The sequence below is a fragment of the Methanosarcina sp. 2.H.T.1A.6 genome (assembly GCF_000979455.1).
GTDB lineage: Archaea > Halobacteriota > Methanosarcinia > Methanosarcinales > Methanosarcinaceae > Methanosarcina.
Genome location: NZ_JJOY01000013.1, coordinates 1 through 53694, shown reverse-complemented (window position 1 = coordinate 53694; position 53694 = coordinate 1). Strand labels below are relative to the sequence as shown.

At 41.4% G+C, this 53694-nt stretch carries 42 protein-coding genes and 1 tRNA gene; 19 read left to right on the top strand and 24 right to left on the bottom strand.

Annotated features, from left to right (window positions below; genetic code table 11):
- From EO98_RS03595 to istB, 3 genes are all read left to right on the top strand, one after another.
- On the top strand, window positions 1–196 hold a 196-nt coding region (locus EO98_RS03595), incomplete at its 5' end, for a transposase (protein WP_156161010.1).
- 68 nt (window positions 197–264) lie between these two features.
- Window positions 265–1509, top strand: coding sequence for an IS21 family transposase (gene istA / locus EO98_RS03590; RefSeq protein ID WP_048142469.1), 1245 nt, complete (start codon window positions 265–267; stop codon window positions 1507–1509).
- A complete protein-coding gene (gene istB, locus EO98_RS03585; protein WP_048142467.1) occupies window positions 1506–2279 on the top strand; it encodes an IS21-like element helper ATPase IstB in 774 nt (257 codons plus the stop codon). The genes istA and istB overlap by 4 nt, the downstream gene beginning before the upstream one ends.
- A gap of 1289 nt (window positions 2280–3568) precedes the next feature.
- Here the strand turns inward: istB and EO98_RS03580 are convergent.
- From EO98_RS03580 to EO98_RS18195, 6 genes are all read right to left on the bottom strand, one after another.
- On the bottom strand, window positions 3569–5014 hold the full coding sequence (locus EO98_RS03580; RefSeq protein WP_235283797.1) for a flippase: 1446 nt from the start codon (window positions 5012–5014) through the stop codon (window positions 3569–3571).
- 472 nt (window positions 5015–5486) lie between these two features.
- The gene (locus EO98_RS03575) at window positions 5487–6506 is read right to left on the bottom strand and encodes an SDR family oxidoreductase (RefSeq protein ID WP_235283795.1); all 1020 of its coding nucleotides are present in this window, start codon (window positions 6504–6506) and stop codon (window positions 5487–5489) included.
- Window positions 6439–8178 (bottom strand): nucleotide sugar dehydrogenase, encoded by a 1740-nt coding sequence (locus tag EO98_RS03570; RefSeq protein ID WP_082098458.1) that lies wholly within the window; start codon window positions 8176–8178, stop codon window positions 6439–6441. The genes EO98_RS03575 and EO98_RS03570 overlap by 68 nt, the downstream gene beginning before the upstream one ends.
- Before the next feature lie 136 nt (window positions 8179–8314).
- Window positions 8315–9253, bottom strand: a complete 939-nt coding sequence (locus EO98_RS03565) for a GDP-L-fucose synthase (RefSeq protein ID WP_048142463.1) — start codon at window positions 9251–9253, stop codon at window positions 8315–8317.
- Between the two features lie 65 nt (window positions 9254–9318).
- The gene (gene gmd / locus EO98_RS03560; protein WP_048142461.1) at window positions 9319–10440 is read right to left on the bottom strand and encodes a GDP-mannose 4,6-dehydratase; all 1122 of its coding nucleotides are present in this window, start codon (window positions 10438–10440) and stop codon (window positions 9319–9321) included.
- A 113-nt stretch (window positions 10441–10553) separates the two neighbouring features.
- On the bottom strand, window positions 10554–10724 hold the full coding sequence (locus EO98_RS18195; RefSeq protein WP_156161009.1) for a hypothetical protein: 171 nt from the start codon (window positions 10722–10724) through the stop codon (window positions 10554–10556).
- A gap of 997 nt (window positions 10725–11721) precedes the next feature.
- Here EO98_RS18195 and EO98_RS03555 point away from each other — a divergent pair.
- From EO98_RS03555 to EO98_RS03535, 4 genes are all read left to right on the top strand, one after another.
- Complete coding sequence (locus EO98_RS03555) at window positions 11722–12858, top strand: glycosyltransferase (protein WP_235283942.1); 1137 nt, start codon at window positions 11722–11724, stop codon at window positions 12856–12858.
- The gene (locus EO98_RS03550) at window positions 12855–13832 is read left to right on the top strand and encodes a glycosyltransferase (RefSeq protein WP_048142457.1); all 978 of its coding nucleotides are present in this window, start codon (window positions 12855–12857) and stop codon (window positions 13830–13832) included. The genes EO98_RS03555 and EO98_RS03550 overlap by 4 nt, the downstream gene beginning before the upstream one ends.
- A gap of 110 nt (window positions 13833–13942) precedes the next feature.
- Window positions 13943–15010 (top strand): non-hydrolyzing UDP-N-acetylglucosamine 2-epimerase, encoded by a 1068-nt coding sequence (gene wecB, locus EO98_RS03545; RefSeq protein WP_048142455.1) that lies wholly within the window; start codon window positions 13943–13945, stop codon window positions 15008–15010.
- 209 nt (window positions 15011–15219) lie between these two features.
- On the top strand, window positions 15220–15969 hold the full coding sequence (locus EO98_RS03535) for a glycosyltransferase family 4 protein (protein ID WP_048142450.1): 750 nt from the start codon (window positions 15220–15222) through the stop codon (window positions 15967–15969).
- Between the two features lie 127 nt (window positions 15970–16096).
- Here the strand turns inward: EO98_RS03535 and EO98_RS03530 are convergent, their stop codons facing one another.
- Entirely contained in the window at window positions 16097–17251 is a 1155-nt protein-coding gene (locus EO98_RS03530; protein ID WP_048142448.1) for a hypothetical protein, read from the bottom strand.
- A 238-nt stretch (window positions 17252–17489) separates the two neighbouring features.
- Here EO98_RS03530 and EO98_RS03525 point away from each other — a divergent pair, with 238 nt between their 5' ends.
- Window positions 17490–18923 carry a flippase gene (locus EO98_RS03525; protein ID WP_048142445.1) on the top strand — a complete coding sequence of 478 codons (1434 nt, stop codon included), beginning with the start codon at window positions 17490–17492 and terminating at the stop codon, window positions 18921–18923.
- Window positions 18924–19194: 271 nt separating this feature from the next.
- On the opposite strand, the gene EO98_RS03520 is transcribed toward EO98_RS03525, so the two are convergent.
- The 6 genes from EO98_RS03520 to EO98_RS18190 form a co-directional block, all read right to left on the bottom strand.
- Complete coding sequence (locus EO98_RS03520; protein WP_048142442.1) at window positions 19195–20487, bottom strand: glycosyltransferase; 1293 nt, start codon at window positions 20485–20487, stop codon at window positions 19195–19197.
- A 506-nt stretch (window positions 20488–20993) separates the two neighbouring features.
- The gene (locus tag EO98_RS03515; RefSeq protein ID WP_048142440.1) at window positions 20994–22370 is read right to left on the bottom strand and encodes a mannose-1-phosphate guanylyltransferase/mannose-6-phosphate isomerase; all 1377 of its coding nucleotides are present in this window, start codon (window positions 22368–22370) and stop codon (window positions 20994–20996) included.
- 480 nt (window positions 22371–22850) lie between these two features.
- Window positions 22851–23918 (bottom strand): NosD domain-containing protein, encoded by a 1068-nt coding sequence (locus EO98_RS03510; protein WP_082098457.1) that lies wholly within the window; start codon window positions 23916–23918, stop codon window positions 22851–22853.
- A gap of 460 nt (window positions 23919–24378) precedes the next feature.
- The gene (locus tag EO98_RS03505) at window positions 24379–25128 is read right to left on the bottom strand and encodes an arsenite methyltransferase (protein ID WP_048142438.1); all 750 of its coding nucleotides are present in this window, start codon (window positions 25126–25128) and stop codon (window positions 24379–24381) included.
- Between the two features lie 170 nt (window positions 25129–25298).
- Window positions 25299–25730, bottom strand: coding sequence for a helix-turn-helix transcriptional regulator (locus tag EO98_RS03500; protein WP_156161008.1), 432 nt, complete (start codon window positions 25728–25730; stop codon window positions 25299–25301).
- Window positions 25731–25957: 227 nt separating this feature from the next.
- A complete protein-coding gene (locus tag EO98_RS18190) occupies window positions 25958–26098 on the bottom strand; it encodes a hypothetical protein (RefSeq protein ID WP_156161007.1) in 141 nt (46 codons plus the stop codon).
- Between the two features lie 795 nt (window positions 26099–26893).
- On the opposite strand from EO98_RS18190, the gene EO98_RS03495 reads away from it, so the two are divergent.
- Both EO98_RS03495 and gltA read left to right on the top strand, forming a co-directional pair.
- Window positions 26894–27739, top strand: a complete 846-nt coding sequence (locus EO98_RS03495) for a sulfide/dihydroorotate dehydrogenase-like FAD/NAD-binding protein (protein ID WP_048142434.1) — start codon at window positions 26894–26896, stop codon at window positions 27737–27739.
- 17 nt (window positions 27740–27756) lie between these two features.
- Entirely contained in the window at window positions 27757–29166 is a 1410-nt protein-coding gene (gene gltA / locus EO98_RS03490) for an NADPH-dependent glutamate synthase (RefSeq protein WP_048142432.1), read from the top strand.
- 126 nt (window positions 29167–29292) lie between these two features.
- Here the strand turns inward: gltA and EO98_RS03485 are convergent, their stop codons facing one another.
- The 8 genes from EO98_RS03485 to EO98_RS03445 form a co-directional block, all read right to left on the bottom strand.
- Window positions 29293–30159, bottom strand: a complete 867-nt coding sequence (locus tag EO98_RS03485) for a hypothetical protein (protein WP_235283941.1) — start codon at window positions 30157–30159, stop codon at window positions 29293–29295.
- A 796-nt stretch (window positions 30160–30955) separates the two neighbouring features.
- A tRNA-Arg gene (locus tag EO98_RS03475) sits at window positions 30956–31027 on the bottom strand.
- Window positions 31028–31253: 226 nt separating this feature from the next.
- Window positions 31254–31796, bottom strand: a complete 543-nt coding sequence (locus EO98_RS03470) for a nitroreductase (protein ID WP_048142425.1) — start codon at window positions 31794–31796, stop codon at window positions 31254–31256.
- A gap of 276 nt (window positions 31797–32072) precedes the next feature.
- Window positions 32073–33080 (bottom strand): ketol-acid reductoisomerase, encoded by a 1008-nt coding sequence (gene ilvC / locus EO98_RS03465; RefSeq protein WP_048142423.1) that lies wholly within the window; start codon window positions 33078–33080, stop codon window positions 32073–32075.
- Window positions 33081–33463: 383 nt separating this feature from the next.
- Window positions 33464–33949 (bottom strand): acetolactate synthase small subunit, encoded by a 486-nt coding sequence (ilvN, locus tag EO98_RS03460; protein WP_048134610.1) that lies wholly within the window; start codon window positions 33947–33949, stop codon window positions 33464–33466.
- A complete protein-coding gene (locus tag EO98_RS03455; protein WP_048134608.1) occupies window positions 33949–35643 on the bottom strand; it encodes an acetolactate synthase large subunit in 1695 nt (564 codons plus the stop codon). The genes ilvN and EO98_RS03455 overlap by 1 nt, the downstream gene beginning before the upstream one ends.
- A gap of 308 nt (window positions 35644–35951) precedes the next feature.
- A complete protein-coding gene (locus EO98_RS03450) occupies window positions 35952–37442 on the bottom strand; it encodes a (R)-citramalate synthase (RefSeq protein ID WP_200895204.1) in 1491 nt (496 codons plus the stop codon).
- A 500-nt stretch (window positions 37443–37942) separates the two neighbouring features.
- The gene (locus EO98_RS03445; RefSeq protein ID WP_048142419.1) at window positions 37943–39028 is read right to left on the bottom strand and encodes a M42 family metallopeptidase; all 1086 of its coding nucleotides are present in this window, start codon (window positions 39026–39028) and stop codon (window positions 37943–37945) included.
- A 426-nt stretch (window positions 39029–39454) separates the two neighbouring features.
- On the opposite strand from EO98_RS03445, the gene EO98_RS03440 reads away from it, so the two are divergent.
- From EO98_RS03440 to EO98_RS03415, 6 genes are all read left to right on the top strand, one after another.
- Window positions 39455–39808 carry a prefoldin subunit beta gene (locus EO98_RS03440; RefSeq protein WP_048134602.1) on the top strand — a complete coding sequence of 118 codons (354 nt, stop codon included), beginning with the start codon at window positions 39455–39457 and terminating at the stop codon, window positions 39806–39808.
- 170 nt (window positions 39809–39978) lie between these two features.
- A complete protein-coding gene (locus EO98_RS03435) occupies window positions 39979–40983 on the top strand; it encodes a bifunctional oligoribonuclease/PAP phosphatase NrnA (RefSeq protein ID WP_048134600.1) in 1005 nt (334 codons plus the stop codon).
- Window positions 40984–41605: 622 nt separating this feature from the next.
- Complete coding sequence (locus EO98_RS03430; protein WP_048142417.1) at window positions 41606–42910, top strand: phenylacetate--CoA ligase family protein; 1305 nt, start codon at window positions 41606–41608, stop codon at window positions 42908–42910.
- A gap of 421 nt (window positions 42911–43331) precedes the next feature.
- A complete protein-coding gene (locus tag EO98_RS03425; protein WP_048142528.1) occupies window positions 43332–43769 on the top strand; it encodes an ACT domain-containing protein in 438 nt (145 codons plus the stop codon).
- 607 nt (window positions 43770–44376) lie between these two features.
- A complete protein-coding gene (locus tag EO98_RS03420) occupies window positions 44377–44730 on the top strand; it encodes a DUF2103 domain-containing protein (protein WP_048142526.1) in 354 nt (117 codons plus the stop codon).
- 23 nt (window positions 44731–44753) lie between these two features.
- Entirely contained in the window at window positions 44754–45731 is a 978-nt protein-coding gene (locus tag EO98_RS03415; RefSeq protein WP_048142415.1) for a methanogenesis marker 12 protein, read from the top strand.
- A 32-nt stretch (window positions 45732–45763) separates the two neighbouring features.
- On the opposite strand, the gene EO98_RS03410 is transcribed toward EO98_RS03415, so the two are convergent.
- The 3 genes from EO98_RS03410 to EO98_RS03400 all read right to left on the bottom strand — a co-directional run bounded on the left by EO98_RS03410 (window position 45764) and on the right by EO98_RS03400 (window position 47880).
- Complete coding sequence (locus tag EO98_RS03410) at window positions 45764–46348, bottom strand: TIGR00288 family NYN domain-containing protein (protein ID WP_048142413.1); 585 nt, start codon at window positions 46346–46348, stop codon at window positions 45764–45766.
- Between the two features lie 438 nt (window positions 46349–46786).
- Window positions 46787–47215: a hypothetical protein gene (locus tag EO98_RS03405; protein ID WP_235283791.1), complete on the bottom strand. Its 429-nt coding sequence runs from the start codon at window positions 47213–47215 to the stop codon at window positions 46787–46789.
- On the bottom strand, window positions 47212–47880 hold the full coding sequence (locus EO98_RS03400; protein ID WP_048142410.1) for a rhomboid family intramembrane serine protease: 669 nt from the start codon (window positions 47878–47880) through the stop codon (window positions 47212–47214). The genes EO98_RS03405 and EO98_RS03400 overlap by 4 nt, the downstream gene beginning before the upstream one ends.
- 1510 nt (window positions 47881–49390) lie before the next feature.
- Between EO98_RS03400 and cdhA the strand changes: the two genes are divergently transcribed.
- From cdhA to cdhC, 3 genes are all read left to right on the top strand, one after another.
- Window positions 49391–51805 carry a CO dehydrogenase/acetyl-CoA synthase complex subunit alpha gene (cdhA, locus tag EO98_RS03395; protein ID WP_048142408.1) on the top strand — a complete coding sequence of 805 codons (2415 nt, stop codon included), beginning with the start codon at window positions 49391–49393 and terminating at the stop codon, window positions 51803–51805.
- Between the two features lie 2 nt (window positions 51806–51807).
- Window positions 51808–52320: a CO dehydrogenase/acetyl-CoA synthase complex subunit epsilon gene (cdhB, locus tag EO98_RS03390; RefSeq protein ID WP_048142405.1), complete on the top strand. Its 513-nt coding sequence runs from the start codon at window positions 51808–51810 to the stop codon at window positions 52318–52320.
- A gap of 24 nt (window positions 52321–52344) precedes the next feature.
- Window positions 52345–53694, top strand: a 1350-nt coding sequence (gene cdhC / locus EO98_RS03385; RefSeq protein WP_048160030.1) for a CO dehydrogenase/CO-methylating acetyl-CoA synthase complex subunit beta, incomplete at its 3' end; no start/stop codon positions are given.

The following is a 53694-nucleotide window of genomic DNA, read 5'->3' as shown; positions in this document are numbered from 1 at the left end:
AAAAATAAGCGTTTTAGTAGATTTAGAGGGGCTACCCCTCTCTATTATTGTTGTTCCTGCAAATGAGAATGACTCCACGCTTTATGTACCTACACTTAAAAATTTCAAGATACAGAGACCTATAGGAAGGCCTGTAAACAGGCCTTCCAAAGTGACAGCTGATGCAATATATGATACTGTCAACGGCAGTGAATAATTCCCCATTTTCGGCGGATTAAAATTCCCCAATTCTCAATCCTTGAGGAAAGTTCGAGGATTGTGATCATGCTGAAAGAGGAGGATTTATTCTTGATACGAGATTTAAGTTCACAAAACTTGAGCATCAGTGAAATCGCCAGACAAACAGGTTTCGACAGAAAAACTGTGAGTAAATATCTCCACCTGAAAACCTTACCTGAACCCCAGAAACGTTCCGGAAGAAAGAGCAAGCTTGACCCTTATAAATCTTATATTCTAGAAAAACTCAAAGAAGGCCCCTATACTGCTGCTCGCCTTTATCGAGAAATCAAAGAAATGGGTTTTGATGGAGGAATGACCCTCGTCAAGGACTTTGTAAGAGAAGTCCGACCTAAGAAGGGAATCCCTGCTGTACTCCGTTATGAAACAAAACCAGGTGTACAGGCTCAGGTTGACTGGGCAGAGACGGGAACAGTTGAGGTTGATGAAAAGGTAAAGAAACTCTTTTGCTTCAACATGATTCTTGGATATTCCAGAATGAGATATGTTGAATTTACACTGAGTATAAACACCCCCACTCTTATCCAGTGTCATCTGAATGCTTTTGAGTACTTTGGAGGATTTACACAGGAGATTCTCTACGATAACATGAAACAGGTTGTTATCAGGAGAGCTTTGAAATCATCAGATTCTGAATGGAACTCACAGTTTGAGGATTTCTTCAAATGCTTTGGTTTTATTCCACGTTTATGTAGGCCTTATAGGCCTCAGACAAAAGGTAAAATTGAAAATACGGTAGGGTACGTCAAGAGGGATTTCTTCCTTGGAAGACAGTTTACCTCTCTCGAAGGCCTGAACGCCCAAGTTCACAAGTGGTTGGAAAGGGTAAATTCAACTGTCCACGGAACAACCTATCAAATCCCTCTTGAACGCTTTAAGGAGGAGAACCTGAACCCTCTGGGTCAGGTTCCTCCTTACAAAGTTGTCCATAAGGAGACCAGAAAGATCTCCAGAGATTGTTATATTTCGTTCCTTGGAAATAAGTATTCTGTTCCTTACAGGTTTGCAGGAAGAACGGCAGAGCTTCAGAGCTTTGAAGGAAAGTTAGAGGTATATGTTGATTATGAGAAGATCTGTGAACATGAGATCCTTCCTGGAAACTGCAGAGTTTCAAGGAAAAAGGAACATTTCCAGGGTCTTCTGAGCGAGATTCTTAAAGAGAATTCAAAATGCAGGAAAGACTCGCAGATTCTGTTGAAGTTCTCAAGTCCTGAAGTTGAAAAGAGGTCTCTTGATGTCTATGATACATTTAGTGAAGGTGGCTTTGAATGAACAATTTCAGCTATGAGAGACTTCACAATAACTTGCAGTACCTGAAACTGAATACTGTTGAAGAGCTTCTGGATAACTATCTTGAAGTTGCTGCAAGAGACGGCAAGACAACAATGGAAGTCCTTGATTATCTGTTTGAACAGGAAAAGAAACACAGGGAAGCTGCTGCAATTGAGAGAAGGATGAAAAGTGCAGGTTTTCCTGTGAAAAAGATGCTTGAAGAATTCGATTTTGAGTTTCAGTCATCTATTGATAAAAAAGTCATAGGAGACCTTGCAACGTTGAGATTTGTTCATAATGCAGAGAATATTGTTTTGCTCGGTCCTCCTGGAGTTGGAAAGTCTCATCTTGCAATTGCTCTTGGGATTGAAGCGGTAAAAGCAGGAATTTCTGTTTACTTTACGAATACAGGAAACCTTATTGAGAGGTTGAAAATAGCAAATAGAGACGGAATTCTTGAAAAGAAGGTCAGGGACTTGACGAAATATAAAGTGCTGATAATTGATGAAATAGGCTATCTCCCATTTGATGAAGAAGGAGCTCACTGCCTATTTCAGCTAATCTCCAGACGTTATGAAAAGAGTTCAATGATCTTGACATCGAATAAGTCATATGGAGAATGGGGAGAGATATTCAAGGACCATGTTATAGCGGCTGCTGTGCTTGATAGGCTTCTCCATCATTGTACAACGATTAATATCAAAGGGGAAAGTTACAGGCTGAAAGAAAGGAAAAAACAGGGTATAAAAACGGTAAATATCTATCAGTAATTTTGAGTGAGTTTATGATAAATTGAGTAAAATTTATATCTGAATGTGGGGAAATTTAAACCGGCCAAAGTGGGGAAAATTAAACCGCCATTGACAATACAGATGAAATTCGAAAATATAACAGAAGAAGAGGAATAAAGTCCAATATACCAGTAAACATAAGAAATCGAAAGAAAAAGAAAAGAGGAAGACCAATAAAGGTAGATTGGGATGAATTCAAAAAGAAAAGTGCAGTAGAAAGGTTCTTTAGCTGGATAGAGTCATGCAAGAAAGTATTTCCAAGATATGAAATCAAAGAAATATCATACTTGGGAGTTGTAATGTTTGCAGCAATAATGAGGTTAAATCAAGTTTTGGGATGAGCTCTAAAATTTAATTTTAAAATTTCTGAAGAAATCGATATCAATAGAATAATTAAATGGATTTTTACGTCTACCTACCGAAAGCAGGATTTAATTCAGGAGAACTTTTTTACTTCGGGAGCGCGGAGGGTCACGAATACCCAATCCTTTACAGGCTGTCCGACAATTACTGTCAGTAATAACTGAAATCCTTCTTTTTCGATTTAAAGGCTTTATATTCCTGACTTTTTATATATTTTTTACATAAAATTAAATTATCGGACAGCCTCTTTAGGGTGGTGTGGCCGCACGCAATTTGATTTTTGAAGGGGGGTCGAAATGTAAATTTTAGGGAAAATAGTATTTGGTTTAATTGGCAGAAGAAAGGAGAAATAACCACCCAGCTAAATAGTGAATTTAAGAGGCCCCTATAAAGTTTAGTATGAGAGATTATGCTTCGACCGTATGTAAACCTAACAACTACACACAATTATGGCGCATTATTCTAAAATCACCATCATCCTACTTTCGGCAGGTAACTTGTTTTATTCACAACCTTTTTACTGATGGCGTTTTTGCTGGAAACACATTTTCCCTGATACTAAACATTATTGCAAAAATGGTTCATTGTTTATATATGTCGTGAGATTTGGGTCATATGTTAACCAGTTTTAAACGAAATAAATATTTCTATAATGTATGAAAAACACATTCAATCGGCACAGTATCTTTAGGAAAAATGAACACTGTCAGAAATCAAAAGACACACGATGTAACTTTGAATTGTATGGGAAAACAGAAGCATGAAGCCCATTTGTACATCCTAATGTATGCTTCTGTCAAATTGGGGATAAAATTAAAGCTGCATATTACCCTCTGTACGAGTTACGATTTTTTTAAGAATACATGAAGCCTGCATGTCCACCAAGTTTAACTGTAAAATTTGAGTTACAAAAGACGGGGCCATGGTATATTTAATTTTGTAGCGACATCTTTAAATTCATCACATATTTTTGAATCAAGTTTGAGTATGAGGTACATATATAGTAAAGCTCCAAATATAATAGGTAATAACATTAGCCATATATTGTCCAACAGGACAAAATATTTGTAGATTGAAACAGCAATTGACATAAAAATTGTTGCCTTTAATATGTTGATCAGACTCCTTTTTTCAATCTTGATAGCCATAATTGTAGATAGTATTTTCATTGCGAGAAAGGCATTAATTCCCAAAGAAATAAAAGTAGCAATGGCTGCTCCTTCAATTCCAAGACGTGGTATCATAAATATATTGAGCCCTACATTTGCAATTGAAGCAACAGCTGTCACTTTGAATGAATCTTTTTGCTTATCCAGTGCACCAAGGTACATTGTAAAGAGTTGTTGAAATATATTTACTAACTGGGCACATAATAGTATTACAAGAGTTAAATGCCCTAATGCGAATTCTTCACCATAGAAAAAGTACAACATTCTTTCGCCTAACAATATTCCACCTGCAAGTATGGGCAGTGCCAGAAGAAGAGAAAAGGTAAAGGCACGTGTAAGTGCTGTCTCTGTAGAATCCACGTGTCCTTTTTTGCCCCAGTGACTGACTTTTGGCCAAAGGGTTTTGCTAATTACTGCAGTAATAATTGTTGCAAAGGTTGCTAACTGGAAGGTCACTTTATATATGCCAACACTCGAATTGTCAATAAAATATCCAATCATAATAACGTCTGCATAAGAATAAAGGACAACTCCTGTCGAAGTCAAGAATAACCAGAAAGAGAACGCAGTCAGGCTTTTCACATGTCTCCATTTAAACTTGGCAAGGTGTAAGTCAAGGAATTTAAGCTGAATTATAGCTGAAATTGCAAACCCTACTATAAATCCCCCTACAAGACCAGCCATCGAGTATCCTAAAAATATTGCAACGACCTGAATAATTATGCGTGATGCATTATTTGCAAGGTCACCTATAGCGTATATTCCCATTTTTCCACGTCCTGCAATCCCTTTGGATACCAGGCAGTAGAATAGTGCAACAAACTGAGCCAATATTAGCCAATCGAAAATTTGTCGGTTTGTTGGATCTGAAATGAAGGTTCTAAATATGATCAATGAAGCAACAATTAAAATGGTGATTATTGTCCGAAGAACAAAAAAAGCAGAATAATATTCTTCCTGCTCTTCTCCTTCACTGATGCGTTTTATAGCAGCACGGCCAAGACCACCATCACTTATCATGTCAATTATACCAAAATATGCAATAAATATAAAATATGTACCTAGCATATTAGGTCCAATTGTATGTGCAAAATATATTGTGCTTAAAAAACCAAGAAATGTACATACTGTTGTGCTGGAAAAATAGGCAATGCTCTGGCGTTTAACTTCGCTTATAGACATTGTACGAGTAAAAAGATTTTTTAAAGGCATAATTTTCAGAACTACCTTTCATATGGATCTTGATTAATTTAGCAAATATCACTTTGCCAGAAATCCCTATTATAGTAAACTCGCGAATTAATTACACTTTTAAACACTAATTTTATGCATCTTTCTAGTTTGAGAAGTGTAGATTTCTACTGTGAGGGCTACAAATAGGAGTTACGCACTTGATAAGTAAAACCAAGCACATAAGGGCTTACCAAGAATATTGTGCTGTAGACCGTTTGGTACTTCCCAATACTGGTTTTTTGTTCATCTGCGTAAGTCCTATCTAAATATAAGTAAACCCACTATCTTCATCTATCTATTTAGAAATGATTCAAATATAATATCAAGGATTTTTGTTGCCAAGAACGACTATTTGGGGATATGGAAATATAGAGCAATTCCCGAACTGAAAATTTGAAGTTATATTTTTATCATTCCTTAGTTAAATGTCAAACAATTTTACGACTTCAGCAAGCTCATCCTTGAAATTGCCTTTGGGATTATATCCAAAACTCCGCGCTTTCGATATATCTGCCAGAGAGTGTTTGATATCCCCCGGTCTTGGATCAATATACTTTGGCATTATGTTCTTGCCGAGTATTTCATTGATGTAATTGACCAATTTATTTATTGTGATCCGTCTTCCACAAGCGATGTTAAAAACACCTGTCTTGTCATATTCACATGAGAGTATGTTGGCATTTACTACATGTTTCACAAAAGTGAAATCTCTGCTCTGTTCTCCGTCCCCATATATCACTGGACTTTCATCATTCATTATTGCAGTTATAAATTTGGGAATTACAGCAGCATACTGGGAATTTGGATCCTGCCTCAGCCCGAAGACATTGAAATATCTCAAACAAATAGTTGGAAGCCCATATAATTCTTCAAAGACTCTGCAGTACATTTCGCCGGTGGCTTTTGTGATGGCATAAGGGGATTGGGGATTTACCGGCATATCTTCTCTTTTAGGGAGAGTAGGAGTATCGCCATATACTGAGGAAGAGGAAGAGAATATTACTTTTTTAATCCCAGCGTCCTTTGCAGCTATCAGAACATTCAATGTTCCTGTTACATTAGCTTCGTTTGAACTGAAAGGATCTTTTACGCTTCTCGGAACACTTGGAATTGCTGCGAGGTGGAAGACGTAGTCTTTTCCTTTGAATATTTCTGTTAGATTCAAGTCTACTATACTACCTTTTATTACAGTTAGTTTTTTGTGGTCAAGTAGATGTTTTATATTTTCAATTTTACCCGTAGATTCATTATCTATGACTGTTACTTGATTATCTTCGAGCAATTTCTCAGTAAGGTGAGAGCCAATGAAACCCATTCCACCGGTGACTATTACATTTTTATTTTTCAAATAATCCCTCTGTAAAATTGTAAAATTATAAAAGTTTTTGGAGTTTTCTTTTCTGAACTTCTTTTTTAATCCTCTGGATGTGGCCCCTTCCAAGGGCTTTGACTTCGCAGCCAAGTTCGAAGTATCTTCTTATTTTTTCATCGGATATTATCCCGAAGCAGTCAATAACTGCGATAGGTCCGCCTGCCATCTCTACGATAGCTTCCGGTTCTAAGTTAAGATATTCATTATGTGGAACTGCGAGGACAAGGGCTTCTATACCTTTAATAGCTGTTGAAAAGTCCTCTTCGATTTTCAACTCCGTCAAATTGTCCTGGTTCCTGAAGAAACGTTTCCAGGACTGGCCGGATGCCGGATATGTGTCCTGGCTTTCTATCTCGTACCAGTGGTCCACGTAAGGGTCATGGACACGCATTTCTGCGCCCATTTCGGTCAGTTTCCTTACGACAATTTCGCTTCCGCTGTACCTGGTGTCGCCTACATCTTGCCTGTAGCTGGCTCCGCAGATCAGGACATCTGCTCCGGCGATGTACCGGTCCATGTTTCTGAGGGCATCCCTTGTGAGTTCGGCTACGTGAAGGGCTCTGGTGTCGTTGACGTCAATTGATGTGGGAGTGATCTTAAACACATCATCTCCATCTTCAAAACCGAGAATGTGCTTGTAAGCCCAGTAACCCAGACCTCCGTCTTTTGGGAGGCAGTAACCCCCGATTCCCGGTCCGGGGAAGATCATGTTGCTGTGGGTTGGACGCATTTTTATTGCATCTATCACCTTTATGATATCCACGCCGTTTCTTTCTGAAAAAAGGCTCCATTCGTTAAGGAATGCGAGTATTGTTGCACGGTAGGAATTTTCAATAATTTTTGCAGTTTCGGACTCAATCGGCCTGTCCATCACTGTCAGAGGATAGTCTTTAGTGTTGATTACTTCCCTTAGGAATTTTTCAACCTTTATTTTTGCTTCGTCAGTGCAACCGGCACAGACTCTCCAGAAATCGCGTACACTTGCAACGTAGTCTTTTCCTGGCATGACCCTCTCATAACTGTGTGCAAGTAGAGGGGTTGAATTGATTCCACGCTTGTAGAAAGCTTTTTTCAGGAGAGGAAGGGCAACGAATTCGGTAGTTCCCGGAGCAACGGTCGTTTCGATCAGGACAAAGCAGTCCGGACGTATGTTTTCTCCGATTGTTTTCATGGAAGCTTCAAGTGCTGCCATATCGGTTTCGCCGGTCCTGACGTTTCCAAGTTCACACTTTACATAATCGCACTGAATATCCACCACAACAACGTCAGCAAGTTTCAGGCAATCATTTGTGTATGTAGCTACCAGTGTTTTTGTTTCAAGGACGCAGCGCTTTATTATTTCATCTACTTCTTTGTCTTCTGATTTTACAGGAGATTGTCCTCTGTTGAGCAGGGGGATTTTCCAGTAACTGCGGGTGCTTGGTCTCTGGCAGCCGATTACAAATTTGCTGTAGTTCCCATTTTCGTCTTTCGTGTCTGCGATAATTGCAGCCATCACGGCTCCGACGAATCCAACGCCCATCACAACAACAATTTCTTTTCCTTCTTCACGGGCTTGATCTACAAGAGTCTTAATTCTGTTAAATTCTTCTTTATATTCTTCAGGTTCAGGTAGTGGAAATTCTTCTCCTTCTGGGCTAATCGAGCAGTCTTTAATTTGAGAATTTAGGTTTATGAGTGATTCTCTTTCATTTTGGAGGTCTTCTGGGCTAATAAAATGACTTTTAATTTGAGATGACATAATTTTTTTCTCCAAAAGTTTTCAATTTAAGTAACTATTTTTCTAATTAAATCCTATATCTTACTCTGGCCTTGTGCCGAGAATAAATACAATTTTCACGAAGTTCCCATTTTTCTTTATAGGAAATTAGATTTATTCATAATTTTGACTCAATATACCATTCATAAGTTTCTTTAATTCCATCTTCCAATGAGATTCCAGCCTTCCATCCCAATCCATTCAACTTCAATACATCCATCAATTTTCTTGGAGTCCCATCAGGCTTTGAAGTATCATACTTAATCTCCCCTTCAAATCCCACAACCTCTTTTATCAATTCCACAAGTTCACTGATTGTAATATCTTCTCCAACCCCGATATTCACAAACTCCCCTATCTCAGAGAAATCATAATTATCCATCAAATAAACACATGCATCCGCCATATCATCCACATGCATGAACTCCCTCAATGGCTTTCCCGTACCCCACACAACAACTTCAGGTTCATTATTCACCTTAGCTTCATGGAATTTCTTGATCAACGCAGGCATCACATGGGAAGTTTCAAGATCAAAATTATCGTTAGGTCCGTAGAGGTTGGTTGGCATTACTGAGATGAAGTTGGTCCCGTACTGCTGGTTGTAGTGTTTGCAGAGCCTGATGCCTGCAATCTTTGCGATCGCATAGGCTTCGTTTGTTTCTTCGAGGGGGCCGGTTAGCAGGTATTCTTCTTTGAGAGGTTGAGGGGCTAACTTTGGGTATATGCAGGAGGAGCCAAGGAAAAGGAGCTTTTTTACACCGTATTTGTAAGAGGCATGGATAATGTTTGCTTCGATCATCAGGTTTTCATAGATGAATTGGGCGGGGTAGGTGCTGTTGGCAAGGATTCCACCCACTTTTGCGGCGGCTAAGAAGACATATTCGGGCTTTTCCTGTTCAAAGAATTCGTTTACTGCCTGCTGGTTGGTAAGGTCGAGTTCCTTGTGGGTGAGGAAGATCAGGTTGGTGTAGCCGTTGGATTCAAGTTTTCTTTTGAGGGCTGAACCTACAAGGCCGCGATGGCCGGCTAAGTAGATTTTTGATTCTTTTTCCATGTTATCGCCTTTTGTTTGATAGGGGGAATTTTCTGGGAGGGGGTTGCTGTCTGGTCCAGCAACTTTTATAAGCTCTTCAAATTTAATGAATTTTCAGCCAGGTATTCTTCAAGTTCCTGGCAGGCTGCTAATTTTTCAGAGGGGTAGTTTTTCAGGACTTCTTCCTCATCGGCTTTTATCATTATTCTCACCAGCTCTTCCATTTTGACTTTTGGCTGCCAGCCAAGTTTTTCTCTGGCTTTTGAGGGGTCGCCGATGAGGAGTTCTACTTCAGTTGGCCTGTAATATCCAGGGTCTATTTCAACTATGATTTTGCCTGTGCTGGCATCGATTCCTACTTCTTCGATCCCTTCTCCCTGCCAGATGACCTCTATTCCTAACTCTTTGAATGTAAGTTCCGTAAATTCCCTCACCGAGTGGGTTTCGCCTGTTGCTATAACGTAATCGTCGGGGGTTTCCTGCTGGAGCATCAGCCACATGGCTTCTACGTAGTCTTTTGCAAAGCCCCAGTCCCTTTTTGCATCAAGGTTTCCAAGGTAAAGCCTTTCCTGCATGCCGTATTTTATCTTTGCAGCAGCCATTGTGATTTTTCTTGTGACGAAGGTTTCGCCGCGGACCGGGGATTCGTGGTTGAAGAGGATGCCATTGCATGCGAAAATTCCATAGGCTTCCCGGTAATTGATTGTGATCCAGTAGGCGTAGAGTTTGGCGGCTGCATAGGGGCTTCTCGGGTAAAAAGGAGTGGTTTCTTTCTGGGGAATTTCCTGGACTTTTCCGTAAAGTTCGCTGGTTGAAGCCTGGTAGAATTTTGTTTTATTTTCAAGGCCGAGGATGCGGATTGCTTCAAGGAGCCTGAGGGTTCCAAGGCCGTCAGAATTTGCGGTATATTCCGGGGTTTCAAAAGAAACCTGGACGTGGCTCTGGGCGGCAAGGTTATAGATCTCGTCAGGCTTGACTTCCTGAATAATACGGATAAGGTTGGTTGAATCGGTCAGGTCGCCATAGTGCATGAAAAAATTCACATTTCTCTCATGAGGGTCTTTGTAAAGATGATCTATTCTTGCAGTGTTGAAAGAAGAGGATCTCCGCTTAATTCCATGCACAATATATCCTTTATTCAAAAGAAACTCAGCCAGGTATGCACCATCCTGACCTGTAATCCCGGTGATTAAGGCGACTTTTTCCATATTATTACCCTGGTTTACTTAGTAACAATTAGTAGGGGGATCAAAGCTTTATAAATATTTTGCTAAACTACTGTCTGGATATCTGTCGGAATATTCATTTTCTCCCATATCCGTCAAACCTTCCATCTCCCTTCTTCCATAAGCTCTCCGAACTGCACCTCTATAATCTTCATGGGACACATATCCCGGCTGAAAGGCCAGATCCCTGCCCCTGAACCACCTGCAAGAATTATTGAATTGATGCCTGTCATCTCCTGTGTGTATATATTTAGAAACGTATTCAATAGAAGTGTATAAAGACTTCTGGAATAAAGAGATTATATACATGTCAGAAAATATTTTTGTAGCAGGTCAATATATGTGAGAAGTTATTAAATAAGTTTTGCCTGAACTCCCGGACGAGTGTTAACTGAGTTGTTTTACCTGAGTTTTTAAGATCGTGAAAAATGAGGGTTCTTGGATACGATAATTCAAATCATGTCAAAAAATTAATTCAGTTGGGGCATTTTATCTGGAATATACTTATCAAGTTGAAGACAAGTTGATGACAAGTTGGTGACAAGTTGAAGATTCGTAAAATCAATATTTTTTTTACTAAGATCTCGAAGAGTCATGCTTATTTTGACCATTTCATTCGGTGAGGCGGTTCCGGTTATTTTACACCCTTTACTTATTTAAAAATCTTGACATAACCATATCCACCTAGAGAACATTACTTCCGAAAAGCACATTACACATTTATGCATAAACAACTCCCTGTGCGGAGGATACCCAGGTCTCATGGACCGGAGGGTCATCGCATAGAACTTGCCGGTGTCATTTTTACACAGGAAATGACATAGCGGACAGCAGATTCTTCCGGGGGTGGATTGCTTCAAGGAATGAAGTAGCTTCTTCTTCTAATCGGGATGTGAAGAAAGTTCATCTAAAGCCTAAAAACTTTAGCATAGGATAAAATGGAATGTCTCCCCATAACATTTCAAGCTTATTTATATTCATTTAATATGTTTATATAATACTTGAACAATTACCGTTCATTTCTTAATGCGGCAACCGGGCAGTAAGGAACCATTAATGCGTCAGCGGGATGTTAGTTAGGTTGAACCGGACTGGTAAAATGTAATCAGGGGAATGGAGCCGGAAGTCTTTAATGCTTTAACATCAGGCAGTTCGCTGCAGCATGAGATCTCTGTGCAAATATTATAAAAGACTAATATAAATAAGAAAGAATAATATAGGTACTGTTCCAAATTTGATTCTTATATTGAAAAATGTAGAAAATTGAAAGGAAATCCCATGAAAATTCTTGTGATACCTACTACTGATTGGATCAGGCACCCTTTTCCGAATAGACTTAACTTCATATTTGATATCCTTGCAGAAAAACATGAAGTGTATGTACTACATTTCAACCTGGAGAATTTCAGAAATAACAGAGCAAGAAAAACAGCTTGCAAACTTTTAGATACAAAATTTATAGGTGTGAAAGATCCTTCTTTATATTATTTATTAAACTGGCCAGAGCATTTTTTGGAAATGAAAAAAGTAATAAAAAAAGAAGGCATAGATGTTGTTCTCTCTGCAAACATCCTTCCATCATTTATAATTAATTTTTTAAATGTGCCTGTTGTTTTTGACTATCTGGACCACTTAGAAGAATCTGCTTCAATATATTACCCAGACTCTTTTTTTGGAAAAATTGTTAAGAATGGGGTAAGGCAAATTACAAGGTATAATTTAAGACATGCAACTTCTGTTATAACCGTAACCCGGGAACTCAAAGATTTTCTGGAAGGTATAAGGGTCAAAAATATAGAAGTAATTCCTAATGGAGTAAATTGTAATCTTTTAAGACCTCTCCCAAAAGAGGAGGCAAAAAAGAAATTGGGCTTAAAAGGTGCTGTCATAGGATATGTAGGGTCACTTGAGCACTGGGTAGATCTTGAAATGGTTGTAGAATCACTCCCTGATCTGGAAGTAAGCCTTCTGGTTGTGGGCCCGGGACTGTTTACAGATTACGGTGATAAGATCAAAGAGCTGGCAAACAAGCTGGGAGTTTCGGAAAAAATCACATTTACAGGAGCTGTGCCTTACGAGGATTTAGGGCCTTATATTTCAGCTATGGATATAGGGCTCAATACACTGAAAAAAATGGATAAAAACGAATATGCAGCTGGAGGAAAGGTGTTCAATTATCTGGCTTGCGGAAGACCCGTGTTATCCAGCAGGACAATTTCCCTTGTAAGAATGCTCGGAGATAACTTATATTACTATGATGATAAAGACGGATTCATCCGTGAGGTAAAAAGGATTCTGAATACTCCAAACAATGAGGAAAAATATAGAGAAATTGCAAAGACTTTTGACTGGGAAGTCCTTGCCAGAAAATACGAAGAGGTCTTGAGGAGATCCATATGAGAATTTTATTGCTTGCTAACCAGCCAGAACATACCACAAGGCTCAAGATGTTCCAGAGTACCCTTGAAGAACTGGGATATGACACGTTCATCCCCAAATTTAATACCAGAAACTGGATACAGATCTCAGGCCTTGCCAAACAATTCATAAAAAGAGAAAAACCAGATGTAATTCACATTTTTAATGTCCCGGATATAATATATCACGATTTGTCTAAATTAAAAGGAACTTACTACAAAAAGATGATCTATGACTACAGGTCTCCCTGGGGTATTGAACTTGAAATGAATTTAGGGGCTCCCAGCAGGATGATGGCTGAATATTTTGAAAAAAAAATGGCAGCAAGTGCGGACCTTATAACCACGGTAAACGGGCCTCTGGGAGAAAAAGTAAAAACATATACAGAAGACGGAAAACAAGAGGTCTATGAGGTCCCCAATTACCCCAAAAATAGTTTTTTGACAGGAGAGGATCTGGCAGAAGACGGAGCCATAACATTTCTGGGGAGGGTTTGCGAGCAGGAAGGGATAGGAAATTTCCTGAATCTGGCAAAAAAGTATCCGGATGAAAAATTCAGGATCGTGGGAGACGGCCCCTTTTCAAAGTGGCATTTGGCAAAAAAACCCACCAATGTAGAATTTATGGGATGGCAGCCTCATGAGAAAGTGGCAGGGATAGTCAAAAAAGCCAGAATATGTATGATACCCAGAAAAGAAAATAATTTGACCCCTTATTCGACGGATAAAAGCATCTGGAAACTAAATGAATACCTGAACCTTGGAAAACTGGTAATAGCCTCGGGAATCACGAAGGAAGAGGACAGAAAAAACCTGCTGATTGTAAAAAGTTCTGAACTCGAAAATGCTGTCCGAGAGTATCTTGATAAAAAACCAGAGAAATTGAACTCTGAAGATTATCGTTTCTGGGAGTCAAACACCAGGAAAATAAAAGAAGTTTATGAAAAAATCCAGTGAAGATTGGAAATTTAAATAAAAAATAGAGATTATATACTTCGCTAGCAATGGTAATTAAAGTCAACTACCCACTAAATCTAAAGATTTAATGGGTTTCCTGCTGAGGTTTTATGAAGATTGTATCAGTAGTCGGTGCCCGCCCTCAATTTATAAAATGTGCTCCTGTGTCCCGTACCATCCGAAAGCACCATGAAGAAATACTTGTCCACACAGGCCAGCATTATGACCCTGAAATGTCCGAGGTCTTTTTTGAAGAACTCGATATCCCAAAGCCGGACTACAACCTTGGTATAGGCTCGGGTACCCAGGGGGAACAAACCGGCAAGATGATTCTAGAAATAGAAAAAGTACTTTTGAAAGAGAAACCAGACATCGTGCTTGTCTATGGAGATACAAATTCTACACTTGCAGGCGCACTTGCTGCTACCAAGCTGCACATCAGAGTGGCACATGTGGAAGCTGGACTGAGGTCTTTTGATCGGGCCATGCCTGAAGAGATTAACAGAGTCATAACCGATCACATCTCGAATATACTATTCTGCCCGACTGATACTGCAGTGATGAACCTGAAAAATGAAGGCATCACTGAAGGTGTATACAATGTTGGGGATGTAATGGTAGACGCCCTTAAGTATAACCAGAAAATTGCAGAAGAAAAATCAACGATTTTACAGGATCTTAATCTCAATCCAAAAGAGTTCCTTTTAGCAACCGTACACCGTGCCTCCAATACGGACAATATAAAAAACCTCTCATCAATTGTTGAAGCCTTTTCTGATGTAGAAACGACAATAGTGTTTCCAATGCATCCAAGGACCAGAAAATACCTGAAAGAATACAATTTGTGGGAAAAAATCCTTAAGAACACAAAAGTAATCCCCCCTGTTGGCTATCTTGACATGTTAAAACTCGAATCAAATGCCAGAAAAATACTCACCGATTCCGGAGGGGTACAGAAAGAAGCCTATATGCTGGGAGTGCCCTGCATAACCTTAAGGGATAATACGGAATGGGTAGAAACAGTTGAAGAAGGCTGGAATATACTTACAGGAGCAGATTACGAGAAAATCAAACATGCTATTGAAAATTTTGAGGGCACCAAGAGAAGAAATGAAGTATTTGGGGACGGGAACGCAAGTGGTAAAATCTCTCAAAAAATGAACTCTGGGAAAACATGAAGATACTGCACATAAGGAATATTGCAAATGTAGCATATAATCTGTCTCTTCAACAAAAAAAAATGGGCCATGAGGTACGTTTATTTGAGATAACTGAAAATTATACCAGCGAAAATACCGATATCTCTCTAAATCTCCCGTTAAAATATTCAAAAAAAGATATTCCTCGCCGTTTCCAAATCATATAGAAAAACCTTGTAGAAATCACATTGAAAGAGAAATTTGATATATTTCATCTTCACGATGCAGGAATATTTCCCCAGGATATAGACATACCGCTTTTTTTTAAACGTTTCGGCAAAGTTGTTGTCCACTGGCACGGCAGTAAATTAAGAAATAATGGCAGAACTTTTGGATCAAAATTCGCAGATGTTGAAATAGTTTCGACCCCGGATTTACTTGACTATTCACCGGATGCTATATGGATTCCAAACTGTATCCCCTGGCACGGGTTAAGTAAAGTCAATCGAAATGATGATAAAATCATAATCGGGCATGCTCCAACAAACAGATTCTACAAAGGTACAGAATATTTTCTGGAAGCGATGGACCAGCTCAAAAAGGAATATCCAAATGTTGACTGCTTATTGATTGAAAATAAACCCCATAAGGAAGTAATGCAATTGCTTCAGACCAGTGATATAGTTGTTGATTCTGTTGGTTTTTATGATAAAAGACAGGTCGGATGGTACGGTGTTCTCACCAATGAAGCCCAACAGATGGGAATTCCATGCTGTACATGGATTAAGCCTGGATTAGAGCCTTATCTGGAAGAGCCCAGTGGAATAGTAAATGTTACAAAAGACAATCTAAAGCAAAGATTGGAAGAATTAATACGTGATGAAAATTTAAGGGAAAATCTTGGAAGAAGCGGAAGAAAATACGTAGAGAAAGTTCATAATAACAAGGTGCTATGTCAGAAATTTCTCACATTATATAAAAGAACAATCTTAAAATAAATGGCTCTTTTGTGCCCTCTGCTGAATGCAGGACATATTAAAGAGAATTTAAAGAGAATTTAAAGAGAATTTAAAGAGAATTTAAAGAGAATTTGAAGAGAATTTGAAGAGAATTTGATGATAACAGTTAATAGGTTAAATCTTGACAAACCTGCAAAGCTCTTGATTCCCAGGTATGTAAAGGCAAGATTTCAATGATTTTGTTCCTTTTTTCTTCTAACTCATTGCGATCATTTAGAAGTTTGTTCAGCAATATGAGAAGACTTTTTTCGTCATAGGGAATTGCCCATCCAATTCCATTTTTTTCTACAAAATCTCCTGCTGCAGTTCCCTTTGTTACAATTAGAGGTTTACAATGAGAAATATATTCAAAAAGTTTTATTGGCATTGCAAAATCCCGATACTCCACATTTTCAAAAAACATGCTTGCTACATCAGCCTTTTCGTAGAGGGAAAACAAATCATCCCCACTTAGATGTACGATGTTAATGTTGGGTTTTAATAGATTTTCATAATCGTTAAGACTATTCTGCCATTCATTTTCCCTGCAACAAATAGTTAAAGATATTATGGGAATTTCTCCAATAACCTTTACTAACTTACGAAGATCGTAAAGGTTGCCTATCCCCCCAACGTACAGAACATTAAAAATAAAATTGTGTTTATTATTATTATTATTATTAGTATTATTAGTAGTAGTATCATGTCTGCTCGAAGGATACATAAAGGCACCCGGCGGAAGAGGCTTAATTACAGGAAAGTGAAAAGCCAGGTATTTAGCCATTTTTTCAGAAGGTAAATACAATACATCAAGGTATTTTTGATAAACAACTAAATCGAATCGATACATTATATTAAGAACCAATTTTTTTGCAAAGGGTCTATCTAAAAGTTCTGGAAATCTCCAATAGATATCCCTGTAAAACAGACCTATTGGGATATTGTTCTTTTTACAAAAAACAAAAAATCTGAAATCCAGAAATGGATATTTCACAGCGTCTTTTACACCATAAGCTAGCGATGTGGGATAGCTGGAACTTTCCGAATAAACAAAATCATATTTTTTACCTTTTTTAACATTTTGTTTAATCAGATTTATCTGTCTGAGTCGCTCAGCTCCGGACCCCATAATCACGTCAACTTTACAACCTAACGACTTAAATGCTTCCAACATCCTCAAGGGACGAATTTGACTTCCAGAAGGGGCTGAAGTAATTAATTTCCAGGGGATATGGAAAATAACATTTAAATTTTTGAGATTTATATCGCCTTTATTATCCATATGATTCCTTAATAATTCAGGTCCTAGCTTAAAACAATAAGGTTCTAGCTTAAAACAATAATACACATATATCAAAAAAGTTGTGGTATATAAGAATTACAAAAATGGATACAGTCGGCGGCTGTATCCCGCCATTGATATAAAGGGGATCAACCTTCAACGCTCCAAATCAGTTATATATATTGAACCTGCAAGTAAACAGAAATCCTTCGACTATTAAAAAGAATGGTGTGGTTAAGTGTCCGAACTTAAAAAATTCATCTCTGATATAGGAGTGACATTTTTTGCTTCTGCCGTATCTATGCTTTTAGGATTTCCACTATCAATCCTTATTGGCAGGTATCTGGGGGCTGGAGATCTTGGACTTTATAGAATGGTAAACACCATTTTCGGGATATTAATCTTATTTGGTACGGTTGGACTGCCTGCAGCTGCAATCAAATACGTAGCTGAATTTTCAGGAAACCGCCGAAAACAAGAGGAATTCATCTCTTCGAGTATTATAAATAGTTTGGTTCTAGGTATTCTGGCTCTTAGCTTAATGTATTTGAGTGCTGGCTTTTTAGCAGACTTTTTCGATATGCCAGGATTGGATGATTTACTAAAAATCCTGGCCTTTTCGTTACCTTTTGCGATCCTGAACAGTGTAATGTTCGGACTCCTCACAGGCTTTAGGGAGATGAAAAAGCAAGCTGCGGTAACTATTGCAAACGGGATTTTTCTGCTACTTGGCACATTCCTGCTCTTTTTTAGATATGAAGTGAAAGGCACAGTTGCTGCCATAGTAATTTCGTCCTTCATTACAACAATAACACTGTTTTATGTACATAAATGGGGTAAACTTAGTCCAGCTAACTATATAACTACAAGCCGAGAGCTGTTTTCATTTGGGTCCAAAACATTTATTTCAAATGCGATCAACATTGTAAATTATCAGGCTGACGTGCTCATGATAGGTTATTTCCTATCAGCAACAGATGTTGGGGTTTATAGCGTGGCTGTAATCCTGGGAAAGATCCTCTGGATGCTTCCCGATACTATCCAGAAAATTACCTATCCGATGATTTCGGAATACTACGCAAAAGAAAAAAAGAAAGAAATTGAAATGCTTGTAGACAAGTGCATGAAATACAGCTATCTTTTTTTGATATTCTCCAGTACATTCCTTGTCTTTTTTGGGAAGGAAATTTTGACCTTAATCTATGGAAACGAATTTGGAAAAGCGTATTTCCCCCTGATTATATTACTGATTGGAATCTTATTTTACGGGACGACAAAATCCATAGGCTCCATTTTTGCAGGTATCGGAAAGGTTCAGTTAGTGTACAGAATCCCTCTTGTCTCAGCAATCATAAATATTATCTTAAACGCTCTCTTAATTCCAGTTTATGGCATTGCAGGCGCTGCTTTTGCCACAAGTTTTTCTCTGATCATTAGCATGGGACTGATGATCCATTATATGAAAATGCTACTGGGAATAAGCTTTGATACCCAATGGTACTTAGGAATCTTTGGAATCTCAAGCTTATTGAGTATAATATATCTGATGAGTTCCTCTAATCTTCTTTTGGGGCTTATTTCGATGATACTGCAAGCAGTAATATTTTTCAAATATTATATCCATTCGGAAGACAAACAAAAAATAGTTTTATTTTGCAAGCAAACATTATAAAAAAATCTCACATTATTTCTTTCCACGCGCCGCACAAGGCTTGAGCCCACCGGCGTACAGTAGATAAAAACTAACTCAACAACCGTGCGGGGAGCTCTAATTCCGAAATATCAACCATGTAGCAGGGGCCGACCAGAAAATTAGTTCACATAAATATTTTCACGGAATTTTAAAAAGAAGGTTATTGATGCGGTTTTATCCTGACCGAATTGTCACTTATTTTTAAAGCATGAGACACGATCTGTATACGTTTAGAATTTTGAAACTTAGATCATAGCTTTTTTAAATCCTGGACAAAAATTTCAAAATTTTTATTGGAATTGTAGTTATTTTCCCAGTTATCCCTACTATTTATCCTTTTAACCATGACTTCAGCTTCATTTTCCATCATGCTGCATATCGCTTCAGCAACCTCTCTCGGGGACGGGTTTTCACTTAACAACACCCCAACCTCATTGGATACTATTTCAGGTGTACCTCCAACTGCCGTAGCAATAACTGGAATCCCACAACTCTGAGCTTCCATTATTGAAACGGGAATCCCTTCGGAAGCACTTACATTGACAAAAACATCCACACAATTATTTTGATAATATGCGATTACTTCTTTATTAGGCAAGTGGCCTATAAATTTAGGAATTACATTTTTGGGCAAAAGAGAATCTGCAAGATTTTGTAAATCCTTTTGAAGAATTCCATATCCTATATGTGTCCATTCAAATGTTCGGGAACTTTTGATTTTACCAAGCTCTGCAAGAGCCTGAATCAACAAGTCTATCCTCTTTACAGGAACAAGGTAGGAACAAGATACAATTCTAAAAATGCCATCAGAGGATGCCTCTGTTAGGAAACCCAGGTCATTCACCCCTAACCTGTAGACTTTACAGATATCTTCAAACATTGGATATTTATCTAAAACATATTTTCTCCCGTGGTCCGAGATTAAATAAAGCCTGTTCAAATACTGAAATACCTCTGGGCGATGAGGAATGTAAGGTGGAACGTGTCTTTCACTATAAAGATCAAGACCATGAGCTCTTGAGACGATTTTGATAGATGGAATCTTCTTTTTTACCATCGAAACTCCGGAAGTTGGCAGAGACAGCCAATAAGTATAAAAGACTGTAGTTGAAAAGTCGAAGTTATGGGTTTCAATGTACTTTTGAAGCCACCTTTTTATAATTACAGCGTTGCCGAAAAAAATAACAGAACTTTTAAACAAAGAGATCCGGAAAAGAATTTCTGGCTTGCTAAGAATTTCTCTGTAAAAGTCGGTTGAGATAAAAGCATTTAATGCCAGTGAAATTTTATTTCGCACGCCCTTCAGAGGCAATTGTTCATTTAATAATGAATCTTCAATTTCAATGTTCTCTGGAAGCTCCCTATTTACTCTTTCAAGTAAAGTTGGAAGGAACTGTGGAATCAATATGACTTTATCGAATGATTTACTCAGAAAGGGGATTTCAGAATCTAAAAAAGATTCCGCCACATCTCCATATGGATAGGAGGAAGTAAATAATAACAAAAGATTATTCTCTTTTTGATTCTTCTCTTTTTGATTCACAGTTTAGCCACCATTAAAAGATCTGCTAGCAGTGTGTCTGATTTCTTGAAAATAGTCTATACACATTCATCTTTTTTTGATTAAAGCTCTATCACTATTACCCTTTTCCTGTGATCCACTCTGATAACAGGACTGAGGATGGGGGGTTACCGCATTTTAGTACCCATATCAAGCTTATGGCTCACAACTAATCCCAATAATAATGGGTGCTATTTTGTACGTTCTCCTGCTCTTAAAACTTGACCCCAATATCCACAGTGAAGTAATAAAGATAGGAAAGCAGATGGAATTACAGTAACCCCGAAAAAAGAAAAAATCCTGAACACATCCGCCATCCTCGGAGTAAACCTTCCAAAAAGAACAAAAATATCTCAAAAACTTATATCCTTGATAAAAGTTTATTGGAAGGACGAATCACATGATTCCCGGATCTTGTGATGCCTTCACCTTTGAGGGGCCGTCTCCCCGACCCTGACATCTTAAACGTTGAACCAATAGCCTTTCCCTCACTTCCTCCCATAAACATCATCAAACCTGACAATGTCCCCTTCGTTCACAAGCTCTCCTAACTGTACCTCGATAATCTCAAGAGGGATTTTTCCGGGATTCGACAGCCTGTGCTTTTGTCCTGCTCTGATGAATGTGCTTTCCCCGGGTCTAAGGAAAAACTGCTTTCCGTCCACTTCCACGCAGGCCATGCCTTTTACAACCACCCAGTGTTCACTCCTGTGGTAGTGCAGTTGCAGGCTTAACTTATGGTCAGAGAGCACAGTAATATTCTTGATCTTATGACCGGGGGAGGCGTCGAGCAGTGTGTATGAACCCCAGGGCCGGTAGACTGTTTGCCCGACAAATGCTCTTTCATCTTTCCTGACCTTGAGGTCGGAGACTATTTCCTTTACTTTCTGACTGCTGGATTTGGGACATATTAACAGGGCATCGCTCGTGTCAACAATAACCATGTCTTTAATATCGATCAGGGAAACGATTTTACCGCATTTCGAATAAACCAGATTCCCATCGGAGTTAAGAAGCATGGGATCGCATTCATGGATCACGTTTCCTACTGAATCCTTTTCCAGTTCATCATAAATTGCCTCAAAGTTCCCAAGGTCGCTCCATTTCTGGCCCAGCTTTACAACAGCGACTCTATCTGACTTTTCCATTATGCCATAATCAATGGAAACCTTATCCACACCCGCATAAATATCATTAATATTGCCCCCTTTCTCAAAGCAGGCAAAAACCGAAGGCGAGTGCTTTTTTACTTCTTCAAAGAAGAGCCGCGTCTCAAAGAGGAACATCCCGCTATTCCAGAGGCAGCCTTCATCAATGTATTTTTGTGCGGTTTCTAAATCAGGCTTTTCTCTGAATTCCGAAACCCTGTAACCGGGCCCACAGGACTCTGAGGCTTTAATGTAGCCGTATCCCGTATGAGGGAATGTAGGAATAACCCCGAAAGTGACCAGATAATCCGAAGCCAGCTTTTCAGCTGAAGAAATCGTTGCCATTGCAGCTCTGTCAAGCACATGGTCGGAGGAAAATACCCCTACGATTGAATTCCCGAATTTTAATTCAATCTCCTTCATTCCAAAGAAGATTGCTGGAAGGGTATTCCTGCCCTCAGGCTCGATAAGGACATTCTCGGGAGGAATTGAGTATCCTATTTCTTTCATCTGTCCAATCACGAAAAATTTCTGGGCTTCGTTCGTTACAACAAAAATCTCAGAAATATCCGAAACCTCAAGACATCGAAGAACTGTCTCCTGAAAAAGTGAGGTGTCACCAAATTTTAAAAATTGTTTGGGATACATTTCCCGGCTGAGAGGCCAGAGCCGGGTCCCTGAACCGCCTGCAAGAATTATTGACTTTATGCCTGTCATCTCCCTGGGGAATTGATTTGAAAAATACTCAATTAGAGTATAAAAAACTGTCAACACTATCTTGACAGAAAGGAATTATAGATATACTGTGGAATAAGGTTATTTTTAGGACATAATTATTTTCTGAATATAATTTTTTATAGAATAGATTACTTTTAGAATAAATTACTTTTGGAATAGATTACTTTTGGAATAAATTACTTTTAGAATAAATTACTTTTGGAATAAATTACTTTTGAAATCGGATTTTTAGAATAGGATTTTTAGAATAGGATTATTTTTGAAGTTAGATTATTTTTTAGCAGTATATGATAAGAAGTCAATATATAACCTTTGGCTTTGAGATCACTGAAACAAAATAAGTACATCAGACTATCAAACCGGAAAAAGGTGAACAAATCGCCCATTAATAATAAAAAATATAGATATGATAAAACTCAAATCAATTGATGAAAAGTCAAATGATGGGCTTCCTCGAACTCATTTTACGTCATCATCTCTTGTAAGCTCTTCCTTGCCCCAACCCATGACCCTTTTTATGATAAATATTCCGAGAGAGAATACAAATAAAGCAAATCCCAAAAGAGAAAACGTAAGGGAACGACCACTGCTTTGAAAGGCCTGAGGGTGCCGGATAAGAGGCATATAATCGACATTTCCTTCCCCCAGATCATAGGAAGCATCGCAGAAGCCATTGTCATCCATATCTTCAATAACGCACAGGGCCGTACTTTCAGGGCCAGTCCAGTAATTTCCGCCGAGATATGAACCCCCTACAATATTAATCTCCCTCTTAAGAGTCATATTCCAGGCATTTTCTAAGTTGACCCCTTTATAGCCAACATTTTCGGAGTTCTGAAAATAGTTATCGTAAATGAGGTTTTTACTGCTGTTTGAGAGCATAAGACCGTACTCTGTGTTAAAATGCAAAAGATTTCCCTTTAAGCGGTTTTCATCAGAAGCTTCAAGAAAAATTCCTTCCAGACTGTTCATTTTTACCTTGTTATTGATAATCCAGTTGTCCTGTGAAGCATTGAGAAAAATGCCCACCTCATTCTCAGAAACATCATTTAAATTCAACATATTAGTAGTAGAAGATTCGAGATAGATTCCCAGGCGATTACTGGAAAGATTATTGTTGCTTATCAGAATTCCCTGCGTATTCTCCAGATAAATGCCAGCTTTTTGAGTATCATTAGCGCCATTTATGGAAAAACCACTTATAGTTACATTATTTGCAATTACATGAAATACATGATCATCAGGGTTTTTTGCCGTTACAATGTTTGTTTCAGGCCTTCCGGAGATTGAACGAACGGAAATTTCTTTGTCAAGATATATGTTCTCCATGTAAAGCCCATTATACACATAAACCGTATCACCAGCCTCTGCTGCATTCACAGCCTCCTGAATTGAAGCAAAGTCCTTATTGTCATCACTTCCCACAGTGATCCTTCTGGCAGCCACAGAGCCTGAGCTGAGCAACAAAAGTGCAAAACCTATTGCAAAACAGATTTTTACGGATCTTATGGTTTTCAGTAATATCACCTCAAAGAGACCGCCCCTATCACCCTGTTCCCCGTATTCAGAAGGGAGCTGCCTTCAGAAAATCAAGCCTGGAGTATGCAGATCATAAAAAATAATAATTGAATAGTAATGTGAAATACCCGTTAAATCTAAAGATTTAACGAAAGATTTAACGGGCTTTCTGAGTCATTCTTCCGGATAATTGCCAGAAGTCATACAGGCTCATTCCCATGTTCCGTGGGTGTCAGCGTTTTGCTTGAGCTACTTTTCGGTTTTCCGATTTCTCAGGCACTACCTCAGACCCTCTAAATGCAGTATTAACTGGTGTAATTCCTTTAACCTTGTTCTCGCAGTAAGAAATTAATATATAATTGGTCGGAGAAGATATTAATGGTTGCAGATAACGAAAACGAAGGGAGTTGACGCTGATATACCCTATGCTAAGACATGGAGGTTTTACGCTTCGTTATATAAATTCTTCTCATACCCAGGCTTTTAATTTCAGGCTTTCAACTGGCAGACCTCCGTACTGCCTTTTACTTATATCCGAATCTTCAGCCAGGATTTTAACCGAAAACCCTGCCTTTATTAAAAGATTCAGATACTCCTCTTTTAATACAGCGCCAGCGACACAGCCTGCAAGCAGTTCTTTGTCATTTTGAAGATCTTCGGGAAGCTCAGCCAGGAGGACCATATCCGAAACATACATCCTGCCTTCTGGCTTCAGCACCCGGAAGGCCTCCCTGAAAACCTTTTCTTTATCCGGTGCCAGGTTAATCACGCAATTGCTGATAATAACATCCACCGAACTATCATCAACCGGAAGAGCTTCAATATCCCCATGGCGGAACTCAACATTTAAATATCCATATTTTTGGGCATTAGCCTGTGCTTTTTCAACCATTTCAGGAGTCATATCGACTCCAATAACCTTTCCTGAGCTTCCGACTCTCTGTGCAGCAAGGAAACAATCAAATCCCGCACCTGAACCCAGATCAAGGACAATATCGCCGGGTTTCAGTTCCGCAAAAGCTGTAGGGTTGCCACAGCCAAGACCCAGGTTTGCATCCGGAACAGCCTGAACATCAGCTTCCGAATAGCCAAAAGATTTAGAAAGGTCTGCTGAGCTCGAATCACCGCAGCACCCACCGCCAGAACAGCAAGAGCCCCCTAAAGTTACAATTTCCTGATACTTCTTTTTGATAACTTCTTTTTTTTCAGTGGCATCCATTCTTTTACCCCATTCCTTATTTTTCAGATATTCCTTTTTTATCTTGAGATTTATTTTCGATTGGTTTTTTATCTTGAGGTTTATTTTCAGTTGGTTTTTTATCTTGAGATTTATTTTCGATTGGTTTTTTATCTTGAGGTTTATTTTCAGTTGGTTTTTTATCTTGAGGTTTATTTTCGATTGGTTTTTTTATCTTGAGATTTATTTTCAGTTGGTTTATCCGTAGCTTTGTTTTCAGCTAGATAATTAGTTCTCACGTTAATGATATTGGTGATTCGGTTTTCAGTTTTATCCGTAGAACAAAATCTGGAAACCTGCTGCCCATTACAACAGGGCTTTATATCCCTGATTCCAAGAGATTCAAGCAAACGCCCGATCTCCTCGTTTTTAATGCTGTAGATGATGTTTCGTCCCTTTCTTTCGTACTTTAAAATTCCAGCTTCGACAAGAACCTTCAGGTGCTTTGAAACCGTTGTTTGGTCCTTTTTTGTAAGGGAAGAAAAATCACAGGCGCAGTAACTGTGCTCCAGCAAGTAAGAAAGAATAGTAAGCCGTGTCTCATCTCCGAGAGCTTTAAAGAACTTTACTTTGCTATCAAGCATGATTATATGAGTATATGCGCATATGACCATATATATTTAATGAAAAGATGGGTAGTAGGAGTTAAAGATACATGAAAAACAGGTGCAGGATGAGACCAGTAGGACACACTGATGCTGAATGGGACCAGTATATCCCCTAATATCCACTAATATCTACTAATATTCCTTAATATCCATAACATCCTCTATTAACTTAGTTCACTTCAAAAAATGAAAAGGTATTAAGGTTATTTGCAGGTATCAAGAAGCGACCTTTTCTTGCCGCCCCGCGCTTCGGTTGGATGAATAGGATCGACGTCTGCAACCTCTTCTCCTTCTTTCTTCTCCAGTTTTTCTCCCTTTTCCCCTTCTCTTCGTTCTTCCGGCATATACCCAACTCCTTTTATAATTTATTTATTCATTTATTTATTCATTTATTTATGGAAAGATTCTTTTCAGCAATTTCGTAACTTCATGCTGTCTTTTTATTTTGCCTTCAAAAAAGAAAAAGATCCCATTCTACCAGTACACCATCAGAATGGACGTTTCCTTTCTTCAGGATGTTAGAATCTACAGCTTCAGCTATGGCCATAGTTTGCAGTACCTTTTTGATTACCCCTCCTTTCTACCAATCCAACCCACGGATCAGCCGAGTTTGGGAATTTTCCCTTAATTTCATTACACCCGCCAGATTTATTAAATTTTTGTGAAAAGGATAAAAGAACCTGAAAAAGTGGTAGTTCTTTTTCAAAAAAGATGTCAAAAAGGCAGGCATTTATAATTTAACTAAAAAGATAGTGCAGACCAGGTAGAATTATTAAAATTATTTGGGAGAATATATGACTCAGTACCTAAATCCAGTGATGAATGAAAATTGAAAATCACTGGATTTTATGATTGGTTACAATTCTCGTGAGAAGAATTTTGGATTGAAGTCTTTAGATCTCGAATATTGATTTTGATTAAAGACCTGATTCTTCTTGCGAATTCAGAATTTCAATCAAGAAATATAAAAATCACTAGATTTTGGAACAGAGTCGAATATATATCCCATTAATCATTATAAGGAGAACGTCCAAGCGGGAAGCCACATAGCTGAAAAACCTTTGTGAAGCTCCGCTATAGTTAAATTTATCGATTCATTTGTTCAGAAAATATGCTTTTACTCAGGAAAATGTGATCTCATGGCATATAGAATACTGGAAAAGGAAGAAATCGCCCCGTCGGTGCACAGAATGGTTATTGATGCCCCTGACGTGGCAAAAGCTGCAAAAGCCGGACAGTTCATAATCCTCAGGATTGATGAAAGGGGGGAAAGAGTTCCTCTTACAATTGCGGATTTTGAGAGCGAAAAAGGCACAGTTACTGTAATTTACCAGGAAATGGGCAAGACAACAAAACAGCTTGCAAAGCTTTCTGCAGGCGATTCCCTTGAGGATTTTGTCGGCCCCCTCGGAACCCCTGCCGACGTAAGAAAACTTGGCACTGTAATTCTTGTAGGAGGAGGAGTAGGAGTTGCCCCTATCTACCCCCAGGCAAAGGCTTATACAAATGCAGGCAACAAGGTAATTTCAATTATCGGAGCCCGAAACAAGGACCTCCTGATCCTTGAAGACGAACTGGAGAAAGCCAGTTCCGAACTGTACATAGCAACCGATGACGGGTCAAAAGGGCACCACGGGTTTGTGACCGATATCATGAAAAGGATCCTGGACAGCGGCGAAAAGGTTGCAAGGGTTGTAATTATAGGTCCGCCAATCATGATGAAAGTGGGAGCAGGGGTTGCTTTCCCCTATGATGTGGAAATCCTTGTCAGCCTTAATGCCATAATGGTAGACGGAACAGGAATGTGCGGAGGATGCCGGGTTACGGTCGACGGAGAAACGAAGTTTACGTGTGTTGACGGACCTGAATTTGATGCCCGGAAGGTCGATTTTGTTCAGCTCATGAACAGGCTTGCAATGTACCGCGGCGAAGAGGCAAAAGCTGTGGAAAACTACGAAGATAAATGCAAGTGCGGACTGCACTGAGAAGGAGGGGAGGAAAAATGCAAGAACTACACGGAGAAAAAACAGGAAACGCAAAGAAAGAAAGAACCCCGATGCCAGAGCAGCCTGCAGAAGAGCGCAGAAAGAACTTTAATGAAGTAACTCTCGGCTACACGAAAGAAGATGCTCTTGCCGAAGCTTCTCGCTGCCTCACCTGCAAGGACCCGAAGTGTGTTGAGGGGTGCCCTGTTAATGTGGACATTCCTGGCTTTATTAAAATGGTCTGTGAGGAAAACTTCGAAGGGGCAATCGAGAGAATCAAAGCCACAAACGCTCTCCCTGCAATCTGCGGCCGCGTCTGTCCCCAGGAAACTCAGTGCGAAGCCCGCTGCGTACTCGGAAAGAAGGGCCAGCCTGTTGCAATCGGAAGGCTTGAGCGCTTCTGCGCGGACTATGAGCACGAAAAAGGCGTGAAGTCTCCTGAAGCTATGCCTCCAACCGGCAAGAAGGTAGCAGTTGTGGGTTCCGGCCCTGCCGGCCTTACTGCCGCGGCAGACCTTGCAAAGCTCGGCCACAAAGTAACAATCTTTGAATCCCTGCACAAAGCCGGAGGAGTCCTGAGTTACGGCATCCCCGAGTTCAGGCTGCCAAAAGAAATTGTACAGCAGGAAGTAGAGTACATCGAAAAACTCGGTGTAGAGGTTAAGCCCAATTATATCATAGGCAGGATCAAGACCCTTGACGAACTCTGCGACGATTTCGACGCTGTTTTCCTGGGTACAGGTGCCGGGCTCCCTAACTTCATGGGAATCGAAGGCGAAAACTTCAACGGCGTATATTCTGCAAATGAATTCCTGACCCGCGTAAACCTCATGAAAGCCTATGACCCCGAATACGACACAATGGTCAGGCTTGGGAAAAATGTGGTTGTAGTCGGAGGCGGAAACGTGGCAATGGACGCAGCCCGCTCTGCTCTCCGCCTGGGTGCAGAAGAGGTAAGCATAGTCTACCGCCGTGGAGAAGACGAGATGCCCGCCCGTCGGGAAGAAGTCGAGCACGCCAAAGAAGAGGGCATTACCTTCAGGCTTCTGACAAACCCTGTCCGCATCCTCGGAGACGAGAAATTCAATGTTACAGGCGTCGAATGCATAAAAATGGAACTTGGCGAACCCGATAAATCCGGCAGGAGAAGCCCTGTCCCCGTAGAAGGCTCGGAGTTCCTTGTGCCTGCAGATGTTGTAGTTATTGCCATAGGCACCTCCCCCAACCCGATCATTTTCAAAGGCTCGGAAGGCCTTGAACAGAACAGGCGGGGAACTGTCGTTGCTGACGAGGAAACCGGTGCAACCTCCAAATGCGGAGTCTTTGCCGGCGGAGATATAGTAACAGGTGCAGCAACCGTAATCAGTGCAATGGGTGCGGGGAAGAAAGCTGCAAAGGCAATTGATGAATATTTGAAAGAAAAGTGAAAAACAAAGAGAGTGAACAGTAAAGTGACAGTGAGATAAAAGAAAGACTGGAAATCTTTCTTTATTATTTTTTGTTTGTGGTTTCTTTTATCTCAACCATTCTTTACATTGCGTTTTTAATAAAACTTAGTAATAGGAAGAAACCTTGTTGAATTCTGCCTCTGCCTGAGAATAACGACCTTTTTCCATATACCTGCAGCCGGCTTCAAGATGTGGCAAGTCTTTTTCAAACTGTGTTAGAACTCCACAGATTTCAATCGCTCCTACTGAAATTTCTGAATAATCAGAATTTTTAAGCTTTTCCAGACTTTTCTTTGATTCGGAAAACTTAACGGAAGAATCGGCAATCTCATCAGCAGCTTTACCCCATTCTTCAGTTTCGAGAGATTCCACCGCTTTAAATAAATGTTCAGACCCATCCAAATACGGATGCATTCCATTTATCATCTGCATAAACTCCAGGCTCATTTTCTCGCTGGTTTCGAGATCATCTCTTTGTACAGTGACATAACTCTTCTGCTCTACAGGTACTGAATCAAGGTCGATAGAGAAAATTTTTTCTTTCGCCGAACTCAAATAAACAATAGAGTTGTTTAAAGCCTCACTTGCTTTGTCAAGCTCTTGTCTACTCTGGTCAATGTCCTCCGAATCCAGATGTGCTGCAAACTTATCAAGATGTTCCAGAACAAGAATCAGATTTTCAGAATAGCTAACAGCATCCAGCCCAGCCTCTGAAAAAATAATATATCTTTCAATATCTTGAGTTTCCTCTTCGTAATCTGAAGAAGCGTTATTGAGAATTTTTAAAGCCTCTTCGTAATCTACTTTTGCTGCCTTGAGATAGGTCTTTGCAGAAGTATAGCTGCCTTCACCCATATCTGAAACTGCACTCTCAACTTTTAAATCAGCACTATATATAAGTGAAAAGGAAGTATTGATTTCTTCAGCAGCTGAATCTTTGATTCCTGTACACCCAGAAGAAGACAGTACCAATATAAATCCCAGAAAAATTACCAGGAAAACTTTACTCAAAGAAAGTTTACTACGTATATTCATTTTTACCTCGCATTCTCAAAATTATATTTAATATAGAGAATCCAGTGTGCAGGATAAAACTATTTCAGCAAAATTATTGAGAAAAGGAGACCTCTACACCTGGATAAGAAAAAATACTGACGTATTAAAACAACTGAAAATAGATACTAATAAGCTTTTTGATTGTTATTCCAATTATAAAAAATTAAGATAATGATTCCGACAAATTGACAGGGTGTGGAGAAATATAATATTATGGCCCAGATATAAAAAATTATAGAATTAATAAAGAAAAATGTGAATATGTAAATTAAAGATTTGCAAGAACTACTTTCAGCAGTACAACTAAAGCAACGATCAAAAACAGAGTCCAAACAAATGGCAGAAGAATGCGAAGCAGGAAATACAGTATTATCGCTACCAGAATTAACTGAACCAGAGAAAGTTTCCTTCTTCCTACACGCAGAAAGCGACGATTAAATCCGTGAGCCATGTTGTAAACCTTCCAGATTTCTCTTTTTGTTTATACGTTTACTTTATTTCTCTTTTTATATTTTCTGCCCGTGACTGAGAGCATTTCCTGAAAAATTTCCATAATATTAAACCTGAATGAAATTGAAATTATTAAGGGAAAATAGAATTTTTTAAGTGGAGAAAACAAAAGGTAAGACAGGAATTTAAAACCTGATGTTTTGCAATAAAAGTCAAACATAAAGTTATAAATTTATAAAAACTCAGCAGGAAAAATTCATTACAGGTCTGCTGGGAATCGAACCCAGGTTCGGAGCTCCGGAGGCTCCAGTGATATCCTCTACACCACAGACCTTCATTGTGAAAAAGTTATGATCGGTTGACTGACATATAAAGCTGAGATCAGTTACTGGCAACTGACTTATAAAGATGTAATCAGTTAACTTGCTGTCTATAGTGCTAAATAGCTTATAAATTTAATCCTCAATAAAACTATAAATATTCTTAGAGAAAGTTGATCAAAAATAAACTTTCTCCATGCTGCCTTAAAAACGCCCGAGTCTTATGTTGAATTCAGGGCCTTATTCTTCCCATTTCTGCCCGTACCTGTCTTCAAACACAAGTTCAGAAAGGGCTTTCCGTGTAGAAGTTCGTTTTCCGGGAGCAGGCTCTCCGATAGCCAGCACTGCCATAAGTTCAAGTTTTGAGGGACATTCGAGAATTGAATTGACCTTTTCATGCTGATTCAAGATTTCCCCAAGCCAGACCGCACCCAGGCCAAGTTCACAGCAGGCAAGTAGCATGTTCTGTACAGAAGCCCCTATTACCTGGATATCTTTTGTCCTGTTGTACGAATTTTCGGAGTCTAAGAAAGCTGCGATAAGCAGAGGGGCTCCTGCCACGATGCTGGAATAATGCGTGCATTCCGAGAGCTTATGGATGGTTTCAGGGTTCCTGACAACTACAAAGCGCCAGGGCTGGTTATTCAACCCGGAAGGAGCCCAACGACCTGCATTCAGGATTGTGTTGATTTCATCCTTGCTGATGGGCCTGTCTGTAAACTCCCGGACACTCCGTCTGTTGAGGATCGTGTCAATGACTTTGCTTTCTCCTGTTACTGGCATGTTTTCTCTCCGGATTGAAGTTTCAATTTCAAATTTATGAACTTTCTGTTAAAAGATTAAAATCAAGTTATTAAACGTTACCGGCAAACAGTAAGGAATCACCCTCATGAAACCGAAAAAAGATAGAAAGACACAATAATCGAAAAAAAGTCCGGAAAAAAAGAAGCTGCCAGAAAAAAGAAGTCCAGAAAAAAATCCAGAAAAAAATCCAGAAAAAAATAAGTTGCCAGACCATCTAACTGGCCTGGCCTAAAACTGAAAAAAGAAACTTAAGGCTCAGTCGTCATCAATTTTCTTGTTGAGCCAGGGGATGTTTGCCCTGATTTCCTTGCCGACAATCTCAAGCGGGTGTTCCTTTTCCTGGTTTTCCATGGCTTTGAGCACAGGGTGGTTGACCATGCCTTCGAGGATAAATTCTTTTGCAAATTCCCCGTTCTGGATCCTTTCGAGAGCATCGTACATGGCTTCGCGAGATTCTTCGTTGATGACCCTCGGGCCAACGGTCATGCCGCCGTATTCTGCAGTGTTGGAGACAGAGTGCCACATTCTCTCAAGCCCGCCTTCGTAGATAAGGTCCACAATGAGTTTGACTTCATGGCAGGTTTCGAAATATGCCATTTCAGGCTGGTACCCGGCTTCCACAAGCACCTCAAAAGCTGTCTTGATAAGCGAGGAAATCCCTCCGCAGAGGTCAACCTGTTCTCCGAAAAGGTCGGTTTCGGTTTCTTCACGGAAGGTAGTCTCGTAAACTCCTGCCCTGGTTGCACCGATACCCTTGGCGTAGGAGATAGCAAGTTCCCTTGCCTTTCCGGTTGCGTCCTGGTAGACTGCAATCAGGCCCGGCACTCCGATGCCTTCTGTGTAAGTTCTCCTGACAATGTGCCCGGGACCTTTGGGGGCGACCATGAAGACGTCCACATCTTTTGGAGGCACTATCTGGTTGTAGTGGATATTGAAGCCGTGAGCAAAAACAAGGGCGTCACCGGATTTCAGGTTGGGCTCAATCTGAGAATAGTAAACGGAGGACTGCTTTTCGTCCGGAAGGAGGATCATGATAACATCTGCAGCTTTTGCAGCGTCTTCAACAGTCATAACCTTAAGACCATCAGACTCAGCTTTTGCCCAGCTGGAACTGCCTTTCCTGAGCCCCACAACGACATTGAGCCCCGATTCATGGAGGTTCCTTGCGTGTGCGTGGCCCTGGCTTCCATAGCCCATTATTGCGATTATTTTATCTTTAAGTGCATCAAAGGTAGTTTCATTATCATAAATTATCGTTGCCATTACTAAATTCTCCTGACTGATTTTACGGATTAGTTTTTCTGATTGATTTTACGGATTAGTTTTTCTGATTGATTTTACGGATTAATTTTTCTGATTGATTTTACGGATTAATTTTTCTGATTGATTCTTTACTTATGTAATGAGAATTCCCTGCATTATTCGGGGAAGTGTTCAAATTTCGAACACACATACTTCCCTGAAATTAAACAAACTGATTTTCGAAAAGTTACTGTCTCTGGGTCTGAACAGCCTTCTGAGATGTAGAGAGAGGCCGGAAACCCGGAAAGTGTCTAAGAAGACCTTTTGAATTTGAAAAGGCTTCCGGCTGCCCCAATCTGTAGAAAATAATTGAGCAGTTACCTCTCTTTACCTGCCCTTAATATTTAAACCTTCTTTGACCCGCGCACCAGTGCAATCTTGCCTGTCCTGACCAGTTCTTTGATCCCGAACTGGCGGAGAAGTTTTTCAATTGCCTGGATCTTGCCTTCGTCCCCTGTAACTTCAACAGTCATGGACTTAGGGGCAACATCCACTATCCTGGCCCTGAAGATATTTGCAATCTGAATAATCTCTGCCCTTGTGTTCACATCGGCTGCGACCTTAATAAGGACAAGTTCCCGCTCAACCGCATCGTCACCTCCTATATCCGTGACCTTGATAACGTCTATGAGCTTGTTGAGCTGTTTTGTTACCTGTTCGACCACATGGTCATCCCCCTGAACCACAATAGTTATTCTCGAAATATCAGGGTCTTCAGTAACTCCCACAGCCAGGCTGTCGATATTATATCCACGCCTTGAGAACAGCGAAGCCACTCTGGAGAGCACACCGGACTTATTTTCCACAAGAACTGCAAGTGTGTGTTTCATCAGTGTTCCTCCATGTCAATGATCTCGTTAATTGCAGCTCCTGCCGGCACCATGGGGTAGACATTTGCTTCGCATTCAACAATCACGTCGACAACAGCAGGTCTGCCGGACCTGATAGCCTCTTCGATTGCAGGCCTGACTTCGGACGGCTTTTCTGCGCGCAGCCCGAGAGCTCCGTAGGCTTCAGCAAGCTTTACGAAGTCAACACTGCCCTTGATAAAGGTGTAGGAATACCTCTTGTCGTAGAAGAGTTCCTGCCACTGCCTGACCATACCCAGATAACCGTTGTTCAGGATCACGGTAACAACCGGGATATCGTTCTGGACCACAGTTGCGAGCTCCTGAGAGTTCATCTGGAAAGAACCGTCACCTGAGATATTGATAACGGTTTTATCCGGCCTGCCGACCTTGGCGCCCATGGCTGCAGGGAACCCGTATCCCATTGTGCCAAGCCCGCCTGACGTAAGGAAGGTACGAGGCGTACTGTATTTGAAGAACTGAGCCGCCCACATCTGGTGCTGTCCAACTTCCGTAACTATGATTGCGTCCTTGCAGGCTTCGGATATCTGCTCGATAACAAACTGAGGCATTATTACATCCGTAGACACCTGACTGTAGCCAAGAGGATATTCCTTTTTCCACTGATTTATCTTTTCAATCCATTCCGCGGAATTGCAGCGCTGGATATATTTAATCAGGGATTTAAGTACCTGTTTTGCATCCCCGACAATAGGGACATGCACCTTTACATTCTTGGAAATCTCGGCAGGATCAACATCAATATGGATAATCCTGGCGTTGGGGGCAAAAGACTCGAGTTTACCGGTCACGCGGTCGTCAAACCTTGCTCCCACGGCAATGATAAGATCGGACTCCTGAATTGCATAGTTTGCATATTTGCACCCGTGCATTCCCAGCATTCCGACATAGAGAGGATGTTCAGTCGGGATAGAGCTTATACCCATAAGAGTGGTAGTAACCGGAGCCATGATAGTCTCGGCAAGCTCAATGAGTTCTGCACTAGCGTTCGAACTTATTACTCCCCCTCCTGCGTAGATTATAGGCCTGCAGGAGTTTGCAATTTCTTCGGCGGCTCGTTTTATCTGCTGAGTATTACCTTTGTAAGTGGGCTTATAGCCTCTAAGCTCTACCTTGTCAGGATATTGTAAGTCAATCTCTATATTCTGTACATCCTTTGGAAGATCAATTAATACCGGGCCAGGCCTTCCGGTGGATGCTATGTGGAAGGCTTCTTTCACAATCCTCGGGATTTCCTGTGGATCCTGTACGAGATAATTGTGCTTGGTAATTGGCTGAGTAATGCCCGTAATATCTGCTTCCTGGAAAGCATCGTTTCCGATAAGGGATCTTGGTACCTGGCCGGTTAAGGCTACAATTGGCACTGAGTCCATATATGCAGTAGCAATACCTGTTACCAGGTTGGTTGCTCCAGGGCCTGAAGTAGAAACACAGACCCCGGTCTTTCCAGTAGCACGAGCATACCCGTCCGCAGCATGAGCCGCTGCCTGTTCGTGGCGTACGAGTATGTGGCGCAGATCTGAATCATAGAGTTCGTTGTAGAAAGGAATGATCTGCCCTCCGGGGTATCCGAAGAGAGTGTCAACCCCTTCCTTTTCAAGGCACTTTATAAGAGCCTTTGCGCCGTTGACTTTTTCTGTTGACCCGGTTGTCATTATTTATCTCCTTATTTATTTCTTGAGATTTGGTCTAACTGGACACTCACATTTCAGGTGAGCACCTTTCCAGTTAGGGTGTGTTTATAAGAAATACTTTTTTATCTACCTTATCTCTCACACTCACACTTTTTTTATTGCGAATTCTGCAAATACATCATAATCAATCATGTTATATATGGTTGAGGGTTTCTCCGGGTATCAAGTGTCAGAGATCCCCAATTTCAAAAATTTCTTCAAACAGGAAAAGAAGAGAGGACAGAAAAGTCCTCCTGAGAACCCTTTGAAGTTCCGCATCCTTTTATGATTTACTCTACCCGGATAAGACGGTTCATCCCGTTCATTACGGCTTCTACAGAGGCCATGATAATGTCCGTTCTTGCTCCGCTTGCGGTAATTACCTTCCCGTTCTTGGAGAGTTTTACCCTTACCTCTACAAGGGCGTCAGTTCCGCCGGTAATTGAGTCTACATGGTACTCTTCAAGGATAATGTCTTCAGCACAGGAACTTACAGCTACTCGGATAGCATTGATCACAGCATCCACAGGTCCGTTTCCGATTCCAGCCTGTACGATAACTTTGTCTTTTACATTGAGCTTTATGGAAGCGGTTGGAGTTACCCGGTTTCCGGATACAATGGTGAACTCTTCTAATTTTACAAGAGGTTCCTTGTAAATATCAAGCACGGTTTCTGCGATGGTCTGCAGGTCAGCATCGGTTATATGTTTACCCTGATCACCCATCTGCTTGACTCTGTTGAAGATTTCTTCAGTCTGAGCCTCATCAGCCTCAAGCCCCGTTTCCTTTAAGGCAAGAGTAATAGAGCTCCGTCCAGCATGTTTACCAAGTACGATCTGGCGCTGCCGTCCGATATATTCGGGACTCATCGGCTCATAGGTTGCTTTGTCAGCCAGAAGCCCGTGCACATGAATTCCTGCTTCGTGAGTGAACGCATTTCCCCCTACAAGGGCTTTATTAGGGGACACGGGAATTCCGGTCAGCCGGCTTACAAGCCTCGAAGTCCGGTATATCTGCTCATGCTTGATACCAGTATCATATTTATAGAGCCACTCCAGGTTCATTACAACTTCTTCAAGAGCAGCATTTCCAGCTCTTTCCCCTAAACCATTAATTGTTACATGTGCCTGCTTTGCTCCTGCAGCCAGCGCAGCAATTGTATTTGCAGTTGCTAAACCGAAGTCGTTGTGGCAGTGAATGCTTATAGGAGCTTTCAGGGAGGAAGACAGGTCCCGGAAAATCTCGGTGGTCTTTTCAGGCACCAGAAGCCCTACAGTATCACAGAAGCATACCCTGTCAGCTCCGGCGTCGATTCCGTCAGCATAAATGGCTTTTAAGAACTCAGGGTCTGCCCGCGAGGCATCTTCTCCACTCAGCTCCACAATCAGGCCGTGGTCTTTAGCATACTCGGTGACCTCGGCTGCGATCTGCCTTACTGCATCCCGGTCCTTTTTGATTTTCGTCCTGATATGCAGGTCCGAAACCGGAGCTACAAGGTGGATTGAATCGACGTCGCATTCAAGAGCATGGTCAACATCCATTTTTACAATCCGGCAGTAGCTGCAGATTTCGGCATTGAGCCCTGCGTTCGCTACAGCCTTGATGGATTCCCTTTCACCTTCGGAAGTAATTGCAGAGCCTGCCTCGATTACAGAGACTTTCATCTCATCAAGGGCCCGGGCAATTAAGAGTTTCTTCTCTTTGGTCAGGGCTACGCCAGGTGTTTGTTCCCCATCTCTCAAAGTAGTATCAAGAAAGCGAATATTTTCGAATAATACAATCCCTCAGTTTTGGTGTTTATTTCAATAGATTAGTTCTGCACGACAGGATATAATATAACCATTTAAGATAAACACTGTTTTATATTATTTGAGGTTATTTTATCCTATTTTGCAAAACCCATTTTATTATATATTACAGATATGTATCTCAGAATCCCCGTTCTATCCGGGAATTTCCCCGAATTTATTCCCGGGCTCTCTGAAACTTCTCTTCAATAGGTAGACCATAGTATTTTTAGTTTCCAGTTAACAATACATATTACTTTTTAAAAAAAGTAAAGGCCAAAGCCGGTCAGAAGCTTTGCAGTCCGAAAACTGAAAAGAGAGAAAAATGAGATTCTGAAGGTATCTCGCAAATCTGCAGGAACAGCCAATAGCAGTTGACCCTGCGGAAACACCTTTGAAGGTTACCCTTAGAAACTGTCCGTACAAGTTGCACTGCAGGAAAATGGTCCTGCTGTGCTCTTGTTAATTATCCTTAAAAAATTAAGAATGAATATTTAGAAATATTTTTGGACATTTTCGATTGCCTTTACAATGAGGGAAACGCAAGCTTCTATATCTGCCGTATCCAGAACTTCCACCGGAGAGTGAATATAACGTGTGGCTATGCTAACCGTACCTGTAGGAATGCCTTCCTTTGTGAGGTGTATTGACGTAGCATCGGTGGTGCCGCCAGAACCTACGCCCAGCTGATAGGGTATCTCGTTTGTATCAGCTGTTTCCCGGAGCCACCTGAGAATCTGGGGATGAGCTATAAGACCCCTTCCCGACGCATCTGCTACAGTTATTACGGGCCCTTTTCCCAGTTCCAGGGCGGAATCGGTCTTGCTGATACCCGGATGATCTCCCGGGATAGTTGTATCAAGGGCAAGGGCAACATTCGGACAGAGCCCGAAAGCACAGGTTTTTGCTCCTTTGAGCCCTACTTCTTCCTGAACCGTGCCCACGGCATAAACATTTGCTTCAATTTTACGTTTGTGGAGCTGTTTCATGACCTCAAGGAGAATTACAACTCCTGCGCGATTATCAAAAGCCTTGGAGGTAACCTTCCCGTTTGCCAGGGGCACGAATGCCCTATCAATTGAAGCTGCGGTGCCTATTTCGATTCCCAGATTTCCGGCATCCTCCCTGTCTTTTGCCCCTATGTCTATAAACATATCCTCAAGTTTCACGGGCTTTTTCCTATCCTCATCTTTCATCACATGAGGGGGTTTGGAACCTATAACTCCAGGAATGGCACCCTTTTTGCCGTGAACCACGACTCTCTGGTTCAGAAGAGTCTGGTCAAACCATCCCCCTATCCCGACAAAGCGCAGGAATCCGTTATCATCGATATATCTGACCATTAACCCAATTTCGTCCATATGGGCAGCCAGCATTACAGAAGGCCCTTTTCCCTCTTTAACGGCAATGAGGTTCCCCATGACATCTTCCCGCATACTGTCCACATAGGGTTCGAGCTCTTTTTTTAACAGTTTTCGGACGTCACCTTCAAAACCGGAAATTCCGTGGGCGTTTGTGAACTTTTCGAGAAGAGATTTTATTTCGTCAAGGTTTCCGCCTTTTTCCATATTTGCTTCCATATAAGAAAATCTCCTGAATATTGGTTTAATCTGGAGTGTCAGTCTGAGTGCACACATCTTAATTCTGGTGGATGCTTATTCAGTTTAGAGTGCACTCAATTGATTTGCTAAATAATCTGTTTAATATGACATATTATAAATGCCCATTTATGATTATCCTTTGCTGAAAGACTTTTGAGGCTTTTTAGTCCCCGTAGGTTTAACACATGTTTCGTGGCCGCGACCATGTTCTGCCCATAACTTTTTCACATGATCTTTTCTATATTAATTTAATTGTTGGGGGATTTTTATTTAAGTTTAACTTGTTGTTGAAGTTTTTGGCAGGAGCTTTTAAGCTACTTTCTGATGGGGGATTATTTTCGGAAGCTGTAAGGACAGAAACATTAAAATCATTTCAGGTTTATTGAGGACTCAGGTGAAAATTATATGACTTCAGAATTACCTCCTCAAATCCAGAACCAGATAGCACAGCTTCAGCAGGTCCAGCAGCAAGTTCAGGCTCTGACCATGCAGAAATCTCAGATTGAAGCTATGCAGAAAGAGTCCAAAATGGCTCTTGACGAATTAGAACGACTGGCTGACGATGCGGTTGTCTACCGTAATGTCGGAGAACTGGTAATAAAAACAAGCAAAGAGGAGTCCGTTTCAAAACTTAAAGACAGGGAAGAAACCCTCTCACTCAGGCTTCAATCTATTTCCAGGCAGGAAGAAAGGCTCACTACCCGCTTCAAACAGCTTCAGGAGCAGATCCAGCAGGCTCTTGGACCCAGAGCACAATAACCTTTTATTTTTCTTTTGCGTAAATAGAATGCAGGACATAACTATAGCTATAATGGCTATAGTTATAATGTCTATAGCTCTAACGGCTATAGATATAAATGGAGATTGTGCCGAAATCCCGGAACTCCGGGAATTTTGATACCTATAAAAAACGGTAGCCAGAGTGGACAATGCAAGTTGATGAAGCGGAGTTTTACAACCGGCTCCTTGACTATCGAAACATTTTATATTTGTGTCATCGGAATGCAGATCCGGATGCTGTAAGCAGTGCTTTTGCCCTTTCTGAGGCACTGGGAGGTACAGTAGGGCTCGTAGACGGTTGCAACCGTGTAGCTACCGTACTGATCGACAGGCTCGGAATAGAGGTAGTGGATAAGCCAGACCCTGCAAATTATGGTTTTGTTGTCGTGGTTGACACATCGACAAAAGCGCAGCTAAACGATATCGAGCTGACCAGTTACTGCGTAATTGACCACCATACAACCACCGCCCTTACCGAGAATGCAGAATTTTACCTGCACAGGAACACGACCTCGACTGTAGAGATAGTATATGATATTTTGAAAGCAATGGGAGCCCCGATTAACCGAAGGGTAGGAATCGGTATGCTCACTGGAATCGTAACAGACACCGGGCATTTCAAGCACGCATCTGTTGATACTTTCCGAACAGTGGCGAAAATCATTGAGGCTAGCGGAGTTGAATACGGGGAAGTGCTTGACCTGATGGCTGCCACCCCACAGGATATCTCAATGCGCATAGCTATCCTGAAAGCAGCAAGCAGGGTTGAACTCGAGAGGGTAGGAAATATGCTTATAGCTACTTCTCACGTGAGTTCTTTCGGAGGCTCGGCATCTTCCATGCTTATTAACATCGGAGCTGATGTGGCTTTTGTTGGCACTACCAAAGGAGAAAGTGTCAGGGTAAGTGCAAGGGCGAAACGAGATGCTGTAAATGTCGGGGTTAACCTTGGCCAGCTGATGGAAGATATCAGTAATGAATATAATGGTACAGGAGGCGGACATTCGGGAGCTGCTGGAATAGATATAATCGCTAATATGGAAGAAGTGCTGCACAAATGCAGGGAAATGACAAAAAAAATCCTTGAAAATTCCCTTGGAACAACCTCAACAGAGATTTCTGAGGATGAAGTTGAAGTCAATGAAGATGAATAGATAATAAAAAGTGGTTAGAATAACTATAGTGGTTAGAATAACTATAATTGTTCCCAATGCCTGAAAAATATTATTTTTCGGCATATGTTTCCAATTAAGTATATTTTTTCCAATTCAGCATATTTTCCCAATTCAGTATATTTTTCCAATTAAGTATATTTTTTCCAATTCAGCATATTTTCCCAATTCAGTATATTTTTCCAATTAAGTATATTTTTTCCAATTCAGCATATTTTACCAATTCAGCATATTTTACCAATTCAGCGTATTTTTCCAAGTACCTTTTTTAATTTAATCTGAAAAATATATTTTTTTAGATTTGATAACAACAACTATTATTAATATGAGAATCCAACTTAATCTTCACATTATCATATCTACCGGAAGGTCGTATCCGCCCGGAAGTACCTCGATCTTCCTGAATGAAAAACCAGCGTCAACTACCCGCTAAATATAAAGATTTAACGGGTTTCCTGCTGTGGGTTTATGAAATGAAAGATATCGTCGTTAAAGCATGACCTTAAAGGGGCATGAAATGAAAAATATACGCACGAGAAGGTCGAAAGAGACGCGACCTGAAAATGAAAGGTCTCAATATAAAGAACACAGAGCGTGAAAACAAATGCCAGAATACTGGGATCCTGAAATCGAGACAATGCCTGTAGATGATTTGAAAAAGTTGCAGGAAGAAAAACTGAAAAAACTCGTACATTACGTGTATGAGAACTCTCCATTTTACAGAAAAAGGTTTGACGAACACGGCGTTCGCCCGGAAGACATCCGGACTCTCGAAGATATTAGAAAGTTACCTTTTACTTTTAAGCAGGATCTCAGAGATACATACCCTACCGGAATGTTTTGCGTCCCGAACTCAAAGCTCACCCGCTTCCACGCTTCCTCGGGCACAACGGGCAAACCGACGGTAGTCGGGTACACCCGCAAAGATATTGATGACTGGGCAGAGTCCCTGGCCAGGGCGTTCACATCCGTCGGAGTGGGGAAAGACGATATCCTTCAGGTAAGTTACGGGTACGGACTTTTTACAGGCGGACTCGGCGCCCACTATGGAAGTGAAAAAGTTGGAGCAACCGTCCTCCCTGCAAGTTCGGGAAACACCGAACGCCAGCTTGAACTCATAAAAGACCTTGGTACAACAGCTATAGCCTGCACTCCTTCTTACTTTTTATACATGATTGAAACCGCAAGGAAAGAAGGCATCAGTATCAGGAACGATACAAAATTAAAGAAGGGATTTTTCGGGGCTGAACCCTGGTCTGAGGAACTCAAGAAACGAATAGAAGATGAGTCCGGGATTAAAGCCTACGATATCTATGGGACTTCGGAACTCAGCGGCCCTCTCTTTACAGAATGTAAAGAACAGTGCGGCATCCATATCTGGGCAGACCTGTTCCTGGTAGAGATACTGAATCCCGAAACAGGAGAACCTGTTCCTGATGGAGAAACAGGGGAACTCGTAATCACCACCCTTGCAAAAGAAGCAAATCCCCTTATTCGCTACAAGATAAGGGACCTTACCAGAAAACTTTCGGAGCCCTGCAAATGTGGCAGGACCCACCCAAGGATCACACGTATCAGCGGGCGCTCGGACGATATGATTATCGTGCGCGGAATTAATGTATTCCCCGGACAGGTCGAGTCGGTTTTGATGAATATCCCTGAAGTAGGGAACCATTTCATGATTATCGTGGACAGGATAGGACCCCTCGACTCAATGAAGGTCCAGATCGAAATGCATGAGTCTGCCTTCAGCGACCGGATGTCGGACATGATGGCACTCAAAAAGAAAATCGCAGGCGCTTTAAAGAGCGTGCTGAACCTTGCAGTAGAGGTAGAGCTTGTGGAACACGGCTCTCTGCCGCGTTCGGAAGGGAAATCAAAGAAAGTCATCGATAAACGAAAGATCTGAAGTTTGAAATCTGAAAATTAAAAGGTCAAGAAATTTAAAATTCCAGAAAAAAGGAATGCCCGGGAAAAACTATAGAGTAATGCTTCCCTCCGGGGATTCCCAATTTCGGTTCCTTTTTTAAGCCCCTCTTTGAAATCCGGAACGGGTCTTTATACTGTTAAAACAATACATATGTAAACTTAAAATATACACAGAGACTTATATTATATTCTGAGGAAAATATTGAGAAAAGAAGTAAGAGTTTAAAAGAAGGAACTGAAAAAGAAGGAACTGAAAAAGAAGGAACTGAAAAAGAAGGAACTGAAAAAGAAGGAACTGAAAAAGAAGGAACGGAGAAAAAAATTAAAGAATCTTAATTAATTCGATAGAAAAAAGAATAAAAGATGTAACAGAATACGGGATAAAAGGTATGGGTGCTGGAATGGAAGACAAAATTATAAAACAAATTTCCCTTTTTGCGGAGAACAAACCTGGCAGACTTGCAAGTGTGGCAAATAAATTGAAAAGCGCCGGCATAAATATAAGGGCGTTTACAATTGCCGAGTCCGGAGACTTCGGGATCATTCGCATGGTTGTGGACAGGTCAGACTATGCTCACAGTATACTCCATGATGCCGGGTTCACAGTTTCAGAAACCAGCGTTCTTGGAATCGAAATGGAAGATGTCCCCGGCAGCATGTCCCGGATTGCGGAAGTTTTCGGAGAAGCTAATATCAACCTTGACTATGCCTATGCTTTTGTCACCAGGGAACAGAAAGCCCTTCTTATAGTCCGGGTAAACGAGATTGAAAAGGCGATAAAAACGCTGGAAGAGAACAATATAAAACTAATCGGCAAGAAGGAACTTGAAAAGATCTGATTTTGATCGTGCACCGGATTTTCCGGGAAGACAAATTTAAAGAAAAAACCAGGAAATAATCCAGAGCCCGGCACATTATATTGATGTGCCTGAGCAATCTGGAAGTTCTATTTTTACAGACTCTTGCCTGAATGGCAATTGATTTATATAGAAGATTTTGTAGCCAGGAGAGACTTGTAGCCGGAAGTATTTATCAGAGATTTTCTGAGCCTCTACGGTGTAAATAGACATACATTCAATAGATATATATCCAATACTCGGCAGGTCGGCATAAAAAATTAAACATTTTTCCTGATACTGTTTTTGAAACTAGATCTACTTTAAAACCTTTGATAATGTTTACATATATTCGAGATCTCGGTTCAGAGATAAGTAAGAGCTCATGTATGGAATAACAGATATTGGAGATTAGTTCAAAAACATGGCAAAAACGGCATCGGAAAAAATAGTTAAAGAATACAAAAAACCTGCCGAATGCAGGATACCATTATAAATATAAAAAGAGCAAACAGAAAAAGACTTTTTTGAGAATAAAGAAAAGGCAATCCATATAACAGTAAACAGGGATTTGACCGACAAAAAAGTAAAGTCAGCCGGTTTGACAAAAATGACAGAGAATAAAAATAGCTTACAGGAAAAAACTCAAAACCTTTCAAAGAATAAACTTGGCGGATCTCATACTACAATTATTGGAGGGAGAGCTGGAAAAAAACTCATAAAGCTTGTAAGCCAGCACCCAGAAATAAAAAAAGTAATTCCGTCCGTAATTTCCGTAAAAGGTGTTGCAGGAGGAAAACTGGCTGGAAAAGTCCTGCGTACTGACGCCAGAGGGAACCTGAGGCTATTGCTATCTGAAGGGAGAAGTTTCCAGGAAGTCAGGCTGGTGACAACAGTTGGTACCGCTGATGAAGGGGACAGAATCATGAACGAATTAAATGAGATCTTAAAAAATGCCCTCTGAGGCGTTGAGGGAGAGGTTACTGCTTGGCATTCATAGGGGTTGACCACGGAACAACAGCAATGCGTTTTGCACTTATTGAGGATGAAAAGGTTCTGACCTTTGAACTCGGAAGGGCTGAAGCGGCTGCAATGTCAGAAAACGAAATTCTGGCATCCATTGAAAAAGAGTTTGGAATCAAGATTGGCGACATCGACCTGATCGCTCTGACATACTCTATGGGAGACGGTTTTTCTACAATCAAGGACGTAAGGAAACTTGAAGGAAGAGGACTTCAGAGTACCGAAGGTGCAGGAAAAAAGACAGGAGGAGGCACACGAGTATTTGATGCCTTCAGAAACTCCGGAATTCCGGCAATAGCAATTCCTGGCCTTCACGTGGGAAGTAAAGTAGATCCGAGAATGAAGGTCTTTTCCCATCTCACAAGCCCGGAAAAACTTGGGATTGCATATCATATCCGGTGTCTTGGCTACGAAGACTTTGTAGTTTCCGATATAAGTTCTAACACTGTGACCCTTGCAGTTGCTTCAGAAAAAGTAATTGGTGCAATTGACGCCTGTATCTTTGCTCCGGGAGTTCACCACGGACCTCTGGACCTGCAGGCAATCAGGAACGTTGATGACGGGCGCCAGACAGCAAACCAGGCTTTTATAGAAGCAGGGACCCTGAAGATGACTCCATATAAAGACAGGGAAGAACTGCTCAATGCAGCCGAAAAAGGAGAAAAACCTGCACTGCTTGCCCTTGATACGATAGCCCTTTTTGCAGCCATGGAAATCGCTTCGATGCAGCTTCTCATGAAAGACTATGGGGTTACCGGAGCAGTCTTTCTGGCAGGCTCGGTCGGGGAAGTAGAGTACGTACAGAAAAAGATCTGCACACACCTGGACCAGGAGTGCCGGAGCCTCGGGAAGTGGCACGCTGCAATCGGCTGTGCCGAGATAGCAAGGGACGTTTCTGCCGGAAAAAAACAGATCCTCGGGGTAGATGTCGATTATCCTTAAGAGTGAAGAGAGGCTATCCTTAAAGAGAGGAATCAGGTCTTTTCCACAGATTCTTCATACTCATCTTCATTATATTCATCGAACTCCGAGGCTTCAAGTTTTCCCTCTTTGACTTCATCATCATCATAACCACTCATGCGATTTTTGCCCATGAGAATGACATAATCTGCAGAGTTCTTGAGCGCTGTGGAAAATCCGGGCTCAACCCCGAAGATAATGGTCTCTTTCCCGTGCTCGTTTGCTTTGTTCAGGAGCGGTTTGAAATCCGCATCACGGGTCACGATTGCAAGGGTATCTATATTGGGGTTGTAGACCAGTTCCATACCCTCCACCGCGAGGCGAACATCCACATCACTGGAACAGATGATGGGCTCAAGGCCATGGTTTTCAATAGCCTCTACAAGCTTGTCAGAGGCGTACTGGTTCAGGAAAACACGTCCAATCTTGATATTCCCATAGTCCTTCAGAACGTCCCTTATTTCCTCAAGATTTACATCAAACTCTTTTCTGAGGATATTCGGCCCATCCACCAGAAGTCCTATCTTCCTCCGGCCGACTTCTTTCTTAGTGCGGAGGTATCTAGAAATGGAGTCAAGTCCACTTTTTACAGGCTTCATTATTAATGTCCTCTGTGATCCTTACAGTTTTACTCGACCTGCATCTTTTTACATTTAATGTCCCCGCATCGGGGAGAATTGGTCTGTGAGGGCAGCAGAGTTTCCAGCAGCCCCCTCATGTCTATCGGTACTGAAAGTTTGCTTTAACCTTTGGAAGACCGCAATTTTAGTGTTCATAGCCATGAGTTTACAGCTACGGTTTTTCAGGTTTAAAGCTTGATACCCGGCAGTTCGGGTAGTAATCTGTTATATCTAAATATTTGCTTTTCTGTAGTAAAACATTTGCATACTTTGACAATTAAAGGTCCTAATTTTGTCTGATCAGAGAGATTGGACTGAAAACCTGATCTGCCCTAAAAAAGGGAAGGCCTGAGATATAATAAAACCTCTCAAAATTAAATGATTTTAACTATAGAACACGATATATATTTTATATAATTATAATTTATCGGAAAAGGGGCCTTTTTTAACTTCCCGAATGAGGCAAGGGGACTCCATAAGTTCAAAGAGATTTTCAGTTTTTCGTCCCTTCTTCTGCCTGCTATACCGGATTTCTCCTGACTGCTGGAGGAAAACTTCATAGACCTTCATAAACTGCTCGAACTCCGGCTCCGTAAGCTCTATTAACCCTTCTCTCCCCGCGAACCAGTCATAGACCTGCAGAAGGACAATTTCTCTTACTCTTTTTAGACCTTCTTCTTCAGGCTCTTCAGGTGATTTTTCAAAGTAGAGAGTGTTTTTCAGCTTCGGAGACCAGGCTGCAAAGACCCGCCTGAAATTTAAAATATGAATTGGAACTTTTTCCCCATGATCCGGCCTCGGATGATAATACCTGTCCTGAGAAAAAATCTCTCCTTCCAGACTCACCACCTGCCGGAATACCTCGATTTCATATATTTTTCATGGATTTTCTTCATACGAAAACCCATGTAGAGCCCTACGAAGAGTCCGCTCAGGTGAGCTGTGTGGGCTATCATGTCCGACGAATTGACCATTAAAAAATCAAAAGCAGCAAACAGCAATAAGGCATGCTTTAAACGCATAGGGATAAAATAAACATACACCCTTATATTCGGCTCAAGTACTGTAAGGGCTGCAAAAACCCCATAAATAGCTCCGCTAGCCCCAATCATAGGACCCGGGTAAATGTTGAAAACAGGCCGGCTTAAGAAAGTGTACCCTATTGCAGATAGAATTCCTGCAGTGAAAAAGATTCCCAGGAGTTGTTTATTCCCTACCCTTCTCTCAAGTGCAGTCCCGAAGAAGTACAGGACAAGCATATTAAAAAAAAGATGCCATAATCCGTTGTGAAGGAAAATGTATGTGACAAGCGTCCATGGCCTTGTCAGTATAGAACCGGGGTCAAACTGAAAAGCACTGATATAGAGAGACCCCATGCCCGGAACCATTTCCAGAAAGAAAGAAATTACACACAGGGAAATAATTGCCATTGATGGGCTTGTAGAAACAGAACTTTTGATTCTGTCGGTTGTTCCGCCTCGAGACTCATATGGTGTATCACGGTTAAACATGTTCCAGTTACTCTCTATTTAATCCAGTATAAAATTATTGAATAAAATCACCTGAATAATAAGGCAAGTCATAAAAGGCAACTTAGAATGTCTCAAAATGAATCAGGAAATATTATTTAGATACAAGATGTTGTCCAAACACAAGAATATTATCCAAACATAAGCTAAGGAACAAATAACAGGTATGTAAATTGATCCATAGCAAGGTTCATAGCCTGAAAAAGCTGACGTAAGAGAATCTCATACTTTAACCCGGCCCCAAAAATTCATGTTATAAATTTCGAAGTTCTTACATTTGGAATCCTGTACTTTAAATCTCAAATATTGAAAACCCCGATAAGCAAATGATTAACTGCAAATTTCAGTAAATCAAAGTTGCGCTGGCGCACCCCACTGCAAGCAACCGGGTATTCGACTGAAATCAAATTGATTGGTTTTGACCCCCACTTTGGAAATAAGCAATCTTGAATCTCTAACTCTTTTAATGTAATGGTATAATTCTATGATATTTCTTGAATCTCTAACTTTTTTAGCGTAATAATATAATGGTATGATTCCATGATATTAATAGTATCAGGCTTCCAGAAACAAGTCCAAAACTATTTTTAAATAAGAATGAGTAGTATTTAAATCAAAGAATTTACTGATTAATATTTAAATGTGCGAATCATAGTTATTCATTTCCTGAAAAAAATCCTGAAAACGGTTTACAGCGTTTACTGTGTAAATTGATTTAGAGAACGTACCGATATAAATAAGTATTGATATTTTCATAAGAAAAAAAAGTATAATATGTATAATTATTATTAGGAATATTATATTAAAAGATGGCATAGAATAATTTGAATTTTATTTTTGCTAAACTTGATATTCAAGTAAGAAGAATCTTTAGAATTATTTGTTGCTAGTATGAAAAAAAGAAATAAATAATAACAAATATTAAAATCGATAGAAATAATTATTAAGACGCAAGAATACCCAATCAAAAAACCAGTATCAATAGACATTGAATAGTTTCATTGCATATATAGACTTCTTGCTTTTTTTTATTGAGTACGTGTCCCCACATTCCATTTTACCCTACTCGAAATAGGGTATTACAAATTAGAAAATGTTATATAGATTTGGTACATTTAGACTTTTAATTAGTGTTTATTATCCATCGGTAGCGACCTCTGCTCAAGATTTAGGTCTCAATCGTTGGTAAAAACGGTTTTTTTGAGACATAGGGTGTAAAAAGGGATTTTGAAGAGATATTAAGCCCTAAAAACGACTTTTGCAAGAAAATATTCCCTATAAAAACGTTTTTATTTGAAAAAACGTTGGTAAAGCAATAAATGTTCGAATATAGAGCTAAGAACGTTTTACCAGAGAACGTCATTTAAATGGTTGTAACTTTAAAGCATACGGCAAGATATATAATGTATAATCATTAAGAATGTGCCGTAAATAAGAATTACAATCGTCTTGGCGAAGTCGACTTTAAACAAATTTAGGAGGTAAAGCTCAGATGAGCAAACTAACTACCGGGAGTTTTTCTATAGAAGATCTGGAATCCGTTCAGATCACTATTAACAACATTGTAGGGGCAGCAAAGGAGGCTGCTGAAGAAGCAAAAGAACTCGGTCCGATGGGTCCGACTCCGTTTCCTGGGATCGCAACTTTAAGGGACTGGAGTTTTACGCTATTCGACCGTTACGAACCAGTGTACACACCTATGTGTGACCAGTGCTGCTACTGTACCTTCGGACCGTGCAACCTGGAAGGGAACAAGAGAGGTGCCTGTGGTATCGACATGAAAGGACAGGCTGCAAGGGAATTCTTCCTCCGCTGCATCACCGGGTGTGCCTGTCACAGCGCCCACGGCCGTCACCTACTCAACCACATCATCGAGCTCTTTGGGGAAGAAATGCCCATCAACATGGGTGCATCAAACGTCATTGCCCCCAACATCCAGCTTGTTACAGGAAGGCAGCCCAAGACCCTTGGAGACCTCAAACCCATAATGGAATATGTTGAAGAGGAACTTGGCCAGATGCTTGCAACCATCCACGCAGGCCAGGAAGGAGCAGCAATCGATTACGATAACAAGTCAATGCTTGCAGGTGTTTTGGACCACGTGGGTATGGAAGTTTCCGATATTGCCCAGGTCACAGCCCTTGGTTTCCCGAAGTCCGACCCTGATGTCCCCCTCGTGCAGGTAGGTATGGGAACAATTGACCCCAAGAAGCCCGTTATCATTGCAATCGGGCACAACGTTGCCGGGGTTACCTACATCATGGACTACATGGAAGACAACGACCTGACCGACAAGATGGAAATCGGAGGTCTCTGCTGTACCGCATTCGATATGACCAGGTACAAGAGAGAAGACCGCCAGGCCCCCTATGCAAAGATTGTCGGATCCCTCGCAAAGGAACTCAAGATCGTCCGTTCCGGAATTCCTGATGTAATCGTCCTTGACGAACAGTGTGTAAGAGCTGACCTCGTCCAGGAAGGCCAGAAACTCAAGATCCCAGTCATTGCATCCAACGACAAGATCATGTACGGCCTGCCTGACAGGACTAATGATGATGTTGATGCGATCATTGAGGACATCAAGTCAGGAGCGATCCCGGGTTGTGTGATGCTGGACTATGAGAAGCTCGGAGAGCTTGTACCCAGGATTGCCATGGAAATGGCCCCGATCCGCGATGCCGAAGGCTTAACCGCTATCCCCTCCGACGAAGAAATGAAAGCACTTGTCGGCAAGTGCGTGGAATGTGGCGAATGTAAGATCGCATGTCCTGAGGAACTGGACATTCCGGAAGCAATGGCAGCAGCCAAGGAAGGAGACATCAATGCACTTGAAGCCCTACACGACATTTGTGTCGGATGCCGCAGGTGTGAACAGGTCTGCAATAAGGACATCCCGATCCTTAACGTGATCGAGAAAGCCGCCATGAAGGCCATCTCCGAAGAGAAAGGTCTGGTAAGAGCCGGAAGAGGTCAGGTAAGTGACGCAGAAATCAGGGCAGAAGGTTTGAACCTGGTTATGGGTACCACCCCTGGTGTCATCGCAATCATCGGCTGTGCCAACTATCCGGCAGGTTCCAAAGACGTCTACAACATCGCAGAAGAATTCCTCAAGAGGAACTACCTCCTTGTAGTGTCCGGATGTTCAGCAATGGATATTGGTATGTACAAGGATGAGGACGGAAAGACTCTCTATGAGAGGTACCCCGGCAGGTTCGAAAAAGGAAACATCCTTAACACCGGATCCTGTGTTTCGAACTCTCACATCTCAGGTACAGTCCACAAGGTCGCTGCAATATTCGCAGGCAGGAACCTTTCAGGCAACCTGGCAGAAATTGCTGACTACTCCCTGACCCGTGTAGGTGCAGTCGGGCTTGCATGGGGTGCATACTCCCAGAAAGCAGCCGCTATCGGTACCGGGTGCAACATGTACGGTATCCCGGCAGTGCTCGGCCCGCACAGCTCCAAGTACAGGAGAGCCCTGATTGCCAAGAACTACGATGAGTCCAGGTGGAAAGTCTACGACGGCAGGAACGGACAGGAAATGGCAATCCCGCCAGCACCCGAATTCCTTATAACCACCGCAGAGACCTGGCAGGAAACCTGCGTAATACTGGCAAAGAACTGCATCCGCCCGTCCGACAACAACATGGGCAGATCTATAAAGCTGACCCACTGGATGGAACTCAGCGAGAAGTACCTCGGTATCATGCCCGAAGACTGGTGGAAGTATGTCAGGCACGAAGCCGACCTCCCGCTCTCCAAGCGTGAAGAGCTCCTCAAGAAGCTCGAAGCCGAGCACGGATGGGAGATCGACTGGAAGAAGAAGAAAATCATTTCCGGCCCGGCAATCAAGTTCGATGTCTCCGCACAGCCAACTAACCTCAAGAGACTTTGCAAGGAGGCCTGAAAATGGTAGACACTACAAAGAACACAAAGCTGTTTACCACCTACGGTGTAAAGACCTCAAAAGCTATCACCACTGAAATTGCAGCCAAGTTGATTTCAAAGGCAAAGAGGCCACTATTCGTAATCGGGACCGCAGGCCTCACCCCCGAAGTCCTGGACCGCGCAGTTAAGATCGCAAAGGCAGCCAACCTGCCCATAGCCGCAACCGGCAGCTCAATGCTTGGATTTGTGGGCAAGGACGTGGATGCCAAGTACATCAACGTGCACCAGCTTGGTTTCTACTTAACGGACCCCAACTGGCCCGGACTTGACGGCAAAGGGAGCTATGACACAATCATTACTCTGGGCCACTACAAGTACTACATCAACCAGGTACTGACTGCAACCAAGAATTTTACCAACGTAAAATCAATTTCAATCGACAAAAACTACATCCAGAACGCAACAATGTCCTTTGGGAACCTTAGCAGGGAAGACCACATTGCCGCACTGGACGAGGTAATTGACCTTTTATAAATTTGAATTAGGAGGCAACATATAATGGCAGAAGAATTCCCATTTGAGATCTCCCCAATGTTCGAAGGAGAAAGAGTAAGAAAAGAAGGCATGTTTGTTGAACTCGGAGGCCCGAAGTCCGTCGGTCTGGAACTTGTCCGAGCAGCGCCCATGGATGAAATTGAGGACGACAAAGTAACAATTATCGGTCCCGACCTCAAGCAGCTGGAAGAAGGCAAGACCTATCCCTGGGCAATGATATTTAACATTGGCGGAGAACTTGTCGAGCCTGATCTCGAATCTGTCGTAGAAAGGCGTGTCCACGACTTCATCAACTACTGTCAGGGCATTATGCACCTGAACCAGAGATATGATGTCTGGATGAGGATTTCCAAGGACACAGCCGGGAAGATGGACTCCTTTGAGCCCTTCGGAAAAGCTGTAATGATGCTCTTCAAGAGCGAACTGCCCTTTATTGAGAAGATGCAGGTGACCTTCTACACCGACCAGGCCGAAGTCGAGAAGAAACTCGCAGAAGCAAAGGATATCTTCAAGGCAAGAGACGCAAGGACAAAAGACCTGCACGATGAAGATGTGGATGTCTTCTACGGATGCACACTCTGCCAGTCCTTTGCTCCGACCAACGTCTGTGTGGTTTCCCCGGACAGAGTTTCCCTCTGTGGTGCAATCAACTGGTTCGATGGCCGTGCAGCAGCAAAGGTAGACCCCGAAGGCCCACAGTTCTCAATTGACAAGGGCGAGGTCCTTGACTCCAAGACAGGAGAATACTCCGGAGTTAACGACATTGCCAAGAAACTGTCCAGCGGCGAATTCGACAAGATAAAACTCCACTCCTTCTTTGACTCCCCGCACACATCCTGTGGCTGCTTCGAAGTAGTCGGGTTCTATATCCCTGAAGTCGATGGTATTGGCTGGGTAGACAGAGAATACCAGGGAATGGCACCGAACGGTATCGGATTCTCAACCATGGCCGGTCAGACCGGTGGCGGAAAGCAGATCGTAGGTTTCCTCGGTGTAGGTATCAACTACTTCTACTCCCCCAAGTTCATCCAGGCCGATGGTGGCTGGAACAGAGTAGTATGGCTACCTGCCAAATTCAAAGACAAAATCACCGATGCAATCCCTGCTGACATAAAGGACAAGATCGCAACCGAGAACGATGCAAGTGACATTCAGTCCCTGAAAGCCTTCCTCCAGGATAAGAGCCACCCGGTCGTTGCCAACTGGGCAGCAGCTGAAGAAGAGGAAGAAGAAGAGGAAGAAGAAGAGGAAGTTGCAGTTGCAGCCGCTCCAATGATGATGCCTGCAGCCGGCTTCCAGATGCCTGCAATGCCAATGATGTCCGGCGGTTCAGGCAGCGGAATAAAGCTGACC

Coding starts and splice junctions, on each gene's coding strand:
- istA (WP_048142469.1), top strand. CDS start 265: ATGCTGAAAGAGGAGGATTTATTCTTGATACGAGATTTAAGTTCACAA.
- istB (WP_048142467.1), top strand. CDS start 1,506: ATGAACAATTTCAGCTATGAGAGACTTCACAATAACTTGCAGTACCTG.
- EO98_RS03580 (WP_235283797.1), bottom strand. CDS start 5,014: ATGTCTATAAGCGAAGTTAAACGCCAGAGCATTGCCTATTTTTCCAGC.
- EO98_RS03570 (WP_082098458.1), bottom strand. CDS start 8,178: ATGTCATCTCAAATTAAAAGTCATTTTATTAGCCCAGAAGACCTCCAA.
- EO98_RS03565 (WP_048142463.1), bottom strand. CDS start 9,253: ATGGAAAAAGAATCAAAAATCTACTTAGCCGGCCATCGCGGCCTTGTA.
- gmd (WP_048142461.1), bottom strand. CDS start 10,440: ATGGAAAAAGTCGCCTTAATCACCGGGATTACAGGTCAGGATGGTGCA.
- EO98_RS03550 (WP_048142457.1), top strand. CDS start 12,855: ATGAGAATTTTATTGCTTGCTAACCAGCCAGAACATACCACAAGGCTC.
- wecB (WP_048142455.1), top strand. CDS start 13,943: ATGAAGATTGTATCAGTAGTCGGTGCCCGCCCTCAATTTATAAAATGT.
- EO98_RS03530 (WP_048142448.1), bottom strand. CDS start 17,251: ATGGATAATAAAGGCGATATAAATCTCAAAAATTTAAATGTTATTTTC.
- EO98_RS03515 (WP_048142440.1), bottom strand. CDS start 22,370: ATGACAGGCATAAAGTCAATAATTCTTGCAGGCGGTTCAGGGACCCGG.
- EO98_RS03505 (WP_048142438.1), bottom strand. CDS start 25,128: ATGGATGCCACTGAAAAAAAAGAAGTTATCAAAAAGAAGTATCAGGAA.
- EO98_RS03500 (WP_156161008.1), bottom strand. CDS start 25,730: ATGCTTGATAGCAAAGTAAAGTTCTTTAAAGCTCTCGGAGATGAGACA.
- EO98_RS18190 (WP_156161007.1), bottom strand. CDS start 26,098: ATGCCGGAAGAACGAAGAGAAGGGGAAAAGGGAGAAAAACTGGAGAAG.
- EO98_RS03495 (WP_048142434.1), top strand. CDS start 26,894: ATGGCATATAGAATACTGGAAAAGGAAGAAATCGCCCCGTCGGTGCAC.
- gltA (WP_048142432.1), top strand. CDS start 27,757: ATGCAAGAACTACACGGAGAAAAAACAGGAAACGCAAAGAAAGAAAGA.
- EO98_RS03470 (WP_048142425.1), bottom strand. CDS start 31,796: ATGCCAGTAACAGGAGAAAGCAAAGTCATTGACACGATCCTCAACAGA.
- ilvC (WP_048142423.1), bottom strand. CDS start 33,080: ATGGCAACGATAATTTATGATAATGAAACTACCTTTGATGCACTTAAA.
- ilvN (WP_048134610.1), bottom strand. CDS start 33,949: ATGAAACACACACTTGCAGTTCTTGTGGAAAATAAGTCCGGTGTGCTC.
- EO98_RS03455 (WP_048134608.1), bottom strand. CDS start 35,643: ATGACAACCGGGTCAACAGAAAAAGTCAACGGCGCAAAGGCTCTTATA.
- EO98_RS03445 (WP_048142419.1), bottom strand. CDS start 39,028: ATGGAAGCAAATATGGAAAAAGGCGGAAACCTTGACGAAATAAAATCT.
- EO98_RS03440 (WP_048134602.1), top strand. CDS start 39,455: ATGACTTCAGAATTACCTCCTCAAATCCAGAACCAGATAGCACAGCTT.
- EO98_RS03435 (WP_048134600.1), top strand. CDS start 39,979: ATGCAAGTTGATGAAGCGGAGTTTTACAACCGGCTCCTTGACTATCGA.
- EO98_RS03430 (WP_048142417.1), top strand. CDS start 41,606: ATGCCAGAATACTGGGATCCTGAAATCGAGACAATGCCTGTAGATGAT.
- EO98_RS03425 (WP_048142528.1), top strand. CDS start 43,332: ATGGAAGACAAAATTATAAAACAAATTTCCCTTTTTGCGGAGAACAAA.
- EO98_RS03420 (WP_048142526.1), top strand. CDS start 44,377: ATGACAGAGAATAAAAATAGCTTACAGGAAAAAACTCAAAACCTTTCA.
- EO98_RS03410 (WP_048142413.1), bottom strand. CDS start 46,348: ATGAAGCCTGTAAAAAGTGGACTTGACTCCATTTCTAGATACCTCCGC.
- EO98_RS03400 (WP_048142410.1), bottom strand. CDS start 47,880: ATGTTTAACCGTGATACACCATATGAGTCTCGAGGCGGAACAACCGAC.
- cdhA (WP_048142408.1), top strand. CDS start 49,391: ATGAGCAAACTAACTACCGGGAGTTTTTCTATAGAAGATCTGGAATCC.
- cdhB (WP_048142405.1), top strand. CDS start 51,808: ATGGTAGACACTACAAAGAACACAAAGCTGTTTACCACCTACGGTGTA.